A 57,671-nucleotide genomic window follows, 5' to 3' on the forward strand; every position below is an offset into this window, starting at 1 on the left:
CAGCCGCAGCAGCCGCAGCAGCCGCAGGACCCGTACGCGCAGCAGCAGCAGTCGCAGGATCCGTACGCGCAGCAGCATTACGGAGAGCAGCCCGCGTACGGAGCCCCGCAGGACCCGTATGCGCAGCAGCAACCCCAGCCCCAGCAGCCCCAGTACGACAACGGTGGTTGGGACACCGGGCAGCAGCCCGCCGCGGCGCCCTACGACGCCCAGCAGGCCGACCCGTACGGCGGTCGGCAGGCCGGCTACGGCGAGACGCATGACTACTACAGCACTCCGGAGGCCTACCCGCCGCCGCAGCCCCCGGGCCGCCGCGAGGCGGTTGCCGAGCAGGCCCCCACGCAGAGTCCCGACTGGGACCCGGAGGTCCAGCCGGAGGAGACCCACCCCTTCTTCACGGGCGCCGACGACCGAGACGACAACGACGGCGAGTACGACGACGATCCGCGCGAGTCACGCCGTGGCGGTCGCGGTGGCAACGAGCGCCGGGGCAAGGGCAAGAAGAAGAGCCGCAGTGGCTGCGCCTGCCTGGTCGTCTCGGTGGTCCTGGTCGGCGGCCTCGGCGGATTGGGCTACGTCGGTTACTCGTACTGGCAGGACAAATTCGGCGCGGCGCCCGACTACACCGGAACGGGCACCGGCGAGGTCGAGGTCGAGATCGAAAAGGGCGCCTTCGGCTCCGACATCGGCAACATCCTGAAGCAGAAGGGTGTCGTCAAGAGCGTCGACGCGTTCGTCGCCGCGCAGAACGAGAACCCCAAGGGCAAGTCGATCCAGGCGGGCGTCTATCTCCTCCACGAGAAGATGTCCGCGGCCGAGGCCTTGAAGATGATGATCGACCCGAAGAGCCAGAATCTTTTGGTGATTCCCGAGGGCTATCGCAATGTAGCCGTCTACGATCTGGTCGACAAGAAACTGGGCCTCAAAAAGGGAACGACCAAGGGAGTTGCCACGTCCAAGGCGTCCGGCCTCGGGTTGCCCGACTGGGCGAGCAAGAACAAGGACATCAAGGACCCGCTGGAAGGTTTCCTTTACCCGGCCGCCTATCCGGTCACCAAGGAAACCAAGCCGGAGACGATCCTGAAGAAGATGGTCTCGCGTGCCAACGAGGAGTACGACAAGCTCGACCTCGAGGGAACGGCCAAGAAGTACAAGCTGGACGGACCGTGGCAGGTCCTCACTGTCGCCAGCCTGGTCCAGGCGGAGGGCCTCACGCACGACGACTTCCGCAAGATGGCTGAAGTCGCATACAACCGCTTGAAGCCGAACAACACGGTCACGATGCGTAAGCTTCAATTCGACTCCTCATTCAATTACCTCAAGAAACAGAGCAAGATCAAGATCGGGTCGAGTGAGATCCTGAGCAATCCGGACCCTTACAACACCTATTACCACGCGGGCCTTCCGCCGGGTCCGATCAGTAATCCGGGTGACGAAGCCCTGCGAGCAACGCTCAATCCCACCGGTGACGGGTGGATGTTCTTCATCTCGCTCGACGGCAAGAAGACCGAGTTCACCAAGACGGCCGCCGAGCACGAGAAGCTCAACAAGAAGTTCAGGAAACTGCATGGCCTCGACTGACGGGCGCCGCCGGGCAGCCGTCCTCGGCTCGCCCATCGCCCACTCGCTCTCCCCGGTCCTGCACCGGGCCGCGTACGCCGAACTCGGCCTCTCCCACTGGTCGTACGACCGCTTCGAAGTGGACGAGGCGGGGCTGCCCGGCTTCATCGAGGGGCTCGACGCCTCGTGGGCCGGCTTGTCGCTGACCATGCCGCTCAAGCGCGCGATCATCCCGCTGCTGGACTCCGTCAGCGAGACCGCGTCCTCGGTGGAGGCGGTCAATACGGTCGTCTTCACGGATGACGGCCGAAGGACCGGCGACAACACCGATGTCCCCGGCATGATCGCCGCGCTGCGCGAACGCGGTGTGGAGAAGACCGACTCCGCCGCCGTGCTGGGCGCCGGAGCGACCGCTTCCTCGGCGCTCGCCGCGCTGTCCGAGATCTGTACGGGACCGGTCACGGCGTACGTCCGCAGCCGGGAACGGGGCCAGGAGATGCGCGGCTGGGGCGAACGCCTCGGTGTCGACGTCCGGATCTCCGACTGGGCGGAGGCCGAGCAGGCGCTGCACGCCCCGCTGGTCATCGCCACCACTCCGGCAGGTGCCACGGACGCGCTGACCGATGCCGTACCGGATCGGCCCGGCACACTCTTCGACGTGCTGTACGAGCCCTGGCCGACCGGACTGGCTGCCGCCTGGGTGGCCCGTAACGGCGCAGTCGTCGGAGGTCTCGACCTTCTGGTGCACCAGGCCGTCCTCCAGGTCGAGCAGATGACGGGCCGCGCGCCCGCACCGCTCGCGGCGATGCGGCAGGCCGGCGAAGAGGCACTGGCCGCGCGCTGACCACGCGCAAGTGCGGGCACCGATCCGTCCGTCTGCTGGACCGGCGGCCGGTTCGGGTGCCCGGGCGTGGGAGGATCAAAGGCGGCGGGCCAGGGCCGCGCACCCGGTCGCGCCGTTGCAGTTCCAGGCGCGAGCATGAGGAGCACCGTTGAGCAGGTTGCGCTGGCTGACCGCGGGGGAGTCGCACGGCCCCGCACTGGTGGCGACGCTGGAGGGCCTTCCCGCCGGCGTCCCGATCACCACGGAGATGGTGGCGGACGCACTCGCCCGGCGGCGGCTCGGATATGGCCGCGGCGCGCGGATGAAGTTCGAGAAGGACGAGGTCACCTTCCTCGGCGGGGTACGCCACGGGCTGACCATGGGCTCCCCGGTCGCCGTCATGGTGGGCAACACCGAATGGCCCAAGTGGGAGCAGGTCATGTCGGCCGACCCGGTCGACCCCGAGGAGCTGGCCGCGCTGGCCCGCAATGCCCCGCTGACCCGCCCGCGGCCCGGCCACGCCGACCTCGCGGGCATGCAGAAGTACGGCTTCGACGAGGCCCGGCCGATCCTGGAGCGCGCCAGCGCCCGGGAGACCGCGGCTCGGGTCGCGCTCGGCGCCGTCGCGCGGTCGTACCTCAAGGAGACCGCCGGCATCGAGATCGTCAGCCATGTCGTCGAGCTGGCCGCGGCCAGGGCACCCTACGGCGTCTACCCGACGCCCGCCGACGTCGAGAGGCTCGACGCCGACCCGGTGCGCTGCCTGGACGCCGACGCGAGCAAGGAAATGGTCGCCGAGATCGACCAGGCCCACAAGGACGGCGACACCCTCGGCGGTGTGGTCGAGGTGCTGGCGTACGGCGTGCCCGTCGGCCTCGGCTCGCACGTCCACTGGGACCGCCGTCTCGACGCCCGGCTCGCCGCCGCCCTGATGGGCATCCAGGCCATCAAGGGGGTCGAGGTCGGCGACGGCTTCGACCTGGCCCGGGTCCCCGGCTCCAAGGCGCACGACGAGATCCTGGTCACCGAGGACGGCATCAAGCGCGCCTCCGGCCGCTCCGGCGGCACCGAGGGCGGTCTGACCACCGGCGAGCTGCTCCGGGTCCGCGCCGCGATGAAGCCCATCGCGACGGTGCCGCGCGCGCTCGCCACCGTCGACGTCGTCACCGGCGAACCTGCCAAGGCCCACCACCAGCGCTCCGATGTCTGTGCCGTGCCGGCCGCGGGCATCGTCGCCGAGGCGATGGTCGCCCTGGTCCTCGCCGACGCCGTCGCCGAGAAGTTCGGCGGCGACAGCGTCCCCGAGACCCACCGCAACGTCCAGTCGTACCTCGACCACCTCCAGATCCGATGAGCGGCCCGCTGATCGTCCTCGTCGGCCCGATGGGCGTCGGCAAGTCCACGGTCGGTGAACTGCTCGCCGACCGGCTCGGCACCACCTACCGGGACACCGACGCGGATGTCGTCGCCACGGCCGGCAAGCCGATCTCGGAGATCTTCTACGACGAGGGCGAGGAACACTTCCGCGAGCTGGAGCGACAGGCGGTGCACACCGCCGTCGCCGAGCACACCGGTGTCCTCTCCCTCGGCGGCGGCGCCGTGCTCGACGAGACGACCCGCGCGCTGCTCGCCGACCACCCCGTCGTCTATCTCTCGATGGACGTGGAGGAGGCCGTCAAGCGGGTCGGCCTGAACACCGCCCGCCCGTTGCTCGCCGTCAACCCGCGCAGGCAGTGGCGTGAGCTGATGGACGCCCGCCGCCATCTGTACACCGAGGTGGCCCGGGCGACCGTCGCCACCGACGAGCGCACCCCCGAAGAGGTCGCCCAGGCGGTCCTCGACGCACTGGAACTGCCGGAGCGTACGGGCGACCCCGTCACCCCCGGCGTGGAGAACACACGTATGACCGAGCAGGGTCCCACCCGTATCCAGATCGCCGGCAGCGCGGGCACCGACCCGTACGAGGTGCTGGTGGGCCGGCAGCTCCTCGGCGAGCTGCCCACGCTCATCGGCGACCGCGCCAAGCGGGTTGCCGTGCTGCACCCCGAGGCGCTCGCCGAGACCGGTGAGGCGGTCCGTCAGGACCTCGCCGAGCAGGGCTACGAGGCCATCGCGATCCAGCTGCCGAACGCCGAGGAGGCCAAGACCGTCGAGGTCGCGGCGTACTGCTGGAAGGCGCTCGGGCAGACCGGCTTCACCCGCACCGATGTCATCGTCGGCGTCGGCGGCGGAGCCACCACCGATGTGGCCGGGTTCGTCGCGGCGAGCTGGCTGCGCGGGGTGCGCTGGATCGCCGTACCCACGACCGTGCTCGGTATGGTCGACGCGGCCGTCGGCGGCAAGACGGGCATCAACACCGCCGAGGGCAAGAACCTCGTCGGCGCCTTCCACCCGCCCGCCGGGGTCCTCTGCGACCTCGCCGCCCTGGACTCGCTGCCCGTTCACGACTACGTCAGTGGCATGGCCGAGATCATCAAGGCCGGCTTCATCGCCGACCCGGCGATCCTCGACCTCATCGAGGCGGACCCGGAAGGCGCCCGTACGCCCACCGGAGCACACACCGCCGAGCTGATCGAACGCGCCATCCGGGTCAAGGCCGAGGTCGTCTCCAGCGACCTCAAGGAGTCCGGACTGCGCGAGATCCTCAACTACGGTCACACCCTGGCCCACGCCATCGAGAAGAACGAGCGCTACAAGTGGCGGCACGGCGCGGCCGTCTCGGTCGGCATGGTCTTCGCCGCCGAGCTGGGCCGGCTGGCCGGACGCCTCGACGATGCCACCGCCGACCGGCACCGCGCCGTCCTGGAGTCCGTCGGACTGCCGCTCACCTACCGCGGCGACCAGTGGCCCAAGCTGCTGGAGAACATGAAGGTCGACAAGAAGTCCCGTGGCGACCTGCTGCGCTTCATCGTCCTCGACGGTCTCGGCAAGCCCACCGTGCTGGAGGGCCCCGACCCGGCAGTACTGCTCGCCGCCTACGGGGAGGTGTCGGCGTGACCCGCCGGGTCCTCGTCCTCAACGGGCCGAACCTCGGCCGCCTCGGCTCCCGCGAGCCCGATGTGTACGGCGCCACGTCGTACGCCGGACTCGTCGAGACCTGTCAGGCCCTCGGCAAGGAGCTCGGCTTCGATGTCGACGTCCGGGAGACCAACGACGAGGGCGAGCTGATCCGCTGGCTCCACGAGGCCGCCGACGGTTCAATTCCGGTCGTTCTCAACCCGGGAGCCTTCACCCACTACTCGTACGGAATGCGGGATGCGGCGGCCCAGCGCACCGCCCCGCTGATCGAGGTGCACATCTCGAACCCGTACGCACGGGAGGAATTCCGCCACAACTCCGTGGTCGCGCCGGTCGCCACGGGGACCGTGGCCGGATTCGGCATCGGCTCCTACCGCCTCGCTCTGCGCGCCCTCGCGGACGAGTTGACCGGCTGACGGACCGGTACACCGGACGGCCGACCGGCCGACCGGGCACTGTGGACCGTCCCCGGCCGTTCCCTCAGTGGCGGCCGGGGACGGTACGGTTGCCGTTCCACCAGCGCCAGTTGCCTGTACGAGACGGAGTGGCACCGGATGCAGCACGCAGTGGGGGCCCCGCTGCCGCCGCCCCAAGGCCCCGGAAGCGGACCTGTCGGCTGGACGCACCAGGCCCAGCACCCCGGACCGCCGGGGCCGCCGCCCACAACCCCTCCCACGCCCCAGGGCTGGAGCGGACCCGCCCCGCAGCACGCCCCGGTGCCTGTCTCCAGAGAGACCACCGGGCACATCCAGCTGCCGCCCGGCGGCCCCGTGCCGCTGCCCGCACCGCCCGCCGAGCCCGGCACAGGCACGGCGACGCTCGCCGTGCTCCTGATCGGTCCCGCGGGCGCGGGCAAGACCACCGTGGCCAAACTCTGGGCCAGCCGCCGCCGGGTTCCCACGGCTCACGTCAGCCTCGACGACGTCCGCGAATGGGTCTGCTCCGGCTTCGCCGACCCCCAGGCCGGATGGAACGACCACTCCGAGGCCCAGTACCGTCTTGCCCGTCGCACCTGTGGCTTCGCCGCCCGCAACTTCCTCGCCAACGGGATCTCCTGCATCCTGGACGACGCAGTCTTCCCGGACCGGCCGGTTGTCGGCCTCGGCGGCTGGAAGCGCCATGTCGGCCCCGGACTGCTGCCCGTCGTTCTGCTGCCCGGTCTGGAGATCGTGCTGGAGCGCAACGCCGCCCGCAGCGGGAACCGCCGCCTCTCGGACGAGGAGGTCGCCCGCATCCACGGCCGGATGGCCGGGTGGTACGGCTCCGGGCTGCCGATCATCGACAACTCGACGTACGACGTGGAGACCACCGCCCGCGTCCTGGACGACATACTCGCCCGCTCCATAGCCAGCCCCCCGGCCTGGTGAACCGCCATCGGGCGGTGTTCCCGGTCCGGTGACGGCCCGGCCGCGGCCCCCGGTCGGATGCGCTGACCGAGCAGGCCTGCGCCACCACTCGTAGGCTCGTGGCATGTCAGACGTGTACGCCGTCCGCCGCGGGCTGCTCCGCGACCGGTGCGCCGCCGTCGGATCCGCGGCCGCTCTGGTCTCCCGCCCCGCCAACGTCCGCTATCTCGCGGGCGGAGCGCCCCCGGGCGCCGTGCTGCTGCTCGGCCCCGGTGAGGACGTCCTGCTCTGCCCCCACGCCCCGACCGGCGATCCCGCCGACGGGCGCACCGACGATCAGCTGCGGGTGTCACTGATGCCGGCCACAGACGGCGATCCGGTCGTCGCGGCCGCCGGTCTGGCCACCTCTTTCGGTGCGGAGTCCCTGGCCGTCGAGGAACACCATCTGACGGTAGCCCGCCACCGGGCCATGAGCTCGGTCGCCCCGCGGCTCCGGCTCGCCGATCTCGGTGCCACCGTCGAGCAGCTGCGGGTCGTCAAGGACGAGGAGGAGATCGCCTGTCTGCGGATCGCCGCCGAGATCACCGACCAGGCCCTGGGCGAACTCCTCGAATCCATCCTGGTGGGCCGCACCGAGCGGCATCTCGCCCTGGAGCTGGAGCGTCGCCTGGTGGACCACGGTGCCGACGGCCCCGCCTTCGCCACTTCCGTGGCCACCGGGCCGAACTCCGGCCAGGGCCGCCACCGCCCCTCGGACCGGCGGGTGGAGGAGGGGGATTTCCTCTCCGTCTGCCTGGGTGCGAACTATCGCGGCTACCGCTGTGAGATCGGCCGTACGTTCGTCATCGGGACCGCGCCCGCCGACTGGCAGATCGAGCTCTACGACCTGGTTTTCGCCGCTCAGCGGGCCGGGCGCGAGGCTCTCGTGCCAGGGGCCGCCTACCGTGATGTGGACCGTGCGGCCCGCCATCTCCTGGACTCCGCGGGCCACGGCGGGGGCCTCGCACCATGGACAGGGCACGGGGTGGGGCTCGAAATCGACGAGGACCCGCAGCTGGCACCTGCAGCCATGGGTAAACTGGACGCTTGTGTGCCGGTCACCGTCGAACCGGGGGTCCACCTCCCGGGCCGGGGCGGGGTCCGGATCGATGACACGCTCGTCGTGCGCCCCGAGGCGGACGGCGGACCCGAGCTACTCACCATTACGACCAAGGAGCTGCTCGCGCTCTAGCGCGCATCCTTGGTCGTCCACCAGCTTCAGTCCAGGAGATTCCGCAACCGTGGCTTCCACGAACGACCTCAAGAACGGCCTGGTGCTCAAGCTCGACGGAGGCCAGCTCTGGTCCGTCGTCGAGTTCCAGCACGTCAAGCCCGGCAAGGGCCCGGCCTTCGTGCGCACCAAGCTCAAGAACGTGCTGTCCGGCAAGGTCGTCGACAAGACGTTCAACGCCGGCGTGAAGGTCGAGACGGCCACCATTGACCGCCGCGACATGCAGTTCTCGTACATGGACGGCGAGTACTTCGTCTTCATGGACATGGACACGTACGACCAGCTCATGGTCGACCGCAAGGCTGTCGGCAACGCCGCCAACTTCCTGATCGAGGGCTTCACGGCCTCCGTCGCCCAGCACGAGGGCGAGGTGCTCTATGTCGAGCTGCCGGCCGCCGTCGAGCTGACCATCCAGCACACCGACCCGGGCGTCCAGGGCGACCGCTCCACCGGTGGCACCAAGCCCGCCACGCTGGAGACCGGCTACGAGATCGGCGTCCCGCTCTTCATCACCACGGGTGAGAAGATCAAGGTCGACACCCGCACGGGCGACTACCTCGGCCGGGTGAACAGCTAACCGTGGCTGCTCGGAACACGGCCCGCAAGCGAGCCTTCCAGATCCTCTTCGAGGCCGACCAGCGCGGTGAGTCCGTGCAGACGGTCCTCGCGGACTGGGTGCGGCATTCGCGGTCCGACACCCGTCAGCCGCCGGTCACCGAGTACACGATGGAGCTGGTCGAGGGGTACGCGCAGTACGCGGACCGGATCGACGACCTCATCGTGACCTACGCCGTGGACTGGGAGATCGACCGCATGCCGGTCGTCGACCGGAACATCCTGCGGCTCGGTGCGTACGAGCTGATCTGGGTGGACGGGACCCCGGACGCAGTGGTGATCGACGAGGCGGTCCAGCTTGCCAAGGAGTTCTCCACCGATGACTCCCCGTCCTTCGTGAACGGGCTGCTGGCCCGGTTCAAGGACCTCAAGCCGAATCTCCGCCGGGAGCAGTAGCCTCCGGCGGCGTTCAGCCAACGAAGGGCCTGCGGTCTTTTGACCGTGGGCCCTTCGGCGTGTGCGCCCCCCGTTGCCGCGCAACCAGAACGCCGTGTTGCCGCGCAACGAAAACGCCGTGCTGACGGGGCACCCAAAAGGGGGCCCGCCAACACGGCGGCACGTTTCTGCTGGGGTCTCAGCCCTCGTCGTGGGCTACGGCGCGGCGGGCGTCCGCGTCCAGTACGCCCCAGCTGATCAGCTGTTCCGTGAGTACGGACGGCGACTGGTCGTAGATCACGGCCAGCGTGCGCAGGTCGTCCTGGCGGATCGAGAGCACCTTGCCGTTGTAGTCACCGCGCTGGCTCTGGATCGTGGCGGCGTAGCGCTGCAGCGGCCCGGCCTTCTCCGGCGGGACGTGGGCGAGGCGCTCCAGGTCCAGGACAAGCTTCGGCGGCGGCTCAGCGGCCCCGCCAGGCGTCGTACCGGGCAGGAGTTCCTGCACCGGGACCCCGTAGAAGTCCGCAAGCTCGGCAAGGCGCTGCACGGTCACGGCACGGTCGCCGCGCTCGTACGAACCGACCACGACGGCCTTCCAGCGGCCCTGGGACTTCTCCTCCACGCCATGGAGGGAGAGGCCCTGCTGGGTGCGGATGGCACGGAGCTTGGCCCCGAGCTGCTTTGCGTATTCGCTGGACATAAGGCTCCCCGGACGAAGTCTGGTAACTCACTGTGAGGTTACGCAGCGTTACTTGGATGCGTCAAGCCGAATGGTCCGGACCGGCACCTCCCGGGGGTGTGACCAGGGCGCTGTGCAAGCCCTGGTAACGTTGATGACGCAATTTCGACGTCCTTTAACGTCCGTCCAGTGAGGCGGAGAAGGAGGTCCGTTTCTTATGGACGCACAGCACGAAGCCACCGGCAATGCGGCACGCCCCGTTCTCGAGGCTCCCGACATCGCCCGAGTACTGACCCGAATCGCCCACGAGATCGTCGAACGCGCCAAGGGCGCCGACGACGTGGTGCTCCTCGGCATCCCGACGCGGGGCGTCTTCCTCGCCAGCCGGCTCGCCGAAAAACTCCAAGAGATCACCGGCCGGAAGATGCCGGTCGGCTCACTCGACATCACGATGTACCGCGACGACCTGCGGCTGCGCCCTGCGCGCGCCCTGGCCCGCACCGAGATCCCCGGCGAGGGCATCGAGGGCCGCCTGGTCGTCCTCGTCGACGATGTCCTCTTCTCGGGACGGACGATCCGCGCAGCGCTCGACGCGCTGGGCGACATCGGCCGGCCCCGCGCGGTGCAACTCGCGGTCCTCGTCGACCGCGGTCACCGCGAACTCCCGATCCGTGCCGACTACGTCGGCAAGAACCTCCCCACGTCGCTGCGGGAGACGGTCAAGGTCCAGCTCGCCGAGGAGGACGGCCGCGACGCCGTGCTGCTCGGTGTCCAGCAGGCCGCCCCGGTGGGCGAGCAGTAGCTGAACTTCACCCGTACGGAGTACCTCGAACCCGTACGGCAGCTTCCGCACGCCCGCATGCCTGAACCCTCCAGCCACCCGGAGAACACCCAGATGAAGCGTCACCTCATCTCGGCCGCCGACCTCACCCGCGACGACGCCGTCCTGATCCTCGACACCGCCGAGGAAATGGCACGGGTCGCGGACCGGCCGATCAAGAAGCTCCCCACCCTGCGCGGGCGGACCGTCGTCAACCTCTTCTTCGAGGACTCGACGCGTACCCGCATCTCCTTCGAGGCCGCCGCCAAGCGCCTCTCCGCCGATGTCATCAACTTCTCCGCGAAGGGCTCGTCCGTCTCCAAGGGCGAGTCGCTCAAGGACACCGCGCTGACCCTGGAGGCGATGGGCGCCGACGCCGTCGTCATCCGGCACGGTGCCTCCGGTGCCCCGTACCGCCTCGCCACCTCCGGCTGGATCGAAGGCGCCGTTGTCAACGCAGGTGACGGCACCCACGAGCACCCCACCCAGGCCCTCCTGGACGCCTTCACCCTGCGCCGCCGCCTCGTCGGGGCCGACACCGGTCTCGGCCGGGACCTCGACGGCCGTCGGATCACCATCGTCGGCGACATCCTGCACAGCCGGGTGGCCCGTTCCAACGTCCACCTGCTGACCACGCTCGGGGCCCACGTCACCCTGGTGGCCCCGCCGACTCTCGTCCCGGTCGGCGTCGAGCACTGGCCGTGCGACGTCAGCTACAGCCTCGACGAGGTGCTGCCGAAGTCCGACGCGGTGATGATGTTGCGTGTGCAGCGCGAACGGATGAACGCCGCATACTTCCCGACCGAGCGCGAGTACTCCCGCCGCTACGGCCTGGACGGCGACCGCATGGCGAAGATGCCCGAGGACGCCATCGTCATGCACCCCGGCCCGATGGTCCGCGGTATGGAGATCACCGCCGAGGTTGCCGACTCCGACCGGTGCACAGCCGTCGAGCAGGTCGCCAACGGCGTCTCGATCCGCATGGCCGTCCTGTACCTGCTGCTGGGCGGCTCCGAGCCCGCCGCCCCGGTTCACCCGTCGCCCGCCACCCCAGCCCGTTCCGAGGAGAACAAGTAACCATGAGCAAGATCCTTATCCGCGGCGCGAAGGTCCTCGGCGGCGAATCCCAGGACGTCCTGATCGACGGCGAAACCATCGCCGCAGTCGGTACCGGCATCGAGGCCGGCGACGCGACCGTCGTCGAGGCCGAGGGCCAGATCCTGCTGCCCGGCCTGGTCGACCTCCACACCCACCTGCGCGAGCCCGGCCGCGAGGACTCCGAGACCGTCCTCACCGGGACGAAGGCGGCGGCCGTCGGTGGCTTCACCGCCGTGCATGCCATGGCCAACACCTTCCCGGTCGCCGACACCGCCGGTGTCGTCGAGCAGGTCTGGCGGCTCGGCAAGGAGTCCGGCTACTGCGACGTGCAGCCGATCGGCGCCGTCACCGTCGGTCTGGAGGGCAAGAAGCTCGCCGAGCTCGGCGCCATGCACGATTCGGCCGCCGGAGTGAAAGTCTTCTCCGACGACGGCAAGTGCGTCGACGACGCGGTGATCATGCGCCGCGCGCTGGAGTACGTGAAGGCCTTCGACGGCGTCGTCGCCCAGCACGCCCAGGAGCCCCGCCTCACCGAGGGTGCCCAGATGAACGAGGGCATCGTCTCCGCGGAACTCGGTCTCGGCGGCTGGCCCGCCGTCGCCGAGGAGTCGATCATCGCCCGCGACGTACTGCTCGCCGCCCACGTCGGCTCCCGGGTGCACATCTGCCACCTGTCGACCGCCGGCTCCGTCGAGATCGTCCGCTGGGCCAAGTCCAAGGGCTGGAACGTCACCGCCGAGGTCACCCCGCACCACCTGCTCCTCACCGACGAGCTCGTACGGTCCTACAACCCGGTCTACAAGGTGAACCCGCCGCTGCGCACCGAGGCCGACGTCATGGCCCTGCGCGAGGCGCTCGCCGACGGCACCATCGACTGCGTCGCCACCGACCACGCCCCGCACCCGCACGAGGACAAGGACTGCGAGTGGGCCGCGGCCGCCATGGGCATGGTGGGCCTGGAGACCGCGCTCTCGGTCGTCCAGCAGACGATGGTCGACACCGGCCTCATCGACTGGGCGGGCGTCGCCGACCGGATGTCGTTCCGTCCGGCCGCCATCGGCCGTCTCGACGGACACGGCCGGCCCGTCTCGGCCGGTGAGCCCGCCAACCTCACGCTGGTCGATCCGGCATACCGTGGTGTGGTGGACCCCGCGGGCTTCGCCTCCCGCAGCCGCAACACTCCCTACGAGGGTCGCGAGCTGCCGGGCCGAGTCACCCACACCTTCCTGCGGGGCCGTGCCACGGTCGTCGACGGGAAGCTCGCGTGACATCACTCACCCCCCTTTACCTCCAGCTCGCCGCCGAGCAGAAGTCGGCCGAAGTGACCGACTGGTCCGCTCGCATCAGCTGGGTCATCGGACTGATCGTCCTCATCGCCTTCGTCTACTGGCTGATGCGCCAGGGATGGAAGTGGCGGGGGAGCCTCCAGTCCGATCTGCCGGAACTCAGCTCCACCCCGGAGGGGTTCGCGGACGGCGAGAAGCTGCTGACGCTGTCCGGCAGGTACCACGCCTCGACGACCGCCGGGCAGTGGCTCGACCGGATCGTCGCCCACGGCCTCGGCACCCGCAGCCGCGTCGAGCTCACCCTGACCGACCAGGGCCTCGACGTCGTACGACCCGGGGCAGCCGACTTCTTCGTCCCGGCCGCCGCACTGCGTGAGGCCCGGCTCGACAAGGGCATCGCGGGCAAGGTCCTCCCCGAGGGCGGCCTGCTGATCATCACCTGGGCGCACGGCGACAAGCTGATCGACTCCGGTTTCCGCTCCGACCGCTCGGCCGAGCACCCGGCCTGGGTCGAGGCCATCGAACAACTCACCAGCACTACGGAAGGCACCGCACGATGACGATCTCCACCCGGGGAGCCGCCAAAGCTCCCGCCGTACTCGTCCTGGAGGACGGCCGCGCCTTCCGCGGCCGCGCCTACGGGGCCGTGGGGGAGACCTTCGGCGAGGCGGTGTTCTCCACCGGCATGACCGGCTACCAGGAGACGCTGACCGACCCCTCGTACCACCGCCAGGTCGTCGTGATGACCGCCCCGCACGTCGGCAACACCGGTGTGAACGACGAGGACCCCGAGTCGCAGCGGATCTGGGTCGCCGGATACGTCGTCCGCGACCCCGCCCGGGTGCCCTCCAACTGGCGTTCGCAGCGCTCGCTCGACGAGGAGCTGGAGCGCCAGGGCGTCGTCGGCATCAGCGGCATCGACACCCGCGCCCTCACCCGCCACCTGCGCGAGCGCGGCGCCATGCGCGTCGGCATCTTCTCCGGTGACGCCGTCACCGACGAGGCCACACTGCTGGCCCGCGTCAAGGAAGCCCCCGAGATGGTGGGCGCCGACCTCTCCGCCGAGGTCGCGACCAAGGAGACGTATGTCGTCCCCGCGATCGGCACCAAGAAGTTCACCGTCGCCGCGATCGACCTCGGCATCAAGGGCATGACCCCGCACCGCATGGCCGAGCGCGGCATCGAGGTGCACGTCCTGCCCGCCACCGCCACCCTCGACGAGGTGTACGCGGTCCAGCCCGACGGAGTCTTCTTCTCCAACGGCCCCGGCGACCCGGCCACCGCCGACCACCCGGTCTCCGTCATGCAGGGCGTCCTGGAGCGGAAGACACCGCTCTTCGGCATCTGCTTCGGCAACCAGATCCTGGGCCGCGCCCTCGGCTTCGGCACCTACAAGCTGAAGTACGGCCACCGCGGCATCAACCAGCCGGTGCAGGACCGCACGACCGGCAAGGTCGAGGTCACCGCGCACAACCACGGCTTCGCCGTCGACGCCCCGCTGGACAAGGTGTCCGACACGGAGTTCGGCCGCGCCGAGGTCTCCCACGTCTGCCTGAACGACCAGGTCGTCGAGGGGCTGCAGCTCCTCGACCAGCCGGCCTTCAGCGTCCAGTACCACCCCGAAGCAGCCGCGGGCCCGCACGACGCCGCGTACCTCTTCGACCGTTTCGTATCCCTGATGGAGGGCCAGCGTGCCTAAGCGCTCCGATATCCAGTCCGTCCTGGTCATCGGCTCCGGCCCGATCGTCATCGGACAGGCCGCCGAGTTCGACTACTCCGGCACCCAGGCCTGCCGCGTCCTCAAGGCCGAGGGCCTGCGCGTCATCCTGGTCAACTCCAACCCGGCGACGATCATGACCGACCCGGAGATCGCCGACGCCACGTACGTCGAGCCGATCACCCCCGAGTTCGTCGAGAAGATCATCGCCAAGGAGCGCCCCGACGCGCTGCTCCCCACCCTGGGCGGCCAGACCGCGCTCAACACCGCGATCTCCATGCACGAGAACGGTGTCCTGGAGAAGTACGGCGTCGAGCTCATCGGCGCCAACGTCGAGGCCATCAACAAGGGCGAGGACCGCGACCTCTTCAAGGGCGTCGTCGAGGCCGTCAAGGCCAAGATCGGCTATGGCGAGTCCGCCCGCTCGGTCATCTGCCACTCGATGGAAGACGTCCTGGGGGGCGTCGAGACGCTCGGCGGCTACCCCGTCGTCGTCCGCCCCTCCTTCACCATGGGCGGAGCCGGCTCCGGCTTCGCCCACGACGAGGAGGAGCTGCGCCGGATCGCCGGTCAGGGCCTCACGCTCTCCCCGACCACCGAGGTGCTCCTGGAGGAGTCCATCCTCGGCTGGAAGGAGTACGAGCTGGAGCTGATGCGCGACAAGAACGACAACGTCGTGGTCGTCTGCTCCATCGAGAACTTCGACCCGATGGGCGTCCACACGGGTGACTCGATCACCGTCGCCCCGGCGATGACGCTCACCGACCGCGAGTACCAGCGGCTGCGCGACATCGGCATCGCGATCATCCGCGAGGTCGGCGTCGACACCGGCGGCTGCAACATCCAGTTCGCCATCGACCCGGTCGACGGCCGCGTCATCGTGATCGAGATGAACCCGCGCGTCTCCCGCTCGTCGGCGCTGGCGTCGAAGGCCACCGGCTTCCCGATCGCCAAGATCGCCGCCAAGCTGGCCGTCGGCTACACGCTCGACGAGATCCCCAACGACATCACCGAGAAGACCCCGGCCTCCTTCGAGCCGACCCTCGACTATGTCGTCGTCAAGGCCCCGCGGTTCGCCTTCGAGAAGTTCCCCTCCGCCGACTCCACCCTCACCACCACCATGAAGTCGGTGGGCGAGGCCATGGCGATCGGCCGCAACTTCACCGAGGCGCTGCAGAAGGCGCTGCGCTCCCTGGAGAAGAAGGGCTCGCAGTTCACCTTCATCGGCGAGACCGGCGACAAGGCCGAGCTGCTCGCCGAGGCGGTCCGGCCGACCGACGGCCGTATCAACACCGTCATGCAGGCGATCCGGGCCGGCGCCACCCAGGAAGAAGTTTTCGACGCCACGAAGATCGACCCCTGGTTCGTCGACCAGCTCTTCCTGATCAAGGAGATCGCCGACGAGCTGGCCGCCGCGGACGAGCTCGGCCCCGAGCTGCTGGCAGAGGCCAAGCGCCACGGCTTCTCCGATGCCCAGATCGCCGACATCCGCAGCCTGCGCGAGGACGTCGTGCGCGAGGTGCGGCACGCCCTGGGAATCCGTCCGGTCTACAAGACGGTCGACACCTGCGCCGCCGAGTTCGCCGCGAAGACGCCGTACTTCTACTCCAGTTACGACGAGGAGAGCGAGGTCGCGTCCCGCACCAAGCCGGCGGTGATCATCCTCGGCTCCGGCCCCAACCGCATCGGCCAGGGCATCGAGTTCGACTACTCCTGCGTCCACGCCTCCTTCGCCCTGAGCGACGCGGGCTACGAGACCGTGATGGTCAACTGCAACCCGGAGACCGTCTCCACCGACTACGACACCTCCGACCGCCTGTACTTCGAGCCGCTGACGCTCGAGGACGTGCTGGAGATCGTGCACGCCGAGTCCCTCGCGGGCCCGGTCGCCGGTGTCATCGTCCAGCTCGGCGGCCAGACCCCGCTGGGTCTGTCGCAGGCGCTCAAGGACAACGGCGTGCCGGTCGTCGGTACGTCCCCGGAGGCCATCCACGCCGCCGAGGACCGCGGGGCCTTCGGGCGCGTCCTGGCCGAAGCCGGACTCCCTGCCCCGAAGCACGGCACCGCCACCACGTTCGACGAGGCCAAGGCCATCGCCGACGAGATCGGCTACCCCGTCCTCGTACGCCCCAGTTACGTGCTCGGCGGCCGGGGCATGGAGATCGTGTACGACGAGACGCGGCTCTCCTCGTACATCGCCGAGTCCACCGAGATCAGCCCCACCCGGCCGGTCCTGGTCGACCGCTTCCTCGACGACGCCATCGAGATCGACGTCGACGCGCTCTACGACGGCACCGAGCTCTACCTCGGCGGCGTCATGGAGCACATCGAGGAGGCCGGTATCCACTCCGGCGACTCCGCCTGCGCGCTGCCCCCGATCACCCTCGGCGGCTACGACATCAAGCGGCTGCGCACCTCCACCGAGGGCATTGCCAAGGGCGTCGGCGTACGCGGACTGATCAACATCCAGTTTGCGCTCTCCGGCGACATCCTGTACGTCCTGGAGGCCAACCCGCGCGCCTCGCGCACCGTCCCCTTCACCTCGAAGGCGACCGCGGTGCCGCTCGCCAAGGCCGCCGCCCGCATCTCGCTGGGCGCGACCATCGCCGAGCTGCGCGAGGAGGGGCTGCTGCCGAGGAACGGCGACGGCGGCACCCTGCCGCTCGACGCGCCGATCTCCGTCAAGGAGGCCGTCATGCCGTGGTCGCGGTTCCGCGACATCCACGGCCGCGGTGTCGACACCGTCCTCGGCCCGGAGATGCGCTCCACCGGTGAGGTCATGGGCATCGACTCGGTCTTCGGCACGGCGTACGCCAAGTCTCAGGCCGGCGCGTACGGCCCGCTGCCCACCAAGGGCCGCGCGTTCATCTCCGTCGCCAACCGCGACAAGCGCTCGATGATCTTCCCGGCGCGCGAGCTCGTCGCCCACGGCTTCGAGCTGCTGGCCACCTCCGGCACCGCCGAGGTGCTCAAGCGCAACGGCATCCACGCCACGGTCGTGCGCAAGCAGTCCGAGGGCGTCGGACCGCAGGGCGAGAGGACCATCGTCCAGCTCATCCACGACGGCGAGGTCGACCTGATCGTCAACACGCCGTACGGAACGGGCGGCCGCCTCGACGGCTACGAGATCCGTACCGCGGCCGTCGCCCGGTCCGTGCCGTGCCTCACGACGGTCCAGGCACTCGCCGCCGCCGTCCAGGGCATCGACGCGCTCAACCACGGAGACGTCGGCGTACGTTCCCTCCAGGAACACGCGGAACATCTGACCGCGGCGCGCGACTAGCAGGCCCAGCAGGGGGACACCGGAAACGGTGTCCCCCTCTCTGTGAGGACACCGAGGACACCCGATGTACAAATTCTTCTTCCAGCTGGTCTTCAAGCGGATGGACCCGGAGCAGGCGCACCACCTGGCGTTCCGGTGGATCCGCCTCGCCGCCCGCATCCCCGTGCTGCGCACCTTCGTCGCCGCCGCGCTCGCCCCCCGCTACAAGGAGCTGCGCACCCAGGCCCTCGGCCTGCGCATGCACGGCCCCTTCGGCCTCGCCGCGGGCTTCGACAAGAACGCCGTCGCGATCGACGGCATGTCGATGCTCGGCTTCGACCACATCGAGATCGGTACGGTCACCGGCGAGCCGCAGCCCGGCAACCCCAAGAAGCGTCTCTTCCGCCTCGTGGCGGACCGCGCGCTGATCAACCGCATGGGCTTCAACAACGAGGGCTCCGCGGCCGTGGCCGAGCGCCTGGCCACCCGCAAGCCGGTCTTCCGGACCACGGTCGGCGTCAATATCGGCAAGACCAAGGTCGTGCCGGAGGCCGAAGCCGTCGGCGACTACGTGAAGTCCACCGAACGGCTTGCCCGCCACGCCGACTACCTCGTCGTGAACGTCTCCTCGCCCAACACCCCCGGCCTGCGCAACCTCCAGGCCACCGAGGCGCTCCGGCCCCTGCTCAGCGCCGTGCGTGAGGCAGCCGAACGGACCGTCACCGACCGGCGGGTCCCCCTGCTCGTAAAGATCGCTCCGGACCTCGCGGACGAGGACGTCGACGCGGTCGCCGATCTCGCGGTCGAGCTGGGTCTGGACGGCATCATCGCCACCAACACCACCATCGCCCGGGACGGCCTCGGCCTGAAGTCCTCGCCGTCCCTGGTCAAGGAGACCGGCGGGCTGTCCGGTGCGCCTCTCAAGGCACGCTCGCTGGAGGTCCTGAGCCGCCTGTACGCGCGGGTGGGCGACCGGATCACCCTGGTCGGTGTCGGGGGCATCGAGAACGCCGAGGACGCCTGGCAGCGCATTCTCGCCGGCGCCACGCTCGTCCAGGGCTACAGCGCCTTCATCTACGAGGGCCCGTTCTACGCCCGGGCGATCCACAAGGGCCTGGCCGCGCGCCTGGCCGCCTCCCCGTACGCCACCCTCGCCGAAGCCGTCGGCGCAGAAACCAGGAAGGCCACCGCATGATCCCGGAACCGTTCGGCGCACGCCTGCGCCGCGCCATGGACACCCGCGGACCGCTCTGCGTCGGCATCGACCCGCACGCCTCGCTCCTCACCGCCTGGGGCCTGAACGACGACGTCGCAGGTCTGGAGCACTTCACGCGTACGGTCGTCGAGGCACTGGCGGACCGGGTCGCCGTCCTGAAGCCGCAGTCCGCGTTCTTCGAGCGCTTCGGCTCGCGCGGCATCGCGGTCCTGGAGAAGGCCGTCGAGGAGGCGCGGGCGGCCGGTGCACTCGTCCTGATGGACGCCAAGCGCGGCGACATCGGCTCCACCATGGGTGCCTACGCGGCGACCTATCTGGACAAGGACTCGCCGCTGTTCTCGGACGCGGTCACCGTCTCGCCGTACCTCGGCTTCGGCTCGCTGCGCCCGGCGCTCGACGCGGCCGTCCTCTCCGGCGCGGGCGTCTTCGTGCTCGCCCTCACCTCCAACCCGGAGGGGGCGGAGGTTCAGCGCGCCACCGCCGCCGACGGCCGTTCGCTGGCGCAGCTGATGCTCGACCACATGGCCGCCGAGAACGAGGGGGCCACCCCGCTCGGCTCCGTCGGCGCGGTGGTCGGTGCCACGCTCGGGGACGCGGGCGTGAATCTCGCCATCAACGGCCCCCTGCTCGCTCCCGGGATCGGGGCCCAGGGTGCGACGCCCGCGGATCTGCCCGGTGTCTTCGGCGACGCGGTGGGCAATGTGGTGCCCAGTGTGAGCCGCGGCGTACTGAGCCAGGGACCGGACGTGGCAGGGCTGCGCGCAGCCGCCGAACGGCTCACGGACGAGGTCCGGGCGGCCGTCGCAGGTAGGTGAACATGCCACGTAACAGCGTGTTGACTGAATCCTGACCAAAAAACTCGGTTGTTATGCCTGAAATGTCCTGGTCGGCTGAGGCTGACCAGGACTTTTCGTTGGTTCTCGCTGACTCGAGCGGTCTTGGCCGCTAGTCTCCGTCGAGAGCCGACGTACACAAGTTGTCCGTCGCTCACCTGGTGTGGAGCGTCCAGCTTCCTCACCGGTCCGTATCCGACAGATCGACATCCGAGGTGACGTAGGCGTGGCTCTTCCGCCCCTTACCCCTGAACAGCGCGCAGCCGCGCTCGAAAAGGCCGCCGCGGCTCGCCGGGAGCGGGCCGAGGTCAAGAATCGACTCAAGCACTCCGGCGCCTCCCTCCACGAGGTCATCAAGCAGGGCCAGGAGAACGACGTCATCGGCAAGATGAAGGTCTCCGCCCTTCTCGAGTCCCTGCCCGGCGTGGGCAAGGTCCGCGCCAAGCAGATCATGGAACGGCTCGGGATCTCCGAGAGCCGCCGGGTCCGGGGTCTCGGCTCCAACCAGATTGCTTCCCTGGAGCGAGAGTTCGGCGGCTCTGCCGCCTGACGTTCTCAGGCACCCCTGAGAACGGGGATAATCGCTCCATGGTTGCAACATCCCGGGGGACGTCCCCCGTACCCCCGGACGTACGTCCGCGGCTGACCGTGCTCTCCGGCCCCTCCGGGGTCGGCAAGAGCACGGTCGTCGCTCATATGCGCAAGGTCCACCCCGAGGTCTGGCTCTCGGTGTCGGCGACGACCCGCAAGCCGCGCCCCGGCGAGCGCAACGGCGTCCACTACTTTTTCGTGGACAACGACGAGTTCGACAAGCTGATCGCCAATGGCGAGCTGCTGGAGTGGGCCGAGTTCGCAGGCAACCGGTACGGCACGCCGCGCCGTGCCGTGCTCGACCGTCTGGAGGCGGGCGAGCCGGTGCTGCTGGAGATCGATCTCCAGGGCGCCCGGCTGGTCCGGCAGTCGATGCCGGACGCCCAGCTCGTCTTCCTGGCCCCGCCGAGCTGGGAGGAGCTGGTGCGCCGGCTCACCGGCCGCGGGACCGAATCCGCCGAGGTGATCGAGCGCCGGCTCTCCGCCGCCAGGATCGAACTGGCTGCCGAGTCCGAGTTCGATACGACGCTGGTCAACACCTCCGTCGAGGACGTGGCACGTGAGCTGCTAGCCTTGATGCTGGAGGCTTCCGGCCACCGTGCCGACAGCGACTGACGCAGTCGACACGCGCGGCAGCACGGAACTCCGCACTATCAAAGATTTCTTTGATCTTTACCCCCTTCGGAAGGCAGAGAGTGTCCTCTTCCATCACCACGCCCGAGGGCATCATCAACCCGCCGATTGATGAGCTCCTTGAGGCCACCGACTCGAAGTACAGCCTCGTGATCTACGCCGCCAAGCGCGCGCGTCAGATCAACGCGTACTACTCGCAGCTCGGCGAGGGTCTCCTGGAGTACGTCGGTCCGCTCGTCGACACCCACGTGCACGAGAAGCCGCTCTCGATCGCGCTCCGCGAGATCAACGCGGGCCTGCTCACCTCCGAGGCCATCGAGGGCCCCGCGCAGTAAGCAGGGATTTGCACCTTCACCACAGGCCCGGCGGCCACGGCTGCCGGGCCTGTGGTGTGTCCGGGGCGACAGCATCGGACCGGGTGCGGTGAGGCAGCATGGGGGTGTTCGTATCCGAGTGCGGGGAGACGCAGTGGACAAGCCGAAGGTCGTTCTTGGGGTCAGCGGAGGCATCGCCGCGTACAAGGCGTGCGAGCTGCTGCGCCGGCTGACCGAGTCCGGTCATGACGTGAGGGTCGTCCCGACCGAGTCGGCGCTGCACTTCGTGGGGGCGGCCACCTGGTCGGCGCTCTCGGGCCACCCGGTGTCGACGGAGGTCTGGAACGACGTCCACGAGGTGCCGCACGTCAGGATCGGGCAGGGAGCCGACCTGGTCGTCGTCGCCCCGGCCACCGCCGACATGCTCGCCAAGGCCGCCCACGGTCTCGCCGACGACCTGCTCACCAACACACTCCTGACCGCCCGCTGTCCCGTCGTCCTCGCGCCCGCCATGCACACCGAGATGTGGGAGCACCCCGCCACCCAGGAGAACGTCGCCACGCTGCGCCGCCGCGGCGCCGTCGTCATCGAGCCCGCCGTCGGCCGGCTGACCGGCGTCGACACCGGCAAGGGCCGGCTGCCCGACCCCGGGGAGATCTTCGAGGTCTGTCGCCGGGTGCTGGCCCGCGGGCCCGTCGAAGCCGACCTGGCCGGCCGGCACGTCGTGATCAGCGCAGGCGGAACGCGAGAGCCGCTCGATCCGGTGCGCTACCTCGGCAACCGTTCCTCCGGCAAGCAGGGCTACGCGCTGGCCCGTACCGCGGTCGCCCGCGGCGCCCGGGTCACGCTCATCGAGGCCAATACCGGTCTGCCGGACCCGGCCGGCGCCGACGTCCTGCACGCAGGGACCGCCATACAACTGCGCGAAGCCGTGCTGAAAGCCGCCGCGGACGCCGATGTGGTCGTGATGGCGGCGGCGGTCGCCGACTTCCGCCCCGCCGAGTACGCGACCGGGAAGATCAAGAAGAAGGACGGCCAGGAGCCCGCGCCCATCAAGCTCGTCCGCAATCCCGACATCCTCGCCGAGGTCGCCGGTGAACGCGCCAGGCCGGATCAGATCGTCGTCGGCTTCGCCGCCGAGACCGACGATGTCCTCGCCAACGGCCGCGAGAAGCTCCGCCGCAAGGGCTGCGATCTCCTCGTCGTCAATGAGGTGGGGGAGCGCAGGACATTCGGCTCCGAGGAGAACGAAGCGGTGGTCCTCGCAGCCGACGGCGGTGAGACCCCGGTGCCGTTCGGTCCCAAGGAGGCGCTCGCCGACACGGTCTGGGATCTCGTGTCGTCGCGGCTCGGATGAAATTCTCGTTTCACGCCATCGCACAAGCCAAAACCCCTGAAATATGGGCGCAAATGGCTTTTTCGGAAGGCGATTTTTGTACAGTGACGGGCCGTGCTGCAGGTCACAGAACTCCCAAAGGGCGAGACACGTTGTCCGCTGAGCGGCATCGACGGATAAACTGACCCCCGGACCGTGCCGGGCGCAGCTCCCGGCCGTCCGCCAAATGATCAGCCAGCAGCCGCTGCAACCCCAGGGAGCGATGTGTCCCGCCGTCTCTTCACCTCGGAGTCTGTCACCGAGGGTCACCCCGACAAGATCGCTGACCAGATCAGCGACACCATCCTCGACGCGCTGCTCCGTGAGGACCCCCGGTCCCGCGTCGCCGTCGAGACCTTGATCACCACCGGTCTGGTGCATGTTGCGGGTGAGGTCACGACCAAGGCCTACGCCGACATTCCGACCCTCGTACGCAACAAGATCCTCGAGATCGGCTACGACTCCTCCAAGAAGGGCTTCGACGGCGCCTCCTGTGGCGTCTCGGTGTCCATCGGTGCGCAGTCGCCCGACATCGCGCAGGGCGTCGACACCGCGTACGAGAAGCGGGTCGAGGGTTCCGCCGCAGGTGAAGAAGGGGACGACCTCGACAAGCAGGGCGCCGGCGACCAGGGCCTGATGTTCGGGTACGCCTGCGACGAGACGCCCGAGCTCATGCCGCTCCCGATCTACCTCGCGCACCGGCTCTCGCGCCGGCTCTCCGAGGTCCGCAAGAACGGGACCATCCCGTACCTGCGCCCGGACGGCAAGACGCAGGTCACCATCGAGTACGACGGCGACAAGGCCGTCCGTCTCGACACGGTCGTCGTCTCCTCGCAGCACGCCAGCGACATCGACCTCGACTCGCTGCTCGCGCCCGACATTCGCGAGTTCGTCGTCGAGCACGTGCTCGCGCAGCTGATCGAGGACGGCATCAAGCTGGACACCGACGGCTACCGACTGCTGGTCAACCCGACCGGGCGCTTCGAGATCGGCGGCCCGATGGGCGACGCCGGCCTGACCGGTCGCAAGATCATCATCGACACCTACGGCGGCATGGCCCGCCACGGCGGTGGCGCCTTCTCGGGCAAGGACCCGTCGAAGGTCGACCGCTCGGCCGCGTACGCCATGCGCTGGGTCGCCAAGAACGTCGTCGCCGCGGGCCTTGCCGCCCGTTGCGAGGTGCAGGTCGCATACGCGATCGGCAAGGCCGAGCCCGTCGGTCTGTTCGTCGAGACGTTCGGCACTGCCGCGGTCGAGACCGAGAAGATCGAGCACGCCATCGGCGAGGTCTTCGACCTCCGCCCGGCCGCGATCATCCGCGACCTCGACCTGCTCCGCCCGATCTACGCCCAGACCGCGGCGTACGGCCACTTCGGCCGTGAGCTTCCCGACTTCACCTGGGAGCGCACGGACCGCGTGGACGCGCTGCGCACGGCGGCCGGGCTGTAAGCCTGCCGCCCGCAGTCTGTACGCCGGGGCCCGGACGCCGCACGCGGTGTCCGGGCCCCGGTGCGTGCGGCCGCCGGTCTGCTCTCGCCGGGGCCGGTGTCAGTGGTGTCTGGTAGGAATTTGGCTGTGAGCAGCGACAACGAGCGTTCCGAGGACCCCGCGAGCGGGGCCCCGGAGCAGCTTGCGCTCATTCGGGAGACGGTACGGAAGGCCAACGTGCCGCGGGCCAAGCCACGGACCTGGCGCGGCGCCGCGCTCGCCAAGGAGCTGCCCGTCGCCCGGGTGCTGGTCAACAAGGGCGTGCTCCATCTCGACCAGTACTTCGACTACGCCGTGCCCGAGGAGCTCGACGCCGACGCACAGCCCGGAGTGCGGGTGCGGGTGCGATTCGGGGCCGGGGGGCGCAATGTCCGCGGCGGGCGGCGCGAAGGGGGCGGCCTGATCGACGGGTTCCTCGTCGAGCGGCTCGCCGAATCGGACTACACGGGAGCCCTGGCCGCGCTCGCCTATGTCGTATCGCCCGAACCGGTGCTGGGACCGGAGCTGCTGGCCCTCTCGCGGGCCGTCGCCGACCGTTACGCGGGCAGCCTCGCCGATGTGCTGCAGCTCGCCGTGCCGCCCAGGAACGGACGGGCCGAGTCCAAGCCCTCGCCGGAGCCCCTGCCACCGCCGCCCGCGCCGTCGGCCGGGAGCTGGGAGCGGTACGCCCAGGGGCCCGCGTTCCTGCGGGCGCTGGCCGAGGGCGGTGCGCCCAGGGCCGTATGGACCGCCCTGCCCGGTCCGCACTGGCCGCAGGAGATCGCCAGGGCCATGGCCGCGACGCTCGCCTCCGGGCGCGGCGCGCTGGTCGTCGTGCCGGACGGCCGGACCGCGGGGCGGGTGGATGCCGCGCTCACCGAGCTGCTCGGCGAGGGCCGTCACGCGCTGCTGACCGCCGACTCCGGACCGGAGAAGCGGTACCGGGAGTGGCTCGCCGTTCGGCGCGGCTCGGTGCGGGCGGTCGTCGGGACGAGGGCCGCGATGTTCGCGCCCGTCGCCGATCTGGGCCTGGTCGCCGTCTGGGACGACGGGGACTCCAGCCACAGCGACGACAATGCCCCCTTCCCGCACGTCCGCGAGGTGCTCGAACTGCGGGCCGCGCACGGCCGGTGCGCATTCCTGCTCGGTGGCACGAACTGCACCGTGGAGGCCGCCCAGCTGGTGGAGAGCGGCTGGGCGCTGCCGCTGCGCGCGGACCGGGAGCAGCTGCGCATCGCGGCGCCCCTGGTGCGTACGGTCGGCGACGGGGAGCTGGCGCGGGACGGGGCCGCGAGGGCGGCCCGGCTGCCCAGCCTGGCCTGGCAGACAGTACGGGACGGGCTGCGCAGCGGCCCCGTCCTGGTCCAGGTGCCGCGCCGCGGATACGCACCGCGGCTGGCCTGCGAGCGCTGCCGTGAACCCGCCCGGTGCCGGCACTGTGCCGGACCGCTTCAGGCACCGGACCAGCGGGATCTCGACTGCGCCTGGTGCGGGCGGGCCGAGACCGCCTGGCACTGCGTCGCCTGTGGCTCCAATCGGCTGCGGGCCCAGATCGTCGGCGCCCGCCGCACCGCCGAGGAGCTCGGCCGGGCGTTCCCCGCCGTGCCGGTGCGCACGTCCGGGCGCGACCACATCCTCGACTCCGTGCCCGATGCGCCCGCGCTGGTGGTCAGCACCCCCGGCGCCGAGCCCGTTGCCGAGGGCGGCTACGCGGCCGCGCTGCTGCTCGACGGCTGGGCCATGGTCGGGCGCCCCGATCTGAGGGCCGGCGAGGAGGCACTGCGCCGCTGGACGGCCGCGGCCTCACTGGTGAGGGGGCAGCCGGAGGGCGGCACGGTGGTGATCGTCGCCGAGCCGACGCTGCGGCCCGTGCAGGCCCTGGTGCGCTGGGACCCGGTCGGACACGCCCGCCGTGAGCTGGCGGAGCGGGCCGAGCTCGGCTTCCCCCCGGTGTCCAGGATGGCCTCGGTGACCGGCTCGCGGGAGGCGCTCGCCGCGTTTCTCACGGCCGCCGAACTGCCGCCGGAGGCCGAGGTGCTCGGCCCGGTCCCGGTGCCGGGCGCCGAGCCGGGCAGGCCCCGCAGGCCCTGGGACGCACCGCCGGGGGAGTCCTGGGAGAGGGCGCTGCTCAGGGTGCCGCCAGGGAGCGGGGCGGCGCTTGCGGCCGCGCTGAAGGCGGCGCAGGCGGCGCGGATGTCCCGGGGAGGCGGTGCGCAGGTCCGGATCAGGGTGGATCCGCCGGACATCGGGTGACGGCTCGGTGGGTGGGGCCGGACGAGGAGATGCGGCTGCCCCGCCGTGCATCGGGCGCGGCGGGGCAGGGAGTGGGGTGGGGCGGTCAGCCGTTGCGTGGGCCGGGGAAGATGCCCGGGCGCACGTCCTCGCGCAGGGACGGGCGGTCCACCGACGGCTGCGGGGGCATGGAGCGTGCGGCGGGTACGGCGGGCAGCGCGGGCGCATCGGCGGAGCCGGGCGCGATGGGCAGGGGGCGCGGCACCGCGGTCTCCGCGGTGGCATCGGCCGTTCCCGGCTGCCGGGCGTTGCGGCGGGCGCCGTAGCGGCGGTGCACCGCCTGCTTGGTGACCCCGAGCGCGGAGCCCACCGCGTCCCAGGAGAAGCCCAGCGAGCGGTCGAAGTCCACTGCCGCGGTGACCAGGGTCTCGACACTGTCCCGCAGCTCCTGGGCCAGCCTGACGGTGGGGGCCGGGGCCCTGCCGTAGACGACGAAGCCCGTGGACGGGCCGGAGCGGCGCGGACGGTAGACGTTGCCCAGTTGGGCGGTGAGCGTGCGCAGCGCGTCCACCTGCCGCCGGACCCGCTCGATGTCCCGCACCAACAGATGCAGGCTGGCCCGCGCTTGGGCGTCGTGGGTTGCGTGGTCGGCCATGAAGAAGCCTCTCGAACCGGCATTGAAAGGGATCGGGCCGCACCGTGGCGGCTCGCTTCGGTCAATCTCTCTTGACCAACGCGTCAGCCGGGGATCTGGTCACGGTGCAGGGGCGCGTGTGCACATCCGAGGGGCGCGCAGTCATGCGTACGCCCCCCGGTCGCCCGGCCCATAGACTTGTGCGTTGCTCGTCACCGTACGTTTCGGCCCGAGAGGCAGTCAGCCACCCATGAAGCTCGTCTTCGCAGGCACCCCCGAGGTAGCCGTACCCGCCCTGGACGCCCTGATCGCCTCCGACCGGCACGAGGTGGCCGCCGTCGTCACCCGGCCCGACGCCCCCGCCGGGCGAGGCCGCCGCCTGGTCGCCAGCCCCGTCGCCGAGCGCGCCGAGGAGGCCGGGATCGAGGTGCTCAAGCCCGCCCGGCCGCGCGACGAGGACTTCCTGGCGCGGCTGCGGGAGATCGGCCCGGACTGCTGTCCGGTCGTCGCCTACGGAGCGCTGCTGCCCAAGACCACGCTCGACGTGCCCGCCCGCGGCTGGGTCAACCTGCACTTCTCGCTGCTGCCCGCCTGGCGCGGCGCGGCCCCCGTACAGCACGCGATCATGGCCGGGGACGAGGTGACCGGTGCATCGACCTTCCTGATCGAGGAGGGGCTCGACTCCGGCCCGGTCTACGGCGTCCTCACCGAAGAGGTACGGCCCACCGACACCAGCGGTGACCTGCTCACCCGGCTGGCGTTCGCGGGTGCGGGGCTGCTCGCCGCGACCATGGACGGCATCGAGGACGGCACACTGCACGCCGTGCCGCAGCCCGCCGAGGGCATCACCCTGGCACCGAAGATCACGGTCGAGGACGCCCAGGTGCAGTGGTCCGCCCCCGCCCTGCGGGTCGACCGGGTGGTGCGCGGCTGCACTCCCGCTCCCGGGGCGTGGACGCTGTTCCGCGGGGAGCGGCTGAAGGTGATCCAGGCGGTGCCCGTGCTGGACCGTGCCGATCTGGCGCCCGGCGAGCTGTCGGCGGCCAAGAACAATGTGTACGTGGGCACCGGTTCGCACGCCGTCGAGCTGCTCTGGGTCCAGCCGCAGGGCAAGAAGCCGATGCGGGCCGCGGACTGGGCCCGCGGGGTGAGGATCGTCCACGGCGAGCTGCTGGGGATCTAGGTCCTGCCGTCGAACTGCCGTCTGCCGTGCGACGCCTGGCACGCACGCTCGCAGCGTTGCCGAAAAGCCCTGGTGGCTCCGCTACGAGGACTCCTTGACGCCTCGCGATCGCACGCACCGGACGCCGCACGGCCGCCCTTCGGGCGACGACGGTTGACGACAGGAGCTGGCGGATTCCCGGGCCGGGGCGGCGACGTACGCTGGGAGGGTTCGCACTCTCACCATCAGCGGAGCACCTTTCACGTGAACGACCAGCAGCGTCGCCGTCCCGCCAAGCCGCATCGCCGCCCCAAGAAGGACCCCGTCCGGTTCCTCGCCTTCGAAGCGCTCAGGGCCGTCGACGAACGCGATGCGTACGCCAACCTCGTCCTTCCTCCGCTGCTGAAGAAGGCCCGCGCCAAGGGAGACTTCGACAACAGGGACGCGGCCCTGGCGACCGAACTGGTCTACGGGACGCTGCGCCGCCAGGGGACGTACGACGCGATCGTCGCGGCCTGCATCGACCGGCCGCTGCGCGAGGTCGACCCGCCGGTCCTCGATGTGCTCAACATGGGCGTGCACCAGCTGCTCGGCACCCGTATCCCCACCCACGCGGCGGTCTCCGCCAGCGTGGAGCTGGCCCGTGTGGTGCTCGGCGAAGGGCGGGCCAAGTTCGTCAACGCCGTGCTTCGGAAGGTCTCCGCGGACGACCTCGACGGCTGGGTGGCGCGCGTCGCCCCGTCGTACGACGAGGACGCCGAGGACCACCTCGCGGTCGTGCACTCGCATCCGCGCTGGGTCGTGTCCGCGCTCTGGGACGCACTGGGCGGCGGCCGTGCCGGGATCGAGGACCTCCTCGAAGCGGACAACGAACGGCCCGAGGTCACCCTGGTCGCCCGCCCCGGCCGCTCCACCACCGACGAACTGCTCACCGCCCTCGGTGACGAGAACGGCCTGCCCGGCCGCTGGTCGCCCTATGCCGTACGGATGGCGGAGGGCGGCGAGCCCGGCGCGCTGACCGCCGTGCAGGAGGGCCGGGCCGGGGTCCAGGACGAGGGCAGCCAACTGGTGGCCGCTGCCCTCGCCAACGCACCGCTGGAGGGCAGCGACACCCGGTGGCTCGACGGCTGCGCGGGGCCCGGCGGCAAGGCCGCCCTGCTCGGCGCACTCGCCGCCGGACGCGGTGCCGCCCTGCTCGCCGCCGAGAAGCAGCCGCACCGGGCCCGCCTCGTGGAGCGCGCGCTGGCCGGCAACCCCGGCCCGTACCAGGTGATCACCGCCGACGGAACCCGCCCGCCGTGGCAGCCCGGCACCTTCGACCGGATCCTGATGGACGTCCCGTGCTCGGGCCTCGGCGCGCTGCGTCGCCGCCCGGAGGCGCGCTGGCGGCGTCGCCCGGAGGACCTGGAGAGCTTCGCACCGCTGCAACGCGGTCTGCTGCGTGAGGCATTGAAGGCGGTGCGGGTCGGCGGCATCGTGGGTTACGCGACCTGCTCACCGCATCTCGCGGAGACCCGGGTCGTCGTCGAGGACGTGCTCAAGGGGCGCGGCGGCCAGCCGGTCGACGCGGAGTGGGTCGATGCCCGCCCGCTGATGCCGGGAGTGCCCGCGCTGGGCGACGGTCCCGACGTCCAGTTGTGGCCGCATCTGCACGGCACCGACGCGATGTACCTGGCACTGCTGCGCCGGACCGCCTGAGGCAGGCCGCGGCCGCGCGAGGCCGGCGGGGGCGGCCGGGGCCCGGCGGCATGTACGACCGGGCACGGGTACTGGCCGCCGCCGGGACCGGCCGCCCGCCGGATTCGGTGCCGGCCCGTCGGCAGAAGGCCCTCCGCCGCCCGTCGGCAGTACGCCCACCGCCTGAGGGCCCTGTACCGCCCCCGAAGGGCCCGACGCGGGCTGAAACGCCCGTATCGCACGGCCGGGAGGCCTGGATTCCGCGAACTGTAATGATCCCGTGAGGCTTTGGCCCGCACCAGGGCGGGGAAGTGGCGCGGAACATGGCAGGCTTGGCACATGGCTCAGATCAACCCCAGCATTCTGTCCGCCGACTTCGCCCGTCTCGCCGAGGAGGCGAAGGCAGTCGAAGGTGCCGACTGGCTCCATGTCGATGTGATGGACAACCACTTTGTGCCCAATCTGACCCTCGGCGTGCCGATCGTGGAATCGCTCAGCCGGGCCACGGACACTCCGCTGGACTGCCATCTGATGATCGAGGACCCGGACCGCTGGGCGCCGCAGTACGTCGAGGCGGGCGCCGGTTCCGTCACTTTCCACGTGGAGGCCGCGGCAGCCCCCGTACGGCTGGCGCGGGAGATCCGGGCCAAGGGTGCCCGCGCCTCCATGGCGCTCAAGCCCGCGACGCCCATCGAGCCGTACGAGGACCTGCTCCCCGAACTCGACATGCTGCTGATCATGACGGTGGAGCCGGGCTTCGGCGGCCAGGCCTTCCTGGACATCATGCTGCCGAAGATCCGCCGCACCCGTGAGCTGATCTCCAAGCACGGCCTCGAACTGTGGCTCCAGATCGACGGCGGCGTCTCCGATTCCACCATCGAGCGGTGCGCCGAGGCCGGTGCGGATGTTTTCGTCGCGGGTTCGGCGGTGTACGGGGCCGAGGACCCGGCCGAAGCGGTGCGCGCCCTGCGCGCCAAGGCGGAAGCGGCCACCGCCTCGGCGGCCTGGGCGTGCCGCCACTGAGGCCGGAACCAGCTTCGGCCCCCGATTGCAGGTCGGCCCGGCCAAGGGCAGATGAACGTGGTCCGACGGGACCGATCAAGGATCGCCGGATCTGACAGGATGAACGGCGTATCGAGAGTGTGAACAGCAGTGAGGAGATCGCGGTGTCTGCAATGTCGGCGGGACGGTCCGCCCTGCGGATGGGGCCCGCGGAGCTGGTGCAGGCGGCGGCCATGGCCCGCCGCTTCTACCTCGAAGGAAAGTCGAAGATCCAGATCGCCGAGGAGTTCGGAGTCAGCCGCTTCAAGGTGGCCCGGGTCCTGGAGACGGCTCTTGAGCGCGACCTCGTACGGATCGAGATCCGCGTCCCCGCCGAGCTGGACGCCGAGCGCTCCGACGCGCTCAGGGCCCGCTACGGGCTGCGTCACGCGGTCGTCGTCGAATCTCCCGCGGAGGAGCAGGACGACGCACCGGACCCGGAGAACCTGGGTGAGGTCGCGGCGGATCTCCTCGGAGAGCTGGTGAACGAGGGCGATGTGCTCGGCCTGGCCTGGGGCCGGTCCACCATCCACATGGCGGCGGCGCTCGACCGGCTGCCGCCGTGCACGGTCGTGCAGCTCACCGGGGTGTACGACGCGGGGACGGCCGAGCGCGGCTCGGTCGAGGCGGTCCGGCGGGCCGCCCAGGTGGCCGGCGGTGAGGCCCACCCGATCTACGCGCCGATGCTGCTGCCCGACCCGGCCACGGCCGCCGCGCTGCGCCACCAGACCGGTATCGCCCGAGCCTTCGAGTACTTCGACAAGGTGACGGTCGCCGCGGTGTCCATCGGCTCCTGGGAGCCGGGCATCTCCACCGTCCACGACATGCTCACGGACGAGGAGCGGGCGCACTACGCTTCGCTCGGCGTCGCCGCCGAGATGTCCGCGCACCTCTTCGACACGGAGGGGCGGCGGGTCGGCCGGGACCTGGGGGAGCGATGCATCACGGTCGAGGCCGACCGGCTGCGCCGGATCCCCGAGGTGGTGGCGATCGCGGGCGGCCAGCGGAAGGCTGCGGCGATCGGGGCGGTGCTGCGGTCCGGGCTCGTCACCAGCCTGGTGACGGATACGGCAGCGGCCGACTATCTGCTGACCGAGTCGGCGGCGCCGCGGCGGCCGGCGCTGGAGCGGGCGGATCCGGACGGGGTCTGAGCGCGTTCCGGGGGCGGGCAGCGGTGGCCGCGGTGATTGTTGCCGGGGCCCCGGTGGCCGCTGTGTCCTCAACCGCCGGACGGGCTTGATCCTGCCGCCCGGCGGTTGAGTGGGCCTTGACCGACGAGTCCGGTGGTTCAGTCCTGGGCCATGCCCAGGACCGTTGCCTCCAGGTACTCTTCCGGCTCCTCGTACTGGCTCACATCGGCCGGGTTGTAGCGGGGGGTCTGCCGGGACCAGTCCAGGTTGCCGCGCATCCAGCTCCGCATCCCGTCCAGGTACGGTGCGAGCATCCAGGACAGCTGCGGGTACGCGGCAAGCAGTTCGGCCTCGGCGGCGAGGAACCGCTCCGTCTCCGTGGCGATCTCCGCGCAGACGTGTTCGAGCGCCTGCTGCTTGCCGTAACCGCGGTGGTGCCGGACCAGATGGACGAGATTGTGGATCTCGCCGAGCACCTGCTCCTTCTCGTACGAGTACACGTCGTTGGCCCAGCACACGACATTGCACGACGCTTCCAGCGCGGCGATGAACCGGGAATCGTTGTGGATCGACTCGGGAGCCTCGATCCCGGCCACGATCTCTATCAGGTCCATGCAGACATGTATCGCGCCGGTGTGGCGACGCTTGGCGATGTACGTCTCCTCGGACGGCACCACCCCTGCGGCCCGGTTCCCGGCCTCCCAGGTGGTGGCCGTCGTGAGATACGTGGTGAGGTGCCAGCCGAACCGGGTGCGCCAGTGCGCGGCCGCGGTCGGCGTCGTCCGTTCCCACAGATCGACCAGGGCGACCACGGCGGCGGGAAGGTCCTCGTCCGGCAGGGTGCCCGTACCGGTGCCCTCGATCACGGACCGCATCACCGCGACCACGTCCCGCACCCGGTCGGGGCTGTGGCCGAGCCGGCCGTCGTCGAGCTGGTCGTCGACGAGAAACAGCCATACGAACCAGTCGGCGACGAGGTCGAGATTCTTGCTGTCGGCGGTCGGGTACACCATGCCGACGAACGCTCCGAAGTCCGCTTGCTCGAAGCGCTCCCTGGCTGAATCACGGTGTACCAGACCGGTGTTGCGGATCCAGCTGTCGAGGTGGACCCGGGTGTGCCCGACGTGCGGATTCGTCCGCTGGGGGAACGGGCAGTAGATGTCCGGCAGTTCGCTCTCCACGGGTGGGTCGTGATCCTCTCCGGTCGTACGTGTGACGGAAGTTGTGACCGTCAGCCTGTTCCTCCGGGGCGTAGTCGTGACCCACGGGACCTGCGGGTTTGAAGCTACCCGACCCCTTGTCACCAGGTCCAGGGAAGATGATCGCGAATGATTCGGATGCCGTACGGGTAGGGTCCGTGGGCAAGGCGGGTTCCACTTGCCCGGGACTCCCGCTCCGTTCCTTTGGAGGAACGTATGAACGCGGGGGCGATTTGCTGTGTCTTCCTGGAAGCGACCTGCTCCGTTTCGTATGAAAAAATGAGCGTTATGCGTTTTCTTGAGCCCGGCACTGGTCGCTACACAGACTCCCCCTCGGTCCCGTACGACCTCACCTACGACGATGTCTTCATGGTTCCGGGCCGTTCGGCGGTCGGTTCCCGCCAGGGTGTCGACCTCTCCTCGCCGGACGGCAGCGGCACCACCATCCCGCTCGTCGTCGCGAACATGACGGCTATCGCGGGCCGCCGGATGGCCGAAACTATCGCCCGCCGCGGCGGGCTCGTCGTCATCCCTCAGGACATCCCGATCGACGTCGTCACCGATGTCGTCTCCTGGGTGAAAACGCGCCACCTCGTGCTCGACACGCCGATCGTGCTGGCCCCGGGCCAGACGGTTGCCGACGCCCTGTCACTGCTGCCGAAACGCGCACACGGCGCGGGTGTCGTCGTCGACGAGGAGCAGCGGCCCCTCGGGGTCGTCACCGACCACGACCTGACCGGTGTCGACCGCTTCACCCAGCTCTCCGAGGTCATGTCCAGGGATCTGGTGCTGCTCGACGCGGACATCGACCCGCGCGACGCGTTCAACAAGCTCGACGGCGCCCACCGCAAGCTCGCCCCCGCGGTCGACGCGGACGGCCGGCTCGTCGGCATCCTCACCCGTAAGGCCGCACTGCGCGCCACTCTGTACACCCCCGCCACCGACGCGGCCGGCAAGCTGCGGATCGCCGCCGCCGTCGGGATCAACGGCGATGTGGCCGGCAAGGCCAAGCAGCTCCTCGACGCGGGCGTCGACACGCTCGTCGTCGATACCGCCCACGGCCACCAGGAGTCCATGATCAGCGCGGTCAGGGCCGTCCGGGCGCTCGACCCGCAGGTGCCGATCGTCGCGGGCAACATCGTCGCCGCCGAGGGTGTGCGCGACCTCATCGAGGCCGGCGCGGACATCATCAAGGTCGGTGTCGGCCCCGGCGCCATGTGCACCACCCGGATGATGACCGGTGTGGGCCGGCCGCAGTTCTCCGCCGTCCTGGAGTGTGCCGCCGAGGCGAAGAAGTACGGCAAGCACGTCTGGGCGGACGGCGGCGTCCGTCACCCGCGCGATGTCGCCATGGCGCTCGCCGCGGGCGCGTCCAACGTGATGATCGGCTCCTGGTTCGCCGGTACGTACGAGTCGCCGGGCGACCTCCAGCAGTCCGCCGACGGCCGCTTCTACAAGGAGTCCTTCGGCATGGCGTCCGCGCGCGCCGTGAAGAACCGTACGTCGGACGAGTCGGCGTACGACCGGGCCCGCAAGGCGCTCTTCGAGGAGGGCATCTCCACCTCGCGGATGTTCCTCGACCCGGCCCGGCCCGGCGTCGAGGACCTGATCGACTCGATCATCGCGGGCGTCCGCTCCTCCTGCACCTACGCCGGTGCGGCCTCCCTGGAGGAGTTCGCCGAGAAGGCGGTCGTCGGGGTGCAGAGCGCCGCCGGTTACGCCGAGGGCAAGCCGCTGCACGCCAGCTGGAGTTGATTCCGAAGTCCCGCAACACCGTTGCCCCTCACGGCCGTTCGTGCCGTGAGGGGCAACGGCGTCTTCGGGTGTCCTCGCGGGGCTCAGGGAGGTCCGATTTCGGCGCTCGAATACCGTGATGAACAGCTCCAACCGCATTGAGATGTAAGTAATATGAAGCGCAATCAGCTGCCCGCCTCTCTGCGGTAAGGGATCTCATGTCCTTCTTCACTGACCTGGCCCATCAGTACATCGACGGCGAGTGGAGGCCGGGCAAGGGGTCCTGGGACATCATCGACTTCAATCCGTACAACGGGGAGAAGCTCGCCTCGATCACGGTCGCCACGGCCGACGAAGTGGACCAGGCGTACCGGTCCGCCGAGGCCGCCCAGCGGGCGTGGGGCGACACCAATCCGTACGCCCGCCGGCTGGTGCTGGAGCGGGCGCTGCGCGTCGTCGAGGAGCGCGAGCCCGAGATCAGCGACGCGATCGTCGCGGAACTGGGCGGCACCCGGCTGAAGGCGGCCTTCGAGCTGCATCTCGCCAAGGAGTTCCTGCGGGAGTCGATCCAGCTCGCGCTGCGGCCCTCGGGGCAGATACTGCCCTCGCCGACCGAGGGCAAGGAGAACCGCGTCTACCGGGTGCCCGTCGGTGTCGTGGGTGTCATCAGCCCCTTCAACTTCCCGTTCCTGCTGTCGCTGAAGTCGGTCGCCCCCGCCCTGGCGCTCGGCAACGCCGTGGTGCTCAAGCCGCACCAGAACACCCCGGTGTGCGGCGGCACACTGGTGGCGAAGGTGTTCGAGGAGGCGGGGCTGCCGGCCGGGCTCCTGAACGTCGTGGTCACCGACATCGCGGAGATCGGTGACGCACTGCTGGAGCACCCCATTCCGCAGGTCATCTCCTTCACCGGTTCGGACAAGGTGGGGCGGCACGTCGCCACGGTCTGCGCGGCGAACCTCAAGCGCGCCGTGCTCGAACTCGGCGGCAACAGTGCGCTCATCGTCCTCGACGACGCCGATCTGGACTACGCCGTGGACGCGGCCGTCTTCAGCCGGTACGTGCACCAGGGCCAGGTCTGCATGGCCGCGAACCGGATCCTGGTCGACCGGGCGGTGGAGAAGGAATTCACCGAGAAGTTCGTCGCCAAGGTCGCTTCGCTGCGGGTGGGGGACCCGGCCGACCCGGAGACCCGGATCGGCCCGCTGATCAACTCCTCGCAGGCCGAGGCCATTTCATCGCTCGTCGACCAGACCGTCGAGGCCGGCGCGACGGCGCTGCTGCACGGCAGTGCCGACGGCAATCTGGTGAGCCCGTCCGTGCTGACCGGTCTGGCCGCGGATTCCCCCGTCCTGTCCCAGGAGATCTTCGGGCCGGTCGCGCTCCTCGTACCGTTCGACGGTGAGGACGAGGCGGTCCGGATCGCCAACGACACCCCGTACGGTCTGAGCGGCGCGGTGCACACCGGCAACATCGAGCGCGGCGTACGGATCGGGCAGCGCATCCACACCGGCATGATCCACATCAACGACGGCACGGTCCACGACGAGCCCATCGTCCCGTTCGGCGGCGAGAAGAGCTCCGGCCTCGGCCGGCTGAACGGCGAGTCGATGATCGAGGCCTTCACCACCCAGAAGTGGATCTCGGTGCAGCACGGCCGTTCGCAGTTCCCGTTCTGACCGGTCACCGGATGCGGTGAGCGCGCCCGGCGGGGCGGGGCCATGGTCTACTTCGGGGGCGGCACCCTGCCGCCCCCGACGCCGGCCATCGCAGAGAAGTGAACCACCCGAAGTGCGCCTGAACGACCTCGACGAACGCATCGTCCACGCCCTCGCCGAAGACGCCCGGCGCTCCTACGCGGACATCGGCGCGCTCATCGGTCTGTCCGCGCCCGCCGTGAAACGCCGTGTGGACCGGCTGCGCGCCGAGGGCGCGATCACCGGCTTCACGGTGCGGGTGGACCCGGCGGCGCTGGGGTGGGAGACCGAGGGATTCATCGAGATCTACTGCAGCCGCAATACGTCGCCGGAGGCGATCAAACAGGGGCTTGCGCGGTATCCGGAGATCGCGTCGGCCTCCACGGTGACGGGGGAGGCCGACGCGATCGTGCAGGTCTTCGCCGCGGACATGCGCCACTTCGAGCAGGTGCTCGAGCGGATTGCGGGCGAGCCGTATGTGGAGCGGACGAAGTCCGTGCTCGTGCTGTCGCCATTGCTGCGGCGGTACTCGTCGGGGTCGCCGGAGTAGGGCGCCGGGCTGCGTCCGGCGGCCGCCCCGTCCTCGATCGACGGACGGGCCGGCAGTTTCCGGGCGGGCCGGTGATGCCGGGCTGCGGGTCTTCGGCGAGGCGTCGGGCTGAGACCTGGGTCACCTGCTTGACCTGCAAAGACGTCGAGCGCAATGAATCGCCGCCACAGGCCGTCGGCGCGCAATGGATCGACGGTGCACGCGCAACGGTCGCGCCTTGTCCGGTTCGAGTGGCGGACCGTACCGTCAATACGTCCCCGCCCCGCCCGCACCGCCCGAGGTCAGCCATGCCGCCGTTGCGTACCGCCCTGCTCCAGAGCTCCGGACGACCCGGGCATGTGGACGAGAACATCAAGGCGCTCGACGGAGCCGCACGGCGGGCGGCGGACGCCGGGGTTCGGCTGCTCGTCTGTCCCGAGCTGTTCCTGACCGGGTACGCGATCGGGGCCGATGTGCCCCGGCTGGCCGAGCCGGCGGACGGGCCTTGTGCCCGGGCCGTCGCCGAGATCGCCGCACGGCACGGGCTCGCGGTCCTCTACGGCTACCCGGAGCGCGCGGGCGAGCAGATCTTCAACGCCGCGCAGCTCATCGGGCCGGACGGGTCGGCGCTCGCGAACTACCGCAAGACCCATCTCTTCGGCTGCTTCGAGCAGGAGTGGTTCACCCCGGGCGAGCAGCCCGTCGTCCAGGCCGAGCTGGACGGTGTACGCATCGGGATCATGATCTGCTACGACGTCGAGTTCCCGGAGAACGTCCGCTCGCACGCCCTCGCGGGCACCGATCTGCTGCTGGTGCCCACCGCGCAGATGCACCCCTTCCAGTTCGTCGCCGAGTCCGTCGTACCGGTCCGCGCATTCGAGAGCCAGATGTACGTGGCGTACGTCAACAGGACCGGTCCGGAAGGCGAGTTCGAGTTCGTCGGGCTGAGCTGCCTGGCCGGTCCCGACGGCACCGTCCGCACTCGCGCCGGACGCGGCGAGGAACTGGTCATCGGTGAGGTCGACCCCGAGTTCCTGAGCGCGTCGCGCGCCGCCAACCCGTATCTGAACGACCGCCGCCCCGGTCTGTACGGCTCCCTCGTCTGAGCCCGCCACCCCTCGTTCCACCTTTTTCGTGCAAGGAGTCCGTACCCCATGACGTCCACGGTGCCCAACGCCGTCCAGCACACCGACGCGGCTGAGCCGATCACCATGTTCGGGCCGGACTTCCCCTACGCGTACGACGACTTCCTGGCACACCCCGCGGGGATCGGGCAGATACCGGCGACCGGGCACGGCACCGAGGTCGCCGTCATCGGTGGCGGGCTCTCCGGCATCGTGGCCGCGTACGAGCTGATGAAGATGGGGCTCAAGCCCGTCGTCTACGAAGCCGACGAGATCGGCGGCCGGCTGCGCACTGTCGGATTCGACGGCTGCGATCCGGAACTCACCGCCGAGATGGGCGCGATGCGCTTCCCGCCGTCCTCCACCGCTCTTCAGCACTACATCGATCTGGTCGGCCTGGAGACGAAGCCGTTCCCCAACCCGCTCTCCCCGGCCACCCCGTCGACCGTCGTCGACCTCAAGGGCGAGTCGCACTACGCGCGGACCATCGCCGATCTGCCGCAGGTCTACCGCGATGTGATGGACGCCTGGAACCGGTGTCTGGACGAGGGCGCGGACTTCTCCGACATGAACCGCGCGATGCGCGAACGCGATGTGCCCCGCATCCGGGAGATCTGGGCGAAGCTCGTCCACAAGCTCGACAACCAGACCTTCTACGGATTCCTCTGCGACTCCGACGCCTTCAAGTCGTTCCGGCACCGTGAGATCTTCGGCCAGGTCGGCTTCGGCACCGGCGGCTGGGACACCGACTTCCCCAACTCCATCCTGGAGATCCTGCGCGTCGTCTACACCGAGGCGGACGACCACCACCGGGGCATCGTCGGCGGCAGCCAGCAGCTCCCGCTGCGGCTCTGGGACCGCGAACCGCAGAAGATCGTCCACTGGCCGCTCGGCACGTCACTGTCCTCGCTGCACGACGGCGAGCCGCGCCCCGCCGTGACCCGGCTGAACCGCACCGCCGGAAACCGGATCACCGTCACCGACGCCACCGGCGACATCCGTACCTACCCGGCCGCCATCTTCACCGGGCAGTCCTGGCTGCTGCTCTCGAAGATCGACTGCGACGACGCGCTCTTCCCGATCGACCACTGGACGGCGATGGAGCGCACCCACTACATGGAGTCGTCCAAGCTGTTCGTCCCGGTCGACCGGCCGTTCTGGCTGGACGAGGCCGTCGACGACAGTGGGGTGCCGACAGGGCGGGACACCATGTCGATGACGCTCACCGACCGGATGACCCGGGGTACCTACCTCCTCGACGACGGGCCCGACAAGCCGGCCGTCATCTGCCTCTCGTACACCTGGTGCGACGACAGTCTGAAATGGCTGCCGCTCTCCCCGAACGAGCGCATGGACGTCATGCTCAAGTCGCTCGGCGAGATCTACCGGGACGTCGACATCAGGAAGCACATCATCGGCAACCCGGTGACGGTCTCATGGGAGAACGAGCCCTACTTCATGGGTGCGTTCAAGGCCAATCTGCCGGGTCACTACCGCTACCAACGGCGGCTGTTCACCCACTTCATGCAGGACCGGCTGCCCGCCGACCGGCGGGGTCTGTTCCTCGCGGGCGACGACATCTCCTGGACGGCCGGATGGGCCGAGGGCGCCGTACAGACTGCACTCAACGCCGTGTGGGGTGTGATGACCCAGTTCGGCGGCGCGACCGATGCGACGAACCCCGGCCCCGGCGATGTCTTCGACGACATCGCCCCGGTCGAACTCCCGGAGGACTGAGACCGCCCCCCAATTGCCGGCCGGTCTGAGACCGGCCGGTCCGAGACCCGTTCGGAGCTACGCGGGCCGGCAGACGCTGCGCTGCCGGCCCAGGCCCGAGATCTCGACCTCCATCACATCGTCCGGACCCAGGTAGGGGAAGCGGCCGGACAGCGCCACACCCTGCGGAGTACCGGTGTTGATGATGTCGCCGGGCTCCAGCACCAGATACTGCGACAGATGGTGCACCAGATGCGCCACGCTGAAGATCATGTCCGCGGTGCTGGAGTCCTGCCTCGGCTCCCCGTTCACATAGCTGCGCAGCCGCAGCTGCTGCGGGTCACCGGCCTCGTCGGCCGTCACCAGTACCGGTCCCAGCGGGTTGAACGTGGCGCAGCTCTTGCCCTTGGACCACTGGCCGCCCGACTGCTCCAGCTGGAAGGCGCGCTCGGAGACGTCGTTGCTGACGGCGTAGCCCGCGATGTGTGCGGCGGCGTCGGCGGGAGAGTCCAGGTAGGAGGCCCGGCGGCCGATGACGACGGCCAGCTCCACCTCCCAGTCGGTCTTCTTCGAGCCGCGCGGGATCAGCACGTCGTCGTACGGGCCGACCACGGTGTTCGGCGACTTGTAGAAGAGGATCGGTTGCGCGGGCGGCTCGGCACCCGACTCCGCCGCGTGGGCCGCGTAGTTCTGGCCGATGCAGAGCAGTGCGGAGGGACGGGCCACCGGGGCTCCGATCCGCTGACCGGTGATGTCGATCTCCGGGAGCGCCGGCTCGGCGGGGATCAGGTGCGGATTGTCGGCGAGCGCGGCGAGGAACGCGCCGTCGATGTCGTGGGTGATGCCGGACAGGTCGTGGTGACGGCCCTCGGGGCAGATGGCAACGGGGCGCTCATGGCCCGGCTCGCCGATGCGCATCAGTCGCATGACGGTTGAACTCTCCTGACAGGTACGGGGGTTGGACAGGGATCAGGGCCTCTTCCGGTCCTGATCCGCCGCACAGCGCTAGTGCAGACGGGTGAGGGCGTCGGCGGTGACCGCGTGGACCGGGGGGCGTCCGGCGAGCAGCCGCAGCACCTCGTTGACGGCGCTCATTCCGAGCCGCTGCCGGCACTCGACGCTGCCTGCTGCCTGGTGCGGGGTGAGCAGCACATTCGGCAGGGAGCGGAAGGGGTGGCCGGCGGGCAGCGGCTCGGCGTCGAAGACATCGATTGCCGCGTCCAGCCGGCCCGATGCCAGCTCGGCGAGGAGTGCGTCCTCGTCGACCAGCCACGACCTGGCGGTGTTCACCAGGCCCGCCCCGTCCGGCATCAGCGCCAGCTGTTCGGCGCCGATCATCCTGTGGGTCTCCTCGGTGACCGGCGCGTGCACGGCCACGATCCTGCTGCGCGACAGCAGAGTCCGAAGCGGTACGGACTTCACGCCGAGCGCCTCGGCGTCCGCATCGGAGAGGTACGGGTCGGTGACGCTGACCCGCGCCCCCATCGCCCGCACCAGGCCGATGTAGGCACGTCCGGTGCGAGAGGCGCCGATCACGCCGATGTCGCTGCCATGGATCTCGTGGCGGGGCGGTGCCTCGCTCGCCGCCGCCCACTCCAGCCCGCCGCGCAGGGCGTGGTCGAAGCGCTGGATGCGGTGGAGCAGCGAGAGCGTGAACGCGAGAGCCACCTCGGCGACCGGGCGGGCCATCTCGTCGCCCGCCTGGGTGACCAGGATGCCCCGCCGGAACACCTCCTCGGTGACATAGGGCGCGACCGCCGAACCGGTGTGCGCCACCAGCTCCAGCCGGTCGGCCGATGCGAGGAGTCCGGCGTCCACCTTGGGCGCCCGCCACGAGGTGATCAGCGCGCGGGCGCCGGGCAGCGCCGCGGCCACCGCCGCCCGGTCGGAATGGTCGTCCAGGACCGTCAGCTCCGCCGCGCGCTCCAGCTCCCGCCACACCTCGGCGGTGAAGAACTGGGCCCGCAGGCCCGGTGGTACGGCGACTACCACCCGGGGGCGGCCGGCAGGATCAGGAGAGCCAGGCATCGAGGTGCTCCGAAACGAAGGCGTCATCGGTCAGCCAAGGGTAGGCCGCGGCCACCCGGCTGATCTCCTCCGTCTGCCCGGGGGAGAGCGTCTCGGCCGGGTCCAGGCACCTGATGTTCGCCAACAGACCCTGGCGGTGCAGCACTTCGTGCACCCCGGCGATGCAGCCGCGGAAGGCGCCGCGCACATCGAAGACCGCGCTGTTGGCATCGGTCAGCTCGGAGCGGCGCGCCAGACAGCGCACCATCGCCTCGTGGTCCCCGCCGCGCGCCTTGCGGACGTCGTCGAGGAGCGTCACCGCGGAGCTCGTCCACACGGCCCACTGGCCGAGGAGGCCGCCCGCGAACCAGCGCGGTGTGCCGCCCGCCGTCTCGTACGGGGTGAGCAGATCACCGATGATGTCGTCGTCGTTGCCCGTGTACAGAGCCACCTCGTCGGCGCGGTCCGCGGCGGCCACCGCCCGTACGACATCGGCGGTGCGGTACCGGTCGAACGGGGCGATCTTCACCGCGGCCGTGTTCGGCAGATCGGCGAAAGCGGACCAGAAGCCCGGCGACAAGTACCGGCCGCCGACGGCCTCCTGGAGATAGAAGCCGATCACCGGCAGCACCTCGCCGACTGCCCGCGCCCGCTCCAGCAGACCCTTCTCGTCCGCACCGGGCACGGCCGGGCTGAGCAGCACCGCGTCATAGCCGAGCTCGGCGGCGGTCTCGGCCTCGGCGACGGCCTGCGCCGTGTATCCGCAGGCACCGGCGACCTTGATGAACGGCCGGCCGGCCTCGGCGTCGATCGTCTCGGCGGCGAGCTCCAGAACCGGCCGGAACAGACCGACCTCCGGCTCGCGGATCTCGAACTGGGTGGTGTGTACGGCGACGGCGACTCCGCCCGCGCCCGAGGCGAGGTAGTAGCGGGTCAGCGCACGCTGCCGGCGCTCGTCGAAGGAGCCGTCGGCGTGCAGGGCGAGCGGATGGGCGGGGATCACGGCACCGTGGGCGAGCGCGTCCAGGGCGGGGGTGGACAGGAGGGAGGGAGTGGACATGGAGTGGATCAGAACCTTCCGTCACGGACCTGGAACTTGGTGGGCTTGCCGGACAGCGGCAGCCCGCGGCGCAGCCAGTCGGCCTGCCACTCGACCAGGGTGCGCAGAGCGACATCCGGGTACCCGAAGAGAGCATGGCAGCGACTTGCGTCGGAGAGCAGTGCGGTGGGCGCCTCCTCGCCCGCGAAGACCGGCTCCCGGTCGAACTCCTCGCCGAACCACTGGGCGATACGGCGCACCGACGCGGTCTCCGGACCGGTGAGGTTGAGTGTGAACGCCTCGCCGTCGGTGGCGTGCAGCAGGGAACGCAGAGCGACCTCATTGGCGTATCCCTGCCACACCACATTGGCATGACCGGTCGTCACATCGACGGGTTCACCGGCCTGTACGCGGTACGCGATGTCGGCAAGGACTCCGTAGCGCAGATCGACCGCGTAATTGAGACGGATGTTGGCGACCCTGGTGCCACGGGTCAGCGCCGCATGGCCGAAGATCCGCTCACGGCCGAGACACGACATGGCGTACTCGCCGACCGGGCCGACCGGGTCGGACTCGGTGCATCCGCCGGAGGAGACCGGTACCAGCGGATACACATTCCCGGTGGAGAACGCGGCGATCCGCGAACCCGACCAGCGGCGCGCCACCCGGTCCGGCATCGCGGCGTTCACGGCCCAGGCGTGCGAAGGCGCTCCGGCGGAGCCGAACTTGGCGCCGACCATGAAGACGACGTTCCCGGCGTCCGGCAGCTCGGCCGGATCGGCGGCCGGGTCCATCAGGTCGAAGGCGACGGTGGAGACCCCGGCGGCCTCCAGCTCGTCGGCGGCGGACTTGTCGGACCAGCGGGAGACCGCGTACACGGTCACATCCGTACGTCCCGCGGTGTCCAGCGCCCGGCGGGCCAGCCGGCACAGGCTGGGACCCATCTTGCCGCCGGCGCCGAGCACCAGCAGATCGCCTTCGAGGCGGCCGAGGTCGGCGATGAGCGCGGGGGAGGGGGTGGCGAGCCGCTCTTCGAGAGCGGCCTCATCGGTGAACATTCGTAGCTATCCCTTGATTCCGGACGCGGTGACGCCCTCGGTGAAGTAGCGCTGGCCCACCATGTACGCGGCGAAGATGGGCACGAACGCGATGACGGAGCCGGAGAGCACCACATTGAGCGGCACGTTCTGCTGCTGGAGCGAGGCGATGCCGACGGTCAGGGTGCGCATGTCGGTGGACTGGCCGATGACCAGCGGCCACAGGAAGTCGTTCCAGTGCCACAGGAAGACGAAGACGCCGAGCGTGGCGAGGATCGGCTTCAGCAGCGGCAGCACGATCCGGTAGAAGATCTGCCACTCGTTGCAGCCGTCGAGCCGGGCCGCCTCGAAGAGTTCGTCCGGCAGGCCCTGGATGAACTGGCGCATCAGGAAGACCGCCTGGGCGTTGGCCAGGGTCGGCACGATCAGTCCCCAGTACGTGTCCACGCCGCCCAGCTTCGCGATCATCGCGAATGTCGGGATCATCGTGACGTGGTACGGGACCATCACCATCGACAGGAACGACCAGAACATCGTCTCCCGGCCCGGGAAGCGTTTCTTGGCGAAGGCGTACCCCGCGAGTGAGGCGAGAAGCAGCACGCCGACGACCGAAACGACCGAGTAGATCAGGGTGTTGACCAGCCAGCGCGGCACGTCCTGGGCGTTCATGACGGTGTCGTACGCCTCGCCGGTCAGCGGCCACGGCAGCAGACTGCCGGGGAACTCGACCGCCGCGGACGGCTTCAGGGAGAGCACGACCATCGCGTAGAACGGGAAGATCGTCACGATCGCGGCCACCGTCAGCAGCGCGGCGCGTGCGATCCGGCCGGCCGGGGTGGGCCGCATTCCGTGCGGGACGGTGTCCTGCTCCGAGAGTTTGCGCAGCTTGCGTTCGGCGCGGCGAGCGGCCCGGTCGGGGGCCGCGGGAGCCTTGCCCGGGGGCGGGGTCTCGGTCTTGGCGGGTGCTGCGGTCATGGTCACTGGTCCTTCCCGATCACGAGCCGCTGGATCACGGCGACCACCACGGTCAGCACGAAGAGCGCGACACCGATGGCGGAGGCGTAACCCAGGTCGAAGTACTTGAAGCCCGCGTCGTAGAGCTGGAAGACGAGCGTGTAACTGGCGTTGGCGGGGCCGCCGCCGGTCATCGTGTAGACCGCGTCGAAGACCTGGAACGAGGCGGTCGTCTCGATCACCGCGAGGAAGAACAGGGCGGGCTTGAGCTGCGGCAGCACGATGTACCGGAACCGCTGCCAGGGGCCCGCACCGTCAGTGAGGGCCGCCTCCTCCAGCTCCCGCGGAATGTCCTGCATGCGGGCCAGCAGGATGAGCATCCCGTACCCGAAGCGGGACCAGACACCGACGATCGCGAGCGCGGGCAGCACCAGCACGTCGTCGGAGAGCCAGGAGCCCTCGGACATCCCGAACCAGCCCATCAGGGTGGACCACGGGCCGCCGGTCGAGAAGATCCAGACGAACACGGTGGCGGCCAGCACCAGTGAGGTGACGACCGGCAGGAAGAACACCGAACGGAAGAACTTGGCACCGCGGAACGCGCGGCGGGTGATCAGCGACAGGGACACCGACGCGATCAGCGTGCCCGGCACGGCGAGCACGGTGTAGAGGACCGTGACCCTCAGCGCCTGCCAGAACAGCGGGTCGTCCCACAGGCGGGTGAAGTTGTCCAGTCCGATGAAGCTGCCGCCGCCGGTCAGGGAGTAGTCGGTGAAGCTCATCAGCACACCGGCGACGCCCGGACCGAACCGGAAGGCGAGGAAGAGCAGGAAACACGGAAGGACGAAGAGCAGGCCGATCCGGGCCTCGCGGCGCGCCTGCGGCCCGCTGCGACGGCCCCGGCGGGTGGGTTCCGCGACGACTGCCACGGGGATCTCCTTGCGGTACGGGGGGAATTGCGGGGAGGGGGCGGGGGCGGGGGGCGGGTGGGGGCGGGCCCCCGCCCCGCGGGTGTTTAAGCGGCCCCGCAAACGCGGGGCGGGCGTCGTGGGGGGGGTGAGGTGCGCCCCCGCCACGTCGCGGGGTTTCCTGGGGGGGTGGGGGTGTTTGGGGGGGGTGGGGGGGGGGGGGGGGGTCCGGGTGCGGCCGGACCCCGGCCCCGCGGATGATTCAGCGGCCGAGCATCGCCTGCGCGGCCTTCTGGGCGGCGTTCAGCGCCTCCTGCGGGCTCTTCTTGCCCAGCAGCGCCGCCTGGATCTCCGGCGCGAGCACGCCCTGGACCTCACGGGCCTTGTCCTGGAGCGGGCCCACCGTCATGCTCGGCAGAGTGGCGCCGACCGCCGTCTGCAGTGCGTCGTCCGGGTACAGGTCGCCGCCGGACCTACGGGCCGGGAAGTAGCCCGCGGCCTTCTGCAGACCGGCCGCGTTCTTCGACTCGGCGACGAAGTTCAGCCAGTCGCCGGTGTTCTTCTTGTCGGCGCCCTTCAGCATCGACAGTGCGCCCACGGTGCCGTAACCGACCGACTCGACGTCCTTCAGCGGCGGCTGGACGACGATGTTCTCCTTGCCCCAGAACGGCTCCACGTCCGCCGGGGTGTTCTGCCAGGTGCAGGCGATCTTGCCCTTGGCGGTCGGGGTCTGCTCCAGCTTGGGCGTGGTCGTGACCAGGTCCTTGTCGGTGTAGCCGCCGTCGACGAGCTTCTTCAGATACGTCAGGGCCTTGACGCCGGCCGCGTCGTTGAAGGTGACGTTCTTGCCGTCCTCGGAGAAGACGTCGCCGCCGGCCTGCCACAGCAGCGGGTAGAAGGTCATGTTCAGCGTCTGCTGGGTGTCACCGCTGTAGCTGGTGGCGTAGTAGCCCTTCGCCTTCAGCTTCGGGGCCAGCGCCTCCAGGTCCGCCCAGTTCGTCGGGTAGTTCTTCTCGCCGATCGCGGCGAACACCCGCTTGTCGCAGATCAGCGGGTTGGCGCTGGTCAGGATCGGGGTGGCGAGCGCCTTGCCGTCGACCGTGACGGACTTCAGCGCGAAGTCGGTGTAGTCCGACTTGGCGTCGGCCGGCATGTAGTCGTCGGCCGGGACGATGCTCCTGGCGTACTTCGGCAGCTGGTCCGGGATCAGGTAGACCGCGTCCGGGCCCTTGCCGGAGGCGATCGCGGTGGCCAGCGCGGTGTCGCGGTTGGCCCACGGGAAGGTCTCCACCTTCACCTCGACGCCCGAGTGCTCCTTCTCGAACGCCTTGACCAGGCCGTCCCAGTACGCCTTGTTCTTGGCCTCGTCGAAGATGACCGGGTAGGTCCACATGGTGACGGTGTTGTCGTCGCTGCCGCTGCCGGAACAGCCGGCCAGCACACCGGCGGCGAGCGCGGTGGCCAGGACGGGGGCGGCGACGGCACGCACTCTGGAACGGCGGGTGAGGAGACGGGACATGAGGTGGTCCTCCGAGGACGTGAGGGTGGGGCGGGGGAGAGGGGGTGTCACTTGGCCGGCACCGTCTGGACGGTGCCGGTGTGCCGGGCGCGTTCGGCGGCGAACGCCGCGAGATGACTGCCGAGCGAGGTGGCGGGACCGGAGCGGACGGCCCCGGCGTCACCGGTGGCGACGGCGGTGACGAACGCCTCGACGAGCGCGGCGTCCCCGCCGCCGTGCCCGTCGGCCGCGTTCGAACCGGAGGCGCCGAGTTCATGGACGGTGCTCTCGCCGGTCCGGAAGTCCTGCACGGTGACCCGCTCGCCGTCGCCGATCAGCCAGCCGTGCGAGCCGAAGATCCGGGTCTGCCGATGCGTCTGCTCGGTGAACGCCACCATCTGGAAGGTCGCGGTCACCCCGTCCGTCAGCTGCATCGCCAGCACCTGGTGGTCGACCACGTCGTTGTCGCTGCGATACGCGCAGACGCCGTACGGCCCCTCGCGCAGCGCCTGCACGAGCCCGGCCTCGTCGGTCGCCTCGGTGACATGGGTGACCGGCCAGACCGCGCCCTTCTCACGCAGCGTCGGCATGTACAGCTTCAGCGCGCTGTACGGGCAGTCGGACTCGACGGCACAGTCGAGACAGCGGTCGGCGGACCCGGCCGGAGCATTCTCCGGCCGGAAGTGCTTCAGCCCGCCGAAACCGGTGACCTGCTCGATCCGGCCGCCCATGACATACGTGATCCAGTCCAGGTCGTGGCAGGACTTGGCGAGCAGCATCGGGGAGGAGTCCTTCTCGCTGCGCCACGGCCCGCGCACATAACTGTGGGCGTAGTGCCACCAGCCGACCGGCTCCAGATGGTCGAGGGAGACCAGCTGACCGAGCACGCCGGAGTCCACGACCTCCTTCACCAGGTCGGTGTAGGGGGTGTACCGCATGACATGGCACACCGCGAAGAGGACCCCGGCCCGCTCCACGCCCTCGACGATCCGCCGGGTCTCGTCCTCGGTCGGGGCGAGGGGCTTCTCGGCGAGGATCGCGTATCCGGCCTCGGCCAGGGCCAGCACCGGCTCCACATGGAAACGGTCCTGGGTGGCGACGATGACGGCGTCGGCGATGCGGTTCTCGGCCAGCGGCCGCCAGTCGTCGAATTCGACGGGTGCACCGGCGGCGGCCCGCGCCGCGGGGCGCGGATCGGCGACGGCGACGAGTTCGGCGCGCTCGGGGTGCGCCTTGATCCACTCGGCGTACGTCAGACCGCGGTTGCCGGCGCCGACGAGCGCGACCCGTACGGGCCGGCCGGTGATCGGGGTATGCGTGGACACGGGGAATCCCTGGTACTCGATGGGTGAGGGCCTTTCGTCTGGATCGAGCCCGGCATGATCCGAACGAAAGGGCCCAAGTGGTCAGAAGCGCAGCGTGGCCGCGGTGTGGGCGACGCGGTCGCCCTCGTCCGGCAGCGCGGTGCGCTCGGTGCCGTCCTCTACGCAGCCGGTGTGCAGCAGATGGCTGGAGTTGCCGCTGAACGCCGCCGGCCGCAGTTCGAGCCGGCCGCCGGTGAAGGTGGAGCCGGTGGCCCGGTAGCGGTTGGGGCCCTCGGCGACCAGCACATGGGCGGTGCCCTCGGGGGCGGTCGAGTCGAGGCCGGTGAGCTGCCAGTCGACGGTCCGTCCGGAGCCGGTACGGGCCAGCAGGGCGCCGTCCTTGTTGGTGCCGGTCAGGCGCGTTCCGTCGATGCGCAGCCGCTGGTTCTTCGTCGAGGTCAACTTGAGTCCGGTGTCGCGGAGTTCGCCGCCGAGGACGGTGATGTCGGCGTGCGCGAGCGAGACCGGGGCGGTGTCCTTGGAGCCGGTCAGGGCGCACTGGTCCAGGACGAGCGGCCCGGTGCCGTTGAAGACCGCGCCGTCGACGCCCTTCAGCGTGCTGCGCTGAAGTGTGAGCGGGACGGTGACACCGGCCTGGGTTATCTCCGCACCCGCCGCGAAGGCGAACGAGGAGTCGGCGATCACATTGGGGCGGGCGGACAGGTCCGAGGCCCGGGAGACGATCAGCGGGCCGGAGGCCGTACAGCCGCGCATCTGCACACCGTCGGCGTTGACCCAGAGCATTCCCGAGCCGGCCAGGGACTTCTTGCCGATGACCAGTACGTCTTCCAGCGTCAGATCGGTGATCTTCACGCGGGCCACGAACCAGGAGCAGGCGTGTCTGCGTACCGTGATCCGCTTGGCCCTGCCGCCCCACGCCGCACCGGAGTTGGCGAAGGTCATCAGACCGGAATTGCCGGTGTAGACGAGGTCGTGCTCGAACTGCCCGTGCGTCACGAACGGGCCTTCGTCGTCACCGTCGCCGTGGCAGTTGGTGACATAGCAGTAGGCGGAGGCCGTGAAGTCGTTGAGATGACGGGCGTTGGAGGTGTGACAGTCCTCGACGTGCCCGTACAGACAGTAGATCTGCTGGGTGAGGTAGCCGGCGCCGCCGTACGTGACGGACTTGGGGTTGGTCAGCGAGCACTGCTCGGTGCGGTAGTACGTGCACCAGCGGCGCATCACCACCGGCCAGAAGGTGCCGATGGCCTCGATTCCGGAGACGTCGCAGCGCACCGCGTACTCGTATGCGACCGGGTGCGAGCCGGTCATCTCGTCCTCGCCCCAGCCCTCGAAGACGAGGTTGCGGACGTGGGCGCGGTCGACGGGCTCGATCCGGGTCCAGGTGAGGGTGCGGCCGGCGGCCAGGTCCCAGCCGATCTGGTAGTTGACCCGGATGTGCGTCGGGTCGACGACATCGGTGACCTGGACGAGACGCTGGATCTCCTTCTCGTACTTCCCCGACAGGGCGTTGATCTCCACGGCCCACCACTGGCCGACTGAGAACTTCGCCGAGTCGCCGACCTCGAAGAGGTCCGAGAGATCCGGCATCGCCGCGCTCAGGGTGTGCTCGACGGTGGTGTCGGTGACGGTGCCGCGGAAGGAGAGGACGGCGCCGAAGGGGTTGTCGTGGGTGTTCTTCTCGATGCCTTCGGTGCGTATGCGGTGGCCGCCGAAGTCGAGTTCGATGTCGGAGCGGTTCCAGAGGTGGCGTTTGGTGAGGAGGAGGTCGGTGTGGGCCTCGATGCGGTGGACGCTGTTGTCGGCGATCATCGCGTCGAGGGCGGCGTCGGCGGGTTCTTCGGCGTCGAAGTGGCCGAAGGTGCGGAAGTCGAGGGTTCCGGTGTGGAGCTGGAGCCAGCGGCCGGTCTTTGTGGTGGTGGGTGCGATGACCGTTCCGCCGTTGTGCGCGGCGTCGGACTTCCGGTCCCAGCGCACGGCCATCGCGCCGCCGTCGCCGGGGGTGTGGTGGCCGGCGACCAGGACCTGGGTTCCGTCGTCGAGCGGCTTGGTGTTCAGCGCGCGCAGCTCGGCGACCGTGTCGACACGCAGCACGTCGCCTGCATGCGACGGTGCGGCCTGTGCCGGGCCGGAGGCCACGGCCGAACCGGCCACGACCAGACCGGCCAGCCCCGAAGCCCGCAACAGAGTACGACGGGACGAAGCGGAGGTGTGTTGGTGCGGAACGCTCATGCGGACTTCGCCTTCCGAGAAGTGCCGAAAATGAGGGAGCGTTCCTGCGGTGGACTGCCATGAGGCGGATGGCTGAAAAAGGGTCCGGCCGTCGGATGTTCACGACGCGGTGGGCAGGCGTCGGAAGCGGACCGGAAGGGGGTAAATCGGCGGTGACGAGTGAGCGTCACCGCGGTTGGCAGGGAACCTACGGCGGGTTACGCCGATTGGTCAAGACCCGAATCCGTCGGAATGCGATGTGTCGGTGTCGGATGTGTCGTCCTCCGCGTCGTCGACCCAGCCCAGCGAGACGCTGATCCGCCTTGCCGCGTCCCGTACCTGGCCGCCCAGTTCCTGGTAGCGCCAGGCCGGCAGACCGAGCTTGAGGCCGGTGATGGAGATGGCTCCGGCGCACACCGAACGGTCGTCGAAGACCGGCGCGCCGATGCAGATGATGCCCTCGGCGTCCTCCTCGTCGTCCAGGGCGTAGCCGACTCGGGCGATGTCGCGCAGATGCGACAGGAAGGTGGCCGGGTCGGTGATCGTGCGGGACGTACGACGGGGCAGCCCGAACCGCTCGACGACCGCGGCGGCCTCGCTCTGCGGCACGGCGGAGAGCAGCGCCTTGCCCAGGCCCGTGCAGTGCGGCAGCTCGCGCTGCCCCATCCGCAGATCGAGCCGGACGCGCTGGTCGAGCTCGACCTGGTCCACGACGACCGCATGGCCGTCCTCGGGCACGGCGAGCCTGGAGGCCATGCCGGTGGTCCGGGTGAGCTCGCGCAGAACGGGGTGGGCGACCCCGCGCAGGGACACCTGGGAGCGGGCCCGGTCGCCGAGCCGGGCCAGGCTCATGCCGAGCCGGTAGCGGCGGTTCATGCCCTCGCCGTCGTCCGAGACGAGGCCGTAGGCGCGCAGGGTCTGGAGCATGCCGAAGGCGGCGCTCTTGGAGATGGAGCAGGCCTGGCCGACCTCCGTGACGCTCAGGCCGTTCCCCTGCGCGGGGGCGGCGAGCGCTTCGAGGATGTCCGCTGCCCTGGCCACGCTCTTGACCCAGTACTTCGGTTCTTCTGGGGCAGCACTGTTCGTCATAGCAGAACAGCCTAGTGCCTCCAGGTGGGTCAGTTGCGCTTTCTCTGTGAAGAAGGCCTGGAAACAGGCCTTTCGGTGTCCGGAAAGGGGTTGACCGGCCCTGGCGCCGCACGTAATATCCAGGCACTGTTCTGCTCTACAGAACAGTGTTCGGAAAAAACGAAACGCACCACCCAAGCACCACGGATCACCCTCTTCCTGCGGCGACTGCCGGGCGGATGGCGCCAGGGACTCACAGGCCGGGCAGGGCCTGCGAAAACCGACGACTCTCGACGCAAGGAGCAAGCGATATGAGTTCAGGCCCGGTAGGCAACGAATCCGGAGCCCGACTCGCCGAGCGCGCCCGCCAGGTCGTACCCGGCGGAGTGAACAGCGGTCAGCGCAGCGTTCCCGGACTGACCGACCTGGTCGTCACCGGAACCGACGGCGCACGGTTCCGTACCGCCGACGGACGCGAGTACACCGACTTCCACTCGGCGTTCGGCCCGCCCCTGCTCGGTCACAACGACCCCGACGTGGCCCGTGCCACCGCCGAGGCCGGCGCCACCCTCGGCCATATGGGCGTCGGCGTCACCGAGGGCGAGGTCCTCCTCGCCGAACAGCTCACCGAGCTGATCCCGTCGATCGAGAAGGTGCTGCTCACCAGCACCGGCAGCGAGGCCACGTTCCACGCGCTGCGTGTCTCCCGCGCCGCCACCGGCCGCCGCCTGGTCGTCAAGTTCCAGGGCTGCTACCACGGCTGGCACGACGCGGTCAGCCTCAACGTCATCTCCGCCTCTTCGATGGTCGGCGGCCACGACCCGATCTCGACCGGCATCCTGCCCGAGGTCCTCGAAGCCACCCTCGTCCTGCCCTTCAACGACAGCGAGGCCGTCCGCCGCACCTTCGCCGAGCACGGCTCCGACATCGCCGCCGTCATCGTCGAACCCGTCCCGCACAACGTCGGCGCGCTCCTGCCGTACCAGGAGTTCCTCACCACGCTGCGCGAGGAGACCACCAGGGCCGGCAGCGTCCTGATCTTCGACGAGGTCATCACCGGCTTCCGCCACGACATCGGCGGCTGGCAGAAGATCTCCGGCATCACCCCCGACCTCACCACCCTCGGCAAGGCCATCGCCAACGGCGCCCCCGTCGGCGCGATCGGCGGCCGCGCCGACCTGATGGACCTCTTCTCCACCCGCCCCGGCGCCCCCGCCTTCTTCGCCGGTACGTACAACGGCCACCCGTCCGTCGTCGCCGCCGCCCTCGCCACCCTGCGCAAGCTGCGTGAGGAGCCGGTCCACGAGCACGTCTTCCGGCTCGGCGACCGTGTCCGCAGCGAACTGACCGGACTGTACGAGCGCCTCGGCGTCCCCGCCGTCGTCACCGGTTACGGCTCCGTCTTCGTCAGCTACTTCATGCCGGGCGAGACCCCCCGTACCTACGCGGACCTGCTGAACAACGACGCCTCGCTGTTTGTCGGCTACCGTCGCAAACTCCTCGACCACGGCCTGTTCGAACTGCCGCTCAACCTCAAGCGCAGCCACATCAGCTACGCCCACACCGACACCGACGTGGACCGTCTGATCGAGGGCACCGAGGCCGCGGTCAAGGCCGTTCTCGCCGACGGCGGCGCGCGCGACCTGGAGAACACCTCCACCATGGGCGGAGCGACCCGCTGATGCTCACTGTCAACCGCACCCGCCCCGCGGGCCCCGCCGGACGGATCACCCGGGTCGAGACCCTGATGCTCGGCACCTCCTGGCGCGACTTCGGCTATGTCCGGGTCCACACCGACGAGGGCCTGTCCGGCATCGGCGAGATCACCCACCCCTACCGGGTCAGCGAGGTCTGCGCCCTCACCGAGGCCCTCGCACAGCGCCATCTCATCGGCGCCGACCCCTTCGACATCGAGGAGCTGTGGCTCCGTGTCTACCAGGGCGACTTCCTGCGCGGCGGCGACATGGGCGGCATCGCCCTGTCCGGCCTCGACCAGGCGATGTACGACCTGATGGGCAAGGCGCTCGGCGTCCCCGCATACCGGCTGACCGGCGGCGCCTGCCGGGACGAGGTACGCGTGTACGCCAACGGCTGGTACACCGGCGAACGCGAGCCCGAGACCTTCGCCGCCAAGGCGAAGGAGACCGTGGCGAAGGGCTTCACCGCCCTCAAGTTCGACCCGTTCGGCCCCGGGCTGCACGAGCTGGAGCGCGCCGAACTGCGCCGCTCCATCGCTCTCGTGGCCGCCGTCCGCGAAGCCATCGGGCCGGACATCGACCTGTTCATCGAGGGCCACGCCCGGTTCGCCATGCCGACCGCCGCCCGCCTCGTGCGGGAACTGGAGCCCTTCGACATCGGCTGGTTCGAGGAGCCGATGCCGTGGACCCACATCGAGCGGTACGCGGAACTGCGCCGGCGCGCGGCGTTCCCGATCTCCGGCGGTGAGCACTTCCACAACCGCTACGAGTACAAGCAGCTCTTCGCCACGAACGCGGTCGACATCATCCAGCCCGACCTCTCGATGGCCGGCGGCTTCACCGAGGTCAGGAAACTCGCCGCGATTGCCGATACCCACGGCATGCTCGTGGCCCCGCACAACTCCAACTCGCCGCTGTGCACCACCGTCTCGGTGCACGCGACGCTCGGAATCCCCAACCTGAAGATCCTCGAAACCTTCGACGGACTCCTCGAGGACTACGTCTTCGACGCACTCAAGGGCACCCTCCCGATCATCGACGGCCACATCGGCCTGCCGACCGCCCCGGGAATCGGAGTCGAGCTCGTCGACGAAGTCTTCGAGGAACACCCGCCCAGCCACCGCTTCTGGAACATGTTCGCGGACGGCTGGGAGAAGCGGAACCGGACATGATCGTCGACGTCCACTCACATCTCTTCCGGCACAGCCACGACTTCACCGACCCGTTCAAGTCCGACTCCGCCCGCGCCCACGCGGGCGAGGTCGACCTCACGGTGAAGTGGGAGGAGTACGCGGCAACGGCACCCGAGGGCACCCGCACGATCGTCGTCGGGGGCAAGGCGCGCCGCAGCGGCCTCTGGGTCGACGACGACGCCGTCGCCTCGTACGCCGGACAGCACCCCGATCGGCTGATCGGCTACCTCTCCCTCGACCCCACCCAGCCCGGCTGGCAGGACGAACTCCGCTACGGGCACCAGGAACTGGGCCTGCGCGGCATCAAGCTGATGCCGATGTACGCGGGCTTCGACCCGGCCGCCGAGGAGTACGACGAGCTGTACGGCTACGCCGAACGGCACGGCCTTCCGCTCCTCGTCCACACCGGCACGACCTTTGTGTCGAACGCGCCGCTGGAGTGGGCAATGCCCCGTCACCTGGACGCGGTCGCCATCCGCCACCCCGAACTGCGGATGGTCCTCGCCCACCTCGGCCACCCCTTCGAGGGCGAGTGCATCGCGGTCATCCGCAAGCACCCGCATGTGTACGCGGACATCAGCGCCCTGCACTACCGGCCCTTCCAGCTCTGGCACAGCCTCCGGCTGGTCCAGGACTACGGGGTCTTCGACAAGCTGATGTTCGGCAGCGACTACCCGTTCACGACGGTCGACGACTCGGTGAAGGGGCTGCGGGAGATCGCCCGCATCCCCGGTATCCCCGGACTGCCGCCGCTGGATGCGGACGCGGTGGAGGAGATCATCCACCGGCCGTCGCTGGACCTGCTCGGCCTGACCGGCTGATCCGGCCGTTACCCCGAACCTGCCGGTACGGTGCCGGGGTCATCCCCCTGTCGCCCGGTACCGACCGGCAGCCGGGCCGCCGCGCCATCACCCATGTGTCCCAGCGCGGCGGCCCGGACCCCTCCGGCGATCAGTACCGGAGCCGACACACCCCTCTCCGTACCGCTCCGCCTGGAGGAACCCCGCCATGACCGCAGCCGTCCCGCCCCGCGGAACCGACCGCTTCGATCTGACCGGCCGCACCGCAGTCGTGACCGGGGCCGCCCGGGGCCTCGGCCGGTCCTTCGCCGTCGGCCTCGCGGAGGCCGGCGCTGATCTGGTCCTCGTCGACCTGCCCGGTGCCCAGGGCATCGCCGAGACCGCGGCGGCGATCGAGGCACTCGGCCGCCGGTGCCGGACCTATGGTCAGGACCTCGCGGACATCGACGCGCTGCCCGGCTTCGTCGACGCCGTACGCGCCGAGGCGGGCCTGCTGCACATCCTGGTCAACAACGCGGGCACCGCGGCGCTGGAGCGCTTCAACGAGATCACCCCGGCGAGCTGGTCGCACATCATGCGGGTCAACGTCGACGCCGTCTTCTTCCTTAGCCAGCGCATCGCCGAACACATGACGGCGGACTCGGTCGCGGGCCGCATCATCACCATCACCTCGAAGAACGCCCTGGTGGCGGAGGCCGGCCTGGCCCACTACAACGCCTCCAAGGCCGCCGCCCAACTGCTCACCGAGACCCTGGCGGTCGAGCTCGCCCCGCACGGCATCACCGCCAACACCCTCGCCCCCGGCATGGTCGAGACCCCCATCGACGGCGAATTCCCCTTCGACCGGGAGGCCTTCGAATCCGCGTACCGCGAGCGCATCCCGCTCGGCAGGTACGCGCAGCCCGACGAATGCGTGGGCGCGCTGCTGCTGCTCGCCTCGGACGCCGGGGCGTATCTCACCGGGGCGCGCATCGTCGTCGACGGGGGAGTGCTGGCGGACCAGATGCCCCGTATGCGCTTCATGCCGCCGTACCGCAACACGATCTGACCGCGACCGACCGGCAGTCGGTTCTCACCGAGCACGCATCGACTACGCGAGGAGCGCCTCCGCCATGTCCGTCAATGCATCGTCCCCCGCTCTGCCCTCTGCTTCGTCTCGTCGGAATCTTCTTCGGGCTTCGGGTCTGGCCGGTCTGGTCATGGCCGGTTCGGCCGTGGCCGGCGGTTCCGCCCAGGCCGCACCGTCGCACACGGGCGAGGTGCTCCGTGTCGACACGGTCGCAGCGCTGCGCGCGCTGAACACCAGACCCTTCGACGACGGCACCCAGGTCCTGATCGCCGGCTACCGCACCCCCGGCGACGGCGGCGCCATGGCCGTGCGCTGGGACAAGAAGTCCACCGCCGCGCACAACGGCGGCACCGTCATCGCCCCGCAGAACACGAAGACCGGCCGCTGGCTCCAGCTCCATACCGGAACCCTCGACTTCCGCACCTTCGGCCACTTCGACGCCGAAGAACCCGCCGACGCCGCCCTCGACGCGATGATCGCCGACAACAGCGTCCACCGCATCGAGGCCCACACCGACCTCCTCCTCACCAAACGCCACCTCTGGAACCGCTCCGACATCGAACTCGACTTCGGCGGCCACCGCATACGCACCGAAGGCATCGAGAAGAACACCCACGACAACCCCTTCGGCGCCGTCCTCTCCTTCCGCGGCACCGTCACCGACACCACCGTCGAGCACGCGCTCTCCGGCAAGG

Annotated in this window: 50 protein-coding genes (2 of these 50 cut by a window edge); 37 read left to right on the top strand and 13 right to left on the bottom strand. The window is 70.0% G+C overall.

The features are described from left to right. From mltG to nusB, 9 genes are all read left to right on the top strand, one after another. Window positions 1-1,581, top strand: partial view of an endolytic transglycosylase MltG gene (gene mltG / locus ACFVYE_RS06840; RefSeq protein ID WP_389604409.1) — the 3' portion only. Its footprint begins 159 nt before the window's first position; the window shows 1,581 of its 1,740 coding nt (coding positions 160-1,740); its start codon lies beyond the left edge, outside the window; its stop codon occupies window positions 1,579-1,581. Then, window positions 1,568-2,404: a shikimate dehydrogenase gene (locus tag ACFVYE_RS06845; protein ID WP_383972264.1), complete on the top strand. Its 837-nt coding sequence runs from the start codon at window positions 1,568-1,570 to the stop codon at window positions 2,402-2,404. Before mltG ends, ACFVYE_RS06845 begins: the two co-directional genes overlap by 14 nt. Window positions 2,405-2,552: 148 nt before the next feature. Beyond that, the gene (gene aroC / locus ACFVYE_RS06850; RefSeq protein ID WP_383972261.1) at window positions 2,553-3,737 is read left to right on the top strand and encodes a chorismate synthase; all 1,185 of its coding nucleotides are present in this window, start codon (window positions 2,553-2,555) and stop codon (window positions 3,735-3,737) included. After that, window positions 3,734-5,380: a 3-dehydroquinate synthase gene (gene aroB, locus ACFVYE_RS06855; protein ID WP_382943849.1), complete on the top strand. Its 1,647-nt coding sequence runs from the start codon at window positions 3,734-3,736 to the stop codon at window positions 5,378-5,380. Before aroC ends, aroB begins: the two co-directional genes overlap by 4 nt. Further along, on the top strand, window positions 5,377-5,817 hold the full coding sequence (gene aroQ / locus ACFVYE_RS06860; protein WP_266735872.1) for a type II 3-dehydroquinate dehydratase: 441 nt from the start codon (window positions 5,377-5,379) through the stop codon (window positions 5,815-5,817). The genes aroB and aroQ overlap by 4 nt, the downstream gene beginning before the upstream one ends. Window positions 5,818-5,955: 138 nt before the next feature. Continuing rightward, a complete protein-coding gene (locus ACFVYE_RS06865) occupies window positions 5,956-6,768 on the top strand; it encodes a Pro-rich N-terminal domain-containing protein (protein ID WP_383972258.1) in 813 nt (270 codons plus the stop codon). Between the two features lie 103 nt (window positions 6,769-6,871). Further along, entirely contained in the window at window positions 6,872-7,978 is a 1,107-nt protein-coding gene (locus tag ACFVYE_RS06870) for an aminopeptidase P family protein (protein ID WP_383972257.1), read from the top strand. Between the two features lie 49 nt (window positions 7,979-8,027). Then, window positions 8,028-8,594: an elongation factor P gene (gene efp / locus ACFVYE_RS06875; protein WP_114243496.1), complete on the top strand. Its 567-nt coding sequence runs from the start codon at window positions 8,028-8,030 to the stop codon at window positions 8,592-8,594. 2 nt (window positions 8,595-8,596) lie between these two features. Then, a complete protein-coding gene (gene nusB, locus ACFVYE_RS06880; protein WP_114243495.1) occupies window positions 8,597-9,028 on the top strand; it encodes a transcription antitermination factor NusB in 432 nt (143 codons plus the stop codon). A 178-nt stretch (window positions 9,029-9,206) separates the two neighbouring features. Here nusB and bldD read toward each other — a convergent pair whose 3' ends face one another. Next, window positions 9,207-9,707, bottom strand: coding sequence for a transcriptional regulator BldD (gene bldD / locus ACFVYE_RS06885; RefSeq protein WP_014157378.1), 501 nt, complete (start codon window positions 9,705-9,707; stop codon window positions 9,207-9,209). 196 nt (window positions 9,708-9,903) lie between these two features. Here bldD and pyrR point away from each other — a divergent pair, with 196 nt between their 5' ends. The 14 genes from pyrR (at window position 9,904) to ACFVYE_RS06955 (ending at window position 26,551) form a co-directional block, all read left to right on the top strand. Continuing rightward, window positions 9,904-10,488 carry a bifunctional pyr operon transcriptional regulator/uracil phosphoribosyltransferase PyrR gene (gene pyrR, locus ACFVYE_RS06890; protein ID WP_383972252.1) on the top strand — a complete coding sequence of 195 codons (585 nt, stop codon included), beginning with the start codon at window positions 9,904-9,906 and terminating at the stop codon, window positions 10,486-10,488. Between the two features lie 93 nt (window positions 10,489-10,581). Further along, the gene (locus ACFVYE_RS06895; protein ID WP_389604465.1) at window positions 10,582-11,583 is read left to right on the top strand and encodes an aspartate carbamoyltransferase catalytic subunit; all 1,002 of its coding nucleotides are present in this window, start codon (window positions 10,582-10,584) and stop codon (window positions 11,581-11,583) included. Window positions 11,584-11,585: 2 nt separating this feature from the next. After that, window positions 11,586-12,872, top strand: coding sequence for a dihydroorotase (locus tag ACFVYE_RS06900; RefSeq protein ID WP_266363167.1), 1,287 nt, complete (start codon window positions 11,586-11,588; stop codon window positions 12,870-12,872). Further along, window positions 12,869-13,450, top strand: coding sequence for a hypothetical protein (locus ACFVYE_RS06905; protein ID WP_383972250.1), 582 nt, complete (start codon window positions 12,869-12,871; stop codon window positions 13,448-13,450). The genes ACFVYE_RS06900 and ACFVYE_RS06905 overlap by 4 nt, the downstream gene beginning before the upstream one ends. Then, a complete protein-coding gene (gene carA / locus ACFVYE_RS06910; protein ID WP_383972248.1) occupies window positions 13,447-14,589 on the top strand; it encodes a glutamine-hydrolyzing carbamoyl-phosphate synthase small subunit in 1,143 nt (380 codons plus the stop codon). Before ACFVYE_RS06905 ends, carA begins: the two co-directional genes overlap by 4 nt. Beyond that, a complete protein-coding gene (gene carB / locus ACFVYE_RS06915; protein ID WP_383972245.1) occupies window positions 14,582-17,890 on the top strand; it encodes a carbamoyl-phosphate synthase large subunit in 3,309 nt (1,102 codons plus the stop codon). The genes carA and carB overlap by 8 nt, the downstream gene beginning before the upstream one ends. 64 nt (window positions 17,891-17,954) lie before the next feature. Next, a complete protein-coding gene (locus ACFVYE_RS06920) occupies window positions 17,955-19,064 on the top strand; it encodes a quinone-dependent dihydroorotate dehydrogenase (protein WP_383972242.1) in 1,110 nt (369 codons plus the stop codon). Continuing rightward, window positions 19,061-19,900 (top strand): orotidine-5'-phosphate decarboxylase, encoded by an 840-nt coding sequence (pyrF, locus tag ACFVYE_RS06925; RefSeq protein WP_383972240.1) that lies wholly within the window; start codon window positions 19,061-19,063, stop codon window positions 19,898-19,900. Before ACFVYE_RS06920 ends, pyrF begins: the two co-directional genes overlap by 4 nt. A 244-nt stretch (window positions 19,901-20,144) precedes the next feature. After that, window positions 20,145-20,468, top strand: coding sequence for an integration host factor (locus ACFVYE_RS06930; protein WP_014157387.1), 324 nt, complete (start codon window positions 20,145-20,147; stop codon window positions 20,466-20,468). Between the two features lie 38 nt (window positions 20,469-20,506). After that, window positions 20,507-21,124: a guanylate kinase gene (gene gmk, locus ACFVYE_RS06935; RefSeq protein WP_383972237.1), complete on the top strand. Its 618-nt coding sequence runs from the start codon at window positions 20,507-20,509 to the stop codon at window positions 21,122-21,124. A gap of 80 nt (window positions 21,125-21,204) precedes the next feature. Next, window positions 21,205-21,477, top strand: coding sequence for a DNA-directed RNA polymerase subunit omega (rpoZ, locus tag ACFVYE_RS06940; protein ID WP_003970369.1), 273 nt, complete (start codon window positions 21,205-21,207; stop codon window positions 21,475-21,477). A gap of 133 nt (window positions 21,478-21,610) precedes the next feature. Further along, the gene (gene coaBC, locus ACFVYE_RS06945) at window positions 21,611-22,813 is read left to right on the top strand and encodes a bifunctional phosphopantothenoylcysteine decarboxylase/phosphopantothenate--cysteine ligase CoaBC (RefSeq protein ID WP_383972234.1); all 1,203 of its coding nucleotides are present in this window, start codon (window positions 21,611-21,613) and stop codon (window positions 22,811-22,813) included. A gap of 243 nt (window positions 22,814-23,056) precedes the next feature. Continuing rightward, window positions 23,057-24,280, top strand: coding sequence for a methionine adenosyltransferase (gene metK, locus ACFVYE_RS06950; RefSeq protein ID WP_114243484.1), 1,224 nt, complete (start codon window positions 23,057-23,059; stop codon window positions 24,278-24,280). Between the two features lie 126 nt (window positions 24,281-24,406). After that, window positions 24,407-26,551: a primosomal protein N' gene (locus tag ACFVYE_RS06955; RefSeq protein ID WP_389604417.1), complete on the top strand. Its 2,145-nt coding sequence runs from the start codon at window positions 24,407-24,409 to the stop codon at window positions 26,549-26,551. Window positions 26,552-26,636: 85 nt separating this feature from the next. On the opposite strand, the gene ACFVYE_RS06960 is transcribed toward ACFVYE_RS06955, so the two are convergent. Next, complete coding sequence (locus tag ACFVYE_RS06960; RefSeq protein WP_389604419.1) at window positions 26,637-27,185, bottom strand: hypothetical protein; 549 nt, start codon at window positions 27,183-27,185, stop codon at window positions 26,637-26,639. Between the two features lie 229 nt (window positions 27,186-27,414). Between ACFVYE_RS06960 and fmt the strand changes: the two genes are divergently transcribed. The 4 genes from fmt to ACFVYE_RS06980 all read left to right on the top strand — a co-directional run bounded on the left by fmt (window position 27,415) and on the right by ACFVYE_RS06980 (window position 32,195). Next, window positions 27,415-28,347: a methionyl-tRNA formyltransferase gene (fmt, locus tag ACFVYE_RS06965; protein ID WP_383975313.1), complete on the top strand. Its 933-nt coding sequence runs from the start codon at window positions 27,415-27,417 to the stop codon at window positions 28,345-28,347. A gap of 243 nt (window positions 28,348-28,590) precedes the next feature. After that, window positions 28,591-30,024 carry an RsmB/NOP family class I SAM-dependent RNA methyltransferase gene (locus tag ACFVYE_RS06970; protein WP_383975316.1) on the top strand — a complete coding sequence of 478 codons (1,434 nt, stop codon included), beginning with the start codon at window positions 28,591-28,593 and terminating at the stop codon, window positions 30,022-30,024. 318 nt (window positions 30,025-30,342) lie between these two features. Continuing rightward, complete coding sequence (gene rpe, locus ACFVYE_RS06975) at window positions 30,343-31,026, top strand: ribulose-phosphate 3-epimerase (protein ID WP_382300900.1); 684 nt, start codon at window positions 30,343-30,345, stop codon at window positions 31,024-31,026. Between the two features lie 152 nt (window positions 31,027-31,178). Beyond that, entirely contained in the window at window positions 31,179-32,195 is a 1,017-nt protein-coding gene (locus ACFVYE_RS06980) for a sugar-binding transcriptional regulator (protein WP_383975331.1), read from the top strand. Window positions 32,196-32,332: 137 nt separating this feature from the next. On the opposite strand, the gene ACFVYE_RS06985 is transcribed toward ACFVYE_RS06980, so the two are convergent. Then, window positions 32,333-33,355 (bottom strand): terpene cyclase, encoded by a 1,023-nt coding sequence (locus tag ACFVYE_RS06985; protein ID WP_383975320.1) that lies wholly within the window; start codon window positions 33,353-33,355, stop codon window positions 32,333-32,335. A 306-nt stretch (window positions 33,356-33,661) separates the two neighbouring features. On the opposite strand from ACFVYE_RS06985, the gene ACFVYE_RS06990 reads away from it, so the two are divergent. The 5 genes from ACFVYE_RS06990 (at window position 33,662) to ACFVYE_RS07010 (ending at window position 40,191) form a co-directional block, all read left to right on the top strand. Continuing rightward, window positions 33,662-35,128, top strand: coding sequence for a GuaB1 family IMP dehydrogenase-related protein (locus ACFVYE_RS06990; RefSeq protein WP_327276304.1), 1,467 nt, complete (start codon window positions 33,662-33,664; stop codon window positions 35,126-35,128). Between the two features lie 197 nt (window positions 35,129-35,325). Next, window positions 35,326-36,783 carry an aldehyde dehydrogenase family protein gene (locus ACFVYE_RS06995; RefSeq protein ID WP_383975323.1) on the top strand — a complete coding sequence of 486 codons (1,458 nt, stop codon included), beginning with the start codon at window positions 35,326-35,328 and terminating at the stop codon, window positions 36,781-36,783. A gap of 112 nt (window positions 36,784-36,895) precedes the next feature. Next, window positions 36,896-37,351 (top strand): Lrp/AsnC family transcriptional regulator, encoded by a 456-nt coding sequence (locus tag ACFVYE_RS07000; RefSeq protein WP_114243475.1) that lies wholly within the window; start codon window positions 36,896-36,898, stop codon window positions 37,349-37,351. A gap of 287 nt (window positions 37,352-37,638) precedes the next feature. Then, window positions 37,639-38,436, top strand: coding sequence for a carbon-nitrogen hydrolase family protein (locus ACFVYE_RS07005; RefSeq protein WP_389604423.1), 798 nt, complete (start codon window positions 37,639-37,641; stop codon window positions 38,434-38,436). A gap of 48 nt (window positions 38,437-38,484) precedes the next feature. Continuing rightward, window positions 38,485-40,191, top strand: coding sequence for a flavin monoamine oxidase family protein (locus tag ACFVYE_RS07010; protein WP_383975329.1), 1,707 nt, complete (start codon window positions 38,485-38,487; stop codon window positions 40,189-40,191). Between the two features lie 57 nt (window positions 40,192-40,248). Here the strand turns inward: ACFVYE_RS07010 and ACFVYE_RS07015 are convergent, their stop codons facing one another. The 10 genes from ACFVYE_RS07015 to ACFVYE_RS07060 all read right to left on the bottom strand — a co-directional run bounded on the left by ACFVYE_RS07015 (window position 40,249) and on the right by ACFVYE_RS07060 (window position 52,238). Further along, a complete protein-coding gene (locus ACFVYE_RS07015) occupies window positions 40,249-41,097 on the bottom strand; it encodes a fumarylacetoacetate hydrolase family protein (protein ID WP_383978693.1) in 849 nt (282 codons plus the stop codon). Between the two features lie 78 nt (window positions 41,098-41,175). Then, the gene (locus ACFVYE_RS07020; protein WP_383978690.1) at window positions 41,176-42,198 is read right to left on the bottom strand and encodes a hydroxyacid dehydrogenase; all 1,023 of its coding nucleotides are present in this window, start codon (window positions 42,196-42,198) and stop codon (window positions 41,176-41,178) included. Next, window positions 42,182-43,237: a dihydrodipicolinate synthase family protein gene (locus tag ACFVYE_RS07025; RefSeq protein ID WP_383978687.1), complete on the bottom strand. Its 1,056-nt coding sequence runs from the start codon at window positions 43,235-43,237 to the stop codon at window positions 42,182-42,184. The genes ACFVYE_RS07020 and ACFVYE_RS07025 overlap by 17 nt, the downstream gene beginning before the upstream one ends. Before the next feature lie 8 nt (window positions 43,238-43,245). Further along, entirely contained in the window at window positions 43,246-44,274 is a 1,029-nt protein-coding gene (locus tag ACFVYE_RS07030; protein ID WP_383978685.1) for an NAD-dependent epimerase/dehydratase family protein, read from the bottom strand. A gap of 6 nt (window positions 44,275-44,280) precedes the next feature. After that, window positions 44,281-45,228 (bottom strand): carbohydrate ABC transporter permease, encoded by a 948-nt coding sequence (locus tag ACFVYE_RS07035; protein WP_389604426.1) that lies wholly within the window; start codon window positions 45,226-45,228, stop codon window positions 44,281-44,283. 2 nt (window positions 45,229-45,230) lie between these two features. Continuing rightward, window positions 45,231-46,136 carry a carbohydrate ABC transporter permease gene (locus tag ACFVYE_RS07040; RefSeq protein WP_383978696.1) on the bottom strand — a complete coding sequence of 302 codons (906 nt, stop codon included), beginning with the start codon at window positions 46,134-46,136 and terminating at the stop codon, window positions 45,231-45,233. A 241-nt stretch (window positions 46,137-46,377) separates the two neighbouring features. Then, entirely contained in the window at window positions 46,378-47,634 is a 1,257-nt protein-coding gene (locus ACFVYE_RS07045; RefSeq protein ID WP_389604429.1) for an ABC transporter substrate-binding protein, read from the bottom strand. Between the two features lie 47 nt (window positions 47,635-47,681). After that, complete coding sequence (locus tag ACFVYE_RS07050) at window positions 47,682-48,938, bottom strand: Gfo/Idh/MocA family protein (RefSeq protein WP_389604431.1); 1,257 nt, start codon at window positions 48,936-48,938, stop codon at window positions 47,682-47,684. An 81-nt stretch (window positions 48,939-49,019) separates the two neighbouring features. After that, complete coding sequence (locus tag ACFVYE_RS07055) at window positions 49,020-51,170, bottom strand: peptidase C14 (protein ID WP_383976876.1); 2,151 nt, start codon at window positions 51,168-51,170, stop codon at window positions 49,020-49,022. Window positions 51,171-51,380: 210 nt separating this feature from the next. Beyond that, the gene (locus ACFVYE_RS07060) at window positions 51,381-52,238 is read right to left on the bottom strand and encodes an IclR family transcriptional regulator (protein WP_383976874.1); all 858 of its coding nucleotides are present in this window, start codon (window positions 52,236-52,238) and stop codon (window positions 51,381-51,383) included. A gap of 290 nt (window positions 52,239-52,528) precedes the next feature. On the opposite strand from ACFVYE_RS07060, the gene ACFVYE_RS07065 reads away from it, so the two are divergent. The 5 genes from ACFVYE_RS07065 to ACFVYE_RS07085 all read left to right on the top strand — a co-directional run. After that, complete coding sequence (locus ACFVYE_RS07065; protein WP_383976872.1) at window positions 52,529-53,899, top strand: aspartate aminotransferase family protein; 1,371 nt, start codon at window positions 52,529-52,531, stop codon at window positions 53,897-53,899. Next, window positions 53,899-55,086 carry a mandelate racemase/muconate lactonizing enzyme family protein gene (locus ACFVYE_RS07070; RefSeq protein WP_383976871.1) on the top strand — a complete coding sequence of 396 codons (1,188 nt, stop codon included), beginning with the start codon at window positions 53,899-53,901 and terminating at the stop codon, window positions 55,084-55,086. Before ACFVYE_RS07065 ends, ACFVYE_RS07070 begins: the two co-directional genes overlap by 1 nt. Continuing rightward, a complete protein-coding gene (locus ACFVYE_RS07075; RefSeq protein ID WP_383976869.1) occupies window positions 55,083-55,928 on the top strand; it encodes an amidohydrolase family protein in 846 nt (281 codons plus the stop codon). The genes ACFVYE_RS07070 and ACFVYE_RS07075 overlap by 4 nt, the downstream gene beginning before the upstream one ends. Window positions 55,929-56,115: 187 nt before the next feature. After that, window positions 56,116-56,955, top strand: coding sequence for an SDR family NAD(P)-dependent oxidoreductase (locus tag ACFVYE_RS07080; RefSeq protein ID WP_383975960.1), 840 nt, complete (start codon window positions 56,116-56,118; stop codon window positions 56,953-56,955). 64 nt (window positions 56,956-57,019) lie between these two features. Next, window positions 57,020-57,671, top strand: partial view of a peptidase C14 gene (locus ACFVYE_RS07085; RefSeq protein ID WP_389604435.1) — the start only. It continues 1,508 nt past the right edge of the window; the window shows 652 of its 2,160 coding nt (coding positions 1-652); it begins with the start codon at window positions 57,020-57,022; the stop codon falls past the right edge of the window.

This window comes from Streptomyces sp. NPDC058239 (assembly GCF_042882185.1).
Taxonomy (GTDB): Bacteria; Actinomycetota; Actinomycetes; order Streptomycetales; family Streptomycetaceae; genus Streptomyces.

Bases quoted from the DNA above. Each gene is read 5' to 3' on its own strand.
- ACFVYE_RS07080 (WP_383975960.1), top strand. From the start codon at position 56,116: ATGACCGCAGCCGTCCCGCCCCGCGGAACCGACCGCTTCGATCTGACC.
- fmt (WP_383975313.1), top strand. From the start codon at position 27,415: ATGAAGCTCGTCTTCGCAGGCACCCCCGAGGTAGCCGTACCCGCCCTG.
- gmk (WP_383972237.1), top strand. From the start codon at position 20,507: ATGGTTGCAACATCCCGGGGGACGTCCCCCGTACCCCCGGACGTACGT.
- ACFVYE_RS06920 (WP_383972242.1), top strand. From the start codon at position 17,955: ATGTACAAATTCTTCTTCCAGCTGGTCTTCAAGCGGATGGACCCGGAG.
- ACFVYE_RS07035 (WP_389604426.1), bottom strand. From the start codon at position 45,228: ATGACCGCAGCACCCGCCAAGACCGAGACCCCGCCCCCGGGCAAGGCT.
- bldD (WP_014157378.1), bottom strand. From the start codon at position 9,707: ATGTCCAGCGAATACGCAAAGCAGCTCGGGGCCAAGCTCCGTGCCATC.
- ACFVYE_RS06845 (WP_383972264.1), top strand. From the start codon at position 1,568: ATGGCCTCGACTGACGGGCGCCGCCGGGCAGCCGTCCTCGGCTCGCCC.
- ACFVYE_RS07055 (WP_383976876.1), bottom strand. From the start codon at position 51,170: ATGAGCGTTCCGCACCAACACACCTCCGCTTCGTCCCGTCGTACTCTG.
- pyrR (WP_383972252.1), top strand. From the start codon at position 9,904: ATGGACGCACAGCACGAAGCCACCGGCAATGCGGCACGCCCCGTTCTC.
- ACFVYE_RS07020 (WP_383978690.1), bottom strand. From the start codon at position 42,198: ATGCCTGGCTCTCCTGATCCTGCCGGCCGCCCCCGGGTGGTAGTCGCC.
- ACFVYE_RS07045 (WP_389604429.1), bottom strand. From the start codon at position 47,634: ATGTCCCGTCTCCTCACCCGCCGTTCCAGAGTGCGTGCCGTCGCCGCC.
- ACFVYE_RS06865 (WP_383972258.1), top strand. From the start codon at position 5,956: ATGCAGCACGCAGTGGGGGCCCCGCTGCCGCCGCCCCAAGGCCCCGGA.
- ACFVYE_RS07075 (WP_383976869.1), top strand. From the start codon at position 55,083: ATGATCGTCGACGTCCACTCACATCTCTTCCGGCACAGCCACGACTTC.
- ACFVYE_RS06980 (WP_383975331.1), top strand. From the start codon at position 31,179: ATGTCGGCGGGACGGTCCGCCCTGCGGATGGGGCCCGCGGAGCTGGTG.
- ACFVYE_RS07065 (WP_383976872.1), top strand. From the start codon at position 52,529: ATGAGTTCAGGCCCGGTAGGCAACGAATCCGGAGCCCGACTCGCCGAG.
- rpe (WP_382300900.1), top strand. From the start codon at position 30,343: ATGGCTCAGATCAACCCCAGCATTCTGTCCGCCGACTTCGCCCGTCTC.
- ACFVYE_RS07060 (WP_383976874.1), bottom strand. From the start codon at position 52,238: ATGACGAACAGTGCTGCCCCAGAAGAACCGAAGTACTGGGTCAAGAGC.
- ACFVYE_RS07010 (WP_383975329.1), top strand. From the start codon at position 38,485: ATGACGTCCACGGTGCCCAACGCCGTCCAGCACACCGACGCGGCTGAG.
- ACFVYE_RS06900 (WP_266363167.1), top strand. From the start codon at position 11,586: ATGAGCAAGATCCTTATCCGCGGCGCGAAGGTCCTCGGCGGCGAATCC.
- pyrF (WP_383972240.1), top strand. From the start codon at position 19,061: ATGATCCCGGAACCGTTCGGCGCACGCCTGCGCCGCGCCATGGACACC.
- ACFVYE_RS07005 (WP_389604423.1), top strand. From the start codon at position 37,639: ATGCCGCCGTTGCGTACCGCCCTGCTCCAGAGCTCCGGACGACCCGGG.
- ACFVYE_RS07025 (WP_383978687.1), bottom strand. From the start codon at position 43,237: ATGTCCACTCCCTCCCTCCTGTCCACCCCCGCCCTGGACGCGCTCGCC.
- aroB (WP_382943849.1), top strand. From the start codon at position 3,734: ATGAGCGGCCCGCTGATCGTCCTCGTCGGCCCGATGGGCGTCGGCAAG.
- ACFVYE_RS06895 (WP_389604465.1), top strand. From the start codon at position 10,582: ATGAAGCGTCACCTCATCTCGGCCGCCGACCTCACCCGCGACGACGCC.
- carA (WP_383972248.1), top strand. From the start codon at position 13,447: ATGACGATCTCCACCCGGGGAGCCGCCAAAGCTCCCGCCGTACTCGTC.
- ACFVYE_RS07030 (WP_383978685.1), bottom strand. From the start codon at position 44,274: ATGTTCACCGATGAGGCCGCTCTCGAAGAGCGGCTCGCCACCCCCTCC.
- ACFVYE_RS06995 (WP_383975323.1), top strand. From the start codon at position 35,326: ATGTCCTTCTTCACTGACCTGGCCCATCAGTACATCGACGGCGAGTGG.
- ACFVYE_RS07015 (WP_383978693.1), bottom strand. From the start codon at position 41,097: ATGCGACTGATGCGCATCGGCGAGCCGGGCCATGAGCGCCCCGTTGCC.
- ACFVYE_RS07070 (WP_383976871.1), top strand. From the start codon at position 53,899: ATGCTCACTGTCAACCGCACCCGCCCCGCGGGCCCCGCCGGACGGATC.
- ACFVYE_RS06960 (WP_389604419.1), bottom strand. From the start codon at position 27,185: ATGGCCGACCACGCAACCCACGACGCCCAAGCGCGGGCCAGCCTGCAT.
- ACFVYE_RS06870 (WP_383972257.1), top strand. From the start codon at position 6,872: ATGTCAGACGTGTACGCCGTCCGCCGCGGGCTGCTCCGCGACCGGTGC.
- ACFVYE_RS06990 (WP_327276304.1), top strand. From the start codon at position 33,662: ATGCGTTTTCTTGAGCCCGGCACTGGTCGCTACACAGACTCCCCCTCG.